Source organism: Porticoccus sp. W117, assembly GCF_030341905.1.
Taxonomy (GTDB): Bacteria; Pseudomonadota; Gammaproteobacteria; order Pseudomonadales; family Porticoccaceae; genus SCSIO-12696.
In genome coordinates this window covers 55,411-113,081 of sequence record NZ_JATAAF010000008.1, presented here as the reverse complement: position 1 = coordinate 113,081, position 57,671 = coordinate 55,411, and the positions used below count along the sequence as shown (strand labels likewise).

General features: G+C 55.0%; 50 protein-coding genes and 2 tRNA genes (2 of these 52 only partly in view). 36 read left to right on the top strand and 16 right to left on the bottom strand.

Features of this window, described 5'->3' with window-relative positions; all coding sequences use genetic code 11:
• The 4 genes from QSV34_RS08205 to QSV34_RS08190 all read right to left on the bottom strand — a co-directional run.
• Positions 1–7,650, bottom strand: partial view of a beta strand repeat-containing protein gene (locus tag QSV34_RS08205; RefSeq protein WP_289153616.1) — the 5' portion only. The gene continues 939 nt to the left of window position 1, outside the view; 7,650 of the gene's 8,589 nt are visible here — the first part of the coding sequence; the start codon lies at positions 7,648–7,650; its stop codon lies off the left edge, out of view.
• A gap of 429 nt (positions 7,651–8,079) precedes the next feature.
• The gene (locus QSV34_RS08200) at positions 8,080–8,529 is read right to left on the bottom strand and encodes a YHS domain-containing (seleno)protein (RefSeq protein WP_289153614.1); all 450 of its coding nucleotides are present in this window, start codon (positions 8,527–8,529) and stop codon (positions 8,080–8,082) included.
• A 66-nt stretch (positions 8,530–8,595) separates the two neighbouring features.
• Entirely contained in the window at positions 8,596–9,825 is a 1,230-nt protein-coding gene (locus tag QSV34_RS08195; RefSeq protein WP_289153612.1) for an ABC transporter permease, read from the bottom strand.
• On the bottom strand, positions 9,815–10,519 hold the full coding sequence (locus QSV34_RS08190) for an ABC transporter ATP-binding protein (protein WP_289153610.1): 705 nt from the start codon (positions 10,517–10,519) through the stop codon (positions 9,815–9,817). Before QSV34_RS08190 ends, QSV34_RS08195 begins: the two co-directional genes overlap by 11 nt.
• A gap of 50 nt (positions 10,520–10,569) precedes the next feature.
• Between QSV34_RS08190 and QSV34_RS08185 the strand changes: the two genes are divergently transcribed.
• A complete protein-coding gene (locus QSV34_RS08185) occupies positions 10,570–11,205 on the top strand; it encodes a DUF3299 domain-containing protein (protein ID WP_289153608.1) in 636 nt (211 codons plus the stop codon).
• 2 nt (positions 11,206–11,207) lie between these two features.
• Here QSV34_RS08185 and QSV34_RS08180 read toward each other — a convergent pair whose 3' ends face one another.
• Both QSV34_RS08180 and smpB read right to left on the bottom strand, forming a co-directional pair.
• Entirely contained in the window at positions 11,208–11,783 is a 576-nt protein-coding gene (locus tag QSV34_RS08180) for a ZrgA family zinc uptake protein (protein WP_289153607.1), read from the bottom strand.
• A 15-nt stretch (positions 11,784–11,798) separates the two neighbouring features.
• The gene (gene smpB, locus QSV34_RS08175) at positions 11,799–12,278 is read right to left on the bottom strand and encodes an SsrA-binding protein SmpB (protein WP_289153606.1); all 480 of its coding nucleotides are present in this window, start codon (positions 12,276–12,278) and stop codon (positions 11,799–11,801) included.
• A gap of 441 nt (positions 12,279–12,719) precedes the next feature.
• Between smpB and QSV34_RS08170 the strand changes: the two genes are divergently transcribed.
• Genes QSV34_RS08170 through QSV34_RS08160 form a run of 3 tightly spaced genes read left to right on the top strand, consistent with a single transcriptional unit; the run spans position 12,720 to position 14,839 of the window.
• Positions 12,720–14,087 carry an SLC5/6 family protein gene (locus tag QSV34_RS08170; RefSeq protein WP_289153605.1) on the top strand — a complete coding sequence of 456 codons (1,368 nt, stop codon included), beginning with the start codon at positions 12,720–12,722 and terminating at the stop codon, positions 14,085–14,087.
• Complete coding sequence (locus QSV34_RS08165) at positions 14,087–14,530, top strand: type II toxin-antitoxin system RatA family toxin (protein ID WP_289153604.1); 444 nt, start codon at positions 14,087–14,089, stop codon at positions 14,528–14,530. The genes QSV34_RS08170 and QSV34_RS08165 overlap by 1 nt, the downstream gene beginning before the upstream one ends.
• A complete protein-coding gene (locus tag QSV34_RS08160) occupies positions 14,531–14,839 on the top strand; it encodes an RnfH family protein (RefSeq protein ID WP_289153602.1) in 309 nt (102 codons plus the stop codon).
• A 112-nt stretch (positions 14,840–14,951) separates the two neighbouring features.
• Here the strand turns inward: QSV34_RS08160 and QSV34_RS08155 are convergent, their stop codons facing one another.
• Positions 14,952–15,344: an outer membrane protein assembly factor BamE gene (locus QSV34_RS08155; protein ID WP_289153600.1), complete on the bottom strand. Its 393-nt coding sequence runs from the start codon at positions 15,342–15,344 to the stop codon at positions 14,952–14,954.
• Positions 15,345–15,416: 72 nt separating this feature from the next.
• Between QSV34_RS08155 and fur the strand changes: the two genes are divergently transcribed.
• Positions 15,417–15,824, top strand: a complete 408-nt coding sequence (gene fur, locus QSV34_RS08150) for a ferric iron uptake transcriptional regulator (protein WP_289153598.1) — start codon at positions 15,417–15,419, stop codon at positions 15,822–15,824.
• A 40-nt stretch (positions 15,825–15,864) separates the two neighbouring features.
• Here the strand turns inward: fur and QSV34_RS08145 are convergent, their stop codons facing one another.
• Together QSV34_RS08145 and recN are read right to left on the bottom strand one after the other, a co-directional pair.
• Positions 15,865–16,707 carry an FkbM family methyltransferase gene (locus QSV34_RS08145; protein ID WP_289153596.1) on the bottom strand — a complete coding sequence of 281 codons (843 nt, stop codon included), beginning with the start codon at positions 16,705–16,707 and terminating at the stop codon, positions 15,865–15,867.
• Positions 16,708–16,773: 66 nt separating this feature from the next.
• Positions 16,774–18,462, bottom strand: coding sequence for a DNA repair protein RecN (gene recN / locus QSV34_RS08140; RefSeq protein WP_289153595.1), 1,689 nt, complete (start codon positions 18,460–18,462; stop codon positions 16,774–16,776).
• A gap of 156 nt (positions 18,463–18,618) precedes the next feature.
• Between recN and grpE the strand changes: the two genes are divergently transcribed.
• The 3 genes from grpE (at position 18,619) to dnaJ (ending at position 22,445) form a co-directional block, all read left to right on the top strand.
• Complete coding sequence (grpE, locus tag QSV34_RS08135; RefSeq protein ID WP_289153593.1) at positions 18,619–19,185, top strand: nucleotide exchange factor GrpE; 567 nt, start codon at positions 18,619–18,621, stop codon at positions 19,183–19,185.
• A 61-nt stretch (positions 19,186–19,246) separates the two neighbouring features.
• Positions 19,247–21,217: a molecular chaperone DnaK gene (dnaK, locus tag QSV34_RS08130; protein WP_289153656.1), complete on the top strand. Its 1,971-nt coding sequence runs from the start codon at positions 19,247–19,249 to the stop codon at positions 21,215–21,217.
• 109 nt (positions 21,218–21,326) lie between these two features.
• Positions 21,327–22,445, top strand: a complete 1,119-nt coding sequence (gene dnaJ / locus QSV34_RS08125; protein WP_289153590.1) for a molecular chaperone DnaJ — start codon at positions 21,327–21,329, stop codon at positions 22,443–22,445.
• 231 nt (positions 22,446–22,676) lie between these two features.
• Here dnaJ and QSV34_RS08120 read toward each other — a convergent pair whose 3' ends face one another.
• A complete protein-coding gene (locus QSV34_RS08120) occupies positions 22,677–23,138 on the bottom strand; it encodes a YHS domain-containing (seleno)protein (protein ID WP_289153587.1) in 462 nt (153 codons plus the stop codon).
• 126 nt (positions 23,139–23,264) lie between these two features.
• Here QSV34_RS08120 and QSV34_RS08115 point away from each other — a divergent pair, with 126 nt between their 5' ends.
• From QSV34_RS08115 to dapB, 3 genes are all read left to right on the top strand, one after another.
• Positions 23,265–24,194 carry an AraC family transcriptional regulator gene (locus QSV34_RS08115; RefSeq protein ID WP_289153584.1) on the top strand — a complete coding sequence of 310 codons (930 nt, stop codon included), beginning with the start codon at positions 23,265–23,267 and terminating at the stop codon, positions 24,192–24,194.
• Positions 24,195–24,288: 94 nt separating this feature from the next.
• Positions 24,289–24,879 (top strand): YceI family protein, encoded by a 591-nt coding sequence (locus QSV34_RS08110; RefSeq protein ID WP_289153582.1) that lies wholly within the window; start codon positions 24,289–24,291, stop codon positions 24,877–24,879.
• Positions 24,880–24,981: 102 nt separating this feature from the next.
• Positions 24,982–25,788, top strand: coding sequence for a 4-hydroxy-tetrahydrodipicolinate reductase (gene dapB, locus QSV34_RS08105; RefSeq protein WP_289153653.1), 807 nt, complete (start codon positions 24,982–24,984; stop codon positions 25,786–25,788).
• Between the two features lie 9 nt (positions 25,789–25,797).
• On the opposite strand, the gene QSV34_RS08100 is transcribed toward dapB, so the two are convergent.
• Both QSV34_RS08100 and QSV34_RS08095 read right to left on the bottom strand, forming a co-directional pair.
• Positions 25,798–26,313 carry a shikimate kinase gene (locus QSV34_RS08100; RefSeq protein ID WP_289153581.1) on the bottom strand — a complete coding sequence of 172 codons (516 nt, stop codon included), beginning with the start codon at positions 26,311–26,313 and terminating at the stop codon, positions 25,798–25,800.
• Between the two features lie 182 nt (positions 26,314–26,495).
• Positions 26,496–27,497 carry an AraC family transcriptional regulator gene (locus tag QSV34_RS08095; protein ID WP_289153578.1) on the bottom strand — a complete coding sequence of 334 codons (1,002 nt, stop codon included), beginning with the start codon at positions 27,495–27,497 and terminating at the stop codon, positions 26,496–26,498.
• A gap of 193 nt (positions 27,498–27,690) precedes the next feature.
• On the opposite strand from QSV34_RS08095, the gene QSV34_RS08090 reads away from it, so the two are divergent.
• Together QSV34_RS08090 and QSV34_RS08085 are read left to right on the top strand one after the other, a co-directional pair.
• The gene (locus QSV34_RS08090; RefSeq protein WP_289153575.1) at positions 27,691–28,857 is read left to right on the top strand and encodes an acyl-CoA dehydrogenase family protein; all 1,167 of its coding nucleotides are present in this window, start codon (positions 27,691–27,693) and stop codon (positions 28,855–28,857) included.
• 12 nt (positions 28,858–28,869) lie between these two features.
• On the top strand, positions 28,870–29,649 hold the full coding sequence (locus tag QSV34_RS08085; protein WP_289153573.1) for an SDR family NAD(P)-dependent oxidoreductase: 780 nt from the start codon (positions 28,870–28,872) through the stop codon (positions 29,647–29,649).
• Positions 29,650–29,815: 166 nt separating this feature from the next.
• On the opposite strand, the gene rrtA is transcribed toward QSV34_RS08085, so the two are convergent.
• Positions 29,816–30,382 carry a rhombosortase gene (gene rrtA / locus QSV34_RS08080; protein ID WP_289153572.1) on the bottom strand — a complete coding sequence of 189 codons (567 nt, stop codon included), beginning with the start codon at positions 30,380–30,382 and terminating at the stop codon, positions 29,816–29,818.
• A 77-nt stretch (positions 30,383–30,459) separates the two neighbouring features.
• The gene (locus tag QSV34_RS08075) at positions 30,460–30,684 is read right to left on the bottom strand and encodes a hypothetical protein (RefSeq protein ID WP_289153570.1); all 225 of its coding nucleotides are present in this window, start codon (positions 30,682–30,684) and stop codon (positions 30,460–30,462) included.
• Between the two features lie 59 nt (positions 30,685–30,743).
• Here QSV34_RS08075 and QSV34_RS08070 point away from each other — a divergent pair, with 59 nt between their 5' ends.
• The 6 genes from QSV34_RS08070 (at position 30,744) to QSV34_RS08045 (ending at position 38,620) form a co-directional block, all read left to right on the top strand.
• Positions 30,744–32,462 (top strand): M12 family metallo-peptidase, encoded by a 1,719-nt coding sequence (locus QSV34_RS08070; protein WP_289153569.1) that lies wholly within the window; start codon positions 30,744–30,746, stop codon positions 32,460–32,462.
• Positions 32,459–32,920, top strand: a complete 462-nt coding sequence (locus QSV34_RS08065; protein WP_289153568.1) for a DUF6174 domain-containing protein — start codon at positions 32,459–32,461, stop codon at positions 32,918–32,920. Before QSV34_RS08070 ends, QSV34_RS08065 begins: the two co-directional genes overlap by 4 nt.
• 230 nt (positions 32,921–33,150) lie before the next feature.
• Positions 33,151–34,311, top strand: coding sequence for a glutamine-hydrolyzing carbamoyl-phosphate synthase small subunit (gene carA, locus QSV34_RS08060; RefSeq protein ID WP_289153566.1), 1,161 nt, complete (start codon positions 33,151–33,153; stop codon positions 34,309–34,311).
• Positions 34,312–34,345: 34 nt separating this feature from the next.
• Positions 34,346–37,576: a carbamoyl-phosphate synthase large subunit gene (carB, locus tag QSV34_RS08055; protein WP_289153565.1), complete on the top strand. Its 3,231-nt coding sequence runs from the start codon at positions 34,346–34,348 to the stop codon at positions 37,574–37,576.
• A 15-nt stretch (positions 37,577–37,591) separates the two neighbouring features.
• Positions 37,592–38,068: a transcription elongation factor GreA gene (gene greA, locus QSV34_RS08050; protein ID WP_289153564.1), complete on the top strand. Its 477-nt coding sequence runs from the start codon at positions 37,592–37,594 to the stop codon at positions 38,066–38,068.
• Positions 38,069–38,200: 132 nt separating this feature from the next.
• Positions 38,201–38,620: a hypothetical protein gene (locus QSV34_RS08045; protein WP_289153563.1), complete on the top strand. Its 420-nt coding sequence runs from the start codon at positions 38,201–38,203 to the stop codon at positions 38,618–38,620.
• Here the strand turns inward: QSV34_RS08045 and QSV34_RS08040 are convergent.
• A complete protein-coding gene (locus QSV34_RS08040) occupies positions 38,617–39,909 on the bottom strand; it encodes an MptA/MptB family glycosyltransferase (RefSeq protein WP_289153562.1) in 1,293 nt (430 codons plus the stop codon). The genes QSV34_RS08045 and QSV34_RS08040 overlap by 4 nt on opposite strands.
• A gap of 94 nt (positions 39,910–40,003) precedes the next feature.
• Here QSV34_RS08040 and QSV34_RS08035 point away from each other — a divergent pair, with 94 nt between their 5' ends.
• Positions 40,004–40,747: a glycosyltransferase family 2 protein gene (locus QSV34_RS08035; RefSeq protein ID WP_289153561.1), complete on the top strand. Its 744-nt coding sequence runs from the start codon at positions 40,004–40,006 to the stop codon at positions 40,745–40,747.
• Between the two features lie 44 nt (positions 40,748–40,791).
• Positions 40,792–41,586, top strand: coding sequence for a DUF547 domain-containing protein (locus tag QSV34_RS08030; RefSeq protein WP_289153560.1), 795 nt, complete (start codon positions 40,792–40,794; stop codon positions 41,584–41,586).
• A gap of 92 nt (positions 41,587–41,678) precedes the next feature.
• Here the strand turns inward: QSV34_RS08030 and QSV34_RS08025 are convergent, their stop codons facing one another.
• Entirely contained in the window at positions 41,679–41,981 is a 303-nt protein-coding gene (locus tag QSV34_RS08025; RefSeq protein WP_289153557.1) for a YhbY family RNA-binding protein, read from the bottom strand.
• A gap of 95 nt (positions 41,982–42,076) precedes the next feature.
• On the opposite strand from QSV34_RS08025, the gene rlmE reads away from it, so the two are divergent.
• The 15 genes from rlmE to pnp all read left to right on the top strand — a co-directional run.
• Positions 42,077–42,736 (top strand): 23S rRNA (uridine(2552)-2'-O)-methyltransferase RlmE, encoded by a 660-nt coding sequence (gene rlmE, locus QSV34_RS08020; RefSeq protein WP_289153555.1) that lies wholly within the window; start codon positions 42,077–42,079, stop codon positions 42,734–42,736.
• A 142-nt stretch (positions 42,737–42,878) separates the two neighbouring features.
• Entirely contained in the window at positions 42,879–44,813 is a 1,935-nt protein-coding gene (gene ftsH / locus QSV34_RS08015; RefSeq protein ID WP_289153554.1) for an ATP-dependent zinc metalloprotease FtsH, read from the top strand.
• Positions 44,814–44,900: 87 nt separating this feature from the next.
• On the top strand, positions 44,901–45,755 hold the full coding sequence (folP, locus tag QSV34_RS08010; protein ID WP_289153553.1) for a dihydropteroate synthase: 855 nt from the start codon (positions 44,901–44,903) through the stop codon (positions 45,753–45,755).
• Between the two features lie 13 nt (positions 45,756–45,768).
• Positions 45,769–47,130: a phosphoglucosamine mutase gene (glmM, locus tag QSV34_RS08005; RefSeq protein ID WP_289153651.1), complete on the top strand. Its 1,362-nt coding sequence runs from the start codon at positions 45,769–45,771 to the stop codon at positions 47,128–47,130.
• Between the two features lie 87 nt (positions 47,131–47,217).
• Positions 47,218–47,955, top strand: a complete 738-nt coding sequence (gene tpiA, locus QSV34_RS08000; RefSeq protein WP_289153551.1) for a triose-phosphate isomerase — start codon at positions 47,218–47,220, stop codon at positions 47,953–47,955.
• Positions 47,956–47,960: 5 nt separating this feature from the next.
• A complete protein-coding gene (gene secG / locus QSV34_RS07995) occupies positions 47,961–48,353 on the top strand; it encodes a preprotein translocase subunit SecG (RefSeq protein WP_289153550.1) in 393 nt (130 codons plus the stop codon).
• A gap of 11 nt (positions 48,354–48,364) precedes the next feature.
• A tRNA-Leu gene (locus QSV34_RS07990) sits at positions 48,365–48,449 on the top strand.
• Between the two features lie 188 nt (positions 48,450–48,637).
• Positions 48,638–48,714, top strand: a tRNA-Met gene (locus tag QSV34_RS07985).
• Positions 48,715–48,861: 147 nt separating this feature from the next.
• Complete coding sequence (gene rimP / locus QSV34_RS07980) at positions 48,862–49,317, top strand: ribosome maturation factor RimP (protein ID WP_289153549.1); 456 nt, start codon at positions 48,862–48,864, stop codon at positions 49,315–49,317.
• 12 nt (positions 49,318–49,329) lie between these two features.
• The gene (nusA, locus tag QSV34_RS07975) at positions 49,330–50,826 is read left to right on the top strand and encodes a transcription termination factor NusA (RefSeq protein ID WP_289153547.1); all 1,497 of its coding nucleotides are present in this window, start codon (positions 49,330–49,332) and stop codon (positions 50,824–50,826) included.
• Between the two features lie 60 nt (positions 50,827–50,886).
• A complete protein-coding gene (gene infB / locus QSV34_RS07970) occupies positions 50,887–53,433 on the top strand; it encodes a translation initiation factor IF-2 (protein WP_289153545.1) in 2,547 nt (848 codons plus the stop codon).
• A 175-nt stretch (positions 53,434–53,608) separates the two neighbouring features.
• On the top strand, positions 53,609–54,022 hold the full coding sequence (gene rbfA, locus QSV34_RS07965; protein WP_289153543.1) for a 30S ribosome-binding factor RbfA: 414 nt from the start codon (positions 53,609–53,611) through the stop codon (positions 54,020–54,022).
• Between the two features lie 2 nt (positions 54,023–54,024).
• Complete coding sequence (gene truB, locus QSV34_RS07960) at positions 54,025–54,969, top strand: tRNA pseudouridine(55) synthase TruB (protein ID WP_289153542.1); 945 nt, start codon at positions 54,025–54,027, stop codon at positions 54,967–54,969.
• A 140-nt stretch (positions 54,970–55,109) separates the two neighbouring features.
• On the top strand, positions 55,110–55,379 hold the full coding sequence (gene rpsO / locus QSV34_RS07955) for a 30S ribosomal protein S15 (protein WP_289153540.1): 270 nt from the start codon (positions 55,110–55,112) through the stop codon (positions 55,377–55,379).
• Positions 55,380–55,631: 252 nt separating this feature from the next.
• Positions 55,632–57,671: the 5' portion of a polyribonucleotide nucleotidyltransferase gene (gene pnp, locus QSV34_RS07950; protein ID WP_289153538.1), read on the top strand. Its footprint extends 96 nt past the window's final position; 2,040 of the gene's 2,136 nt are visible here — the first part of the coding sequence; it begins with the start codon at positions 55,632–55,634; its stop codon lies off the right edge, out of view.

The window sequence follows — 57,671 nt, the reverse complement described above, 5'->3', positions numbered from 1 at the left end:
GCCGGGGTGAGCGCCTACAACGCCGTTTTCAGCAGTACCCTGGTCGCGAGCGGTCTGGTTGAGGAAGGCGGCGCCTTCTTCGTTGTTGACCTCGGTGCCTGCATCCAGCACGTCACTGCCAAAGCGTTCGATCACCAATGGCCCGATAAAGTTACCGTCCATATCGAAGATCGGATCCGCCAAAGCGTCGTCCGGTACCGCCAGGAAGGCGTCGTTGGATGGGATGATCATCGTGGCCCAGGTGAAGAAGCCTTGCCCGACCTGATCGGTGTTCACGTTCAGGGTAAAGCTGGCGGTTTCGCCCGGATCAATCGGCCCCGGTGCACCGGCACCCAGCCCCAGTATGGTGGCGTCTACACCGGCGCCATCAACCTGTTGACTGAATTCCGCAGCGATGCCTTCGATGGAACCATCTTCCGCCAGGCGCTCCAGACCAACACTGGCTGCTTCGCCGGCGTTGAACAGATCGAACTCAGCGCCATCGTGGAAGCCGAACCACACTGGTGTGAGGAAGGTGCCACCGGCGGGCAGGGTGTTGGTGATGGACACGGTAATGGCGGTGCCGTCACCCACCGCGTCGCCGCGCAGCACGTCGTTGCCACCGCCACCGGTGAGGGTGTCGTTGCCCGCGCCACCGGCCAGCAGGTTGTCACCATCGTCACCGGTCAGGTCGTCATCGTTGACAGAACCGGTGAGGTTCTCGATGTCGATCAGGGTGTCGGTGATGGTTGCACCGCTGGGTGCCTGGTAGCTGGCTTCGCCGTCTTCCAGGCTGGCAGTGATGCCAGAGCCAATGTCGGAGAAGTCGGCAGTATCAATGCCGTCGCCACCGTCGTTGACATCGGCGCCGCCGCCACCGCGCAGTACGTCGTTGCCGTCACCGCCTTCCAGTACATCCGCGCCACCGCGGCCAACCAGCAGGTCGTTGCCGTCGTTACCGGTCAGCTCGTTGCTGTCGTTGTTGCCAAACAGCTGATCGTTGTTGGCGGAACCGTCCAGGTTTTCGAAGTTCTGGAAGTTCTCGAACACGGTAGTGGTGGGGTTGGGCTGGTAAGACGCGCTGCCACTTCCCAAGTCGGCGATTACATCGGCACCGATGCCCTGGAAGCTGTTGGTGTCGTTGCCGTCACCGCCGTCCAGAACATCTCTGCCGCCGCCACCAGCTATAAAGTCGTCGCCAGCGCCGCCGTCGATGGTGTTGGCTGCCGCACCAGTGGCGATAATGGTGTCGCCGTCGTCGGAACCGATGATGTTCTCGATGGAGGTGAGTGTGTCGGTTTCCACCACTTCGGCGAATACGTCGCCGTCCATGGTATCTCCGTTCACATCACCGCCAGCATCCTGAACGATGTCGGTAATGACCGGGCCGTTGTTATCGCGCGGTGCGTTGTGCAGATGGATAGAGCTAACGCCGGCTACCGGCATCAGGTCAGACACTGCCAGGCCAGTCACTGACAGCTGCGAGCTGTAGGTGATGGTGTCGCCGTCTACTACGATGGTCACGGTACCTTCGCCTGTGGCTGTTGAGTCGGACGCGTTCATGGGCTCTTGGGCAGAGTCCAGTGACGCTGACAGCACCAGGGTACGCACACCGTCCATATCTGTGGTGTCGCTGACTACGGTATCCAGCTGGCCGCGAATTTCGCCACCGGGGAAGTCGCTGGTGTGGATGTTGAAGTACAGGTTTCCTGCCGCTGCTTCAGCCACCAAGTCCGCAGGGGACTGGTCAGTAGTGAGTGACGCCAGAGGCTGGTCAGTCACTTCCACAGAGAAGCCGGTTTCGCGGGTAGCGGTACCGTTGCCCATGGCATCCAGCATGACAGTGACCGGCACGTCCAGATCCGAGTAGTCGGCAGTATCAAAGCCGTCACCGCCGTTCAGATCGTCGTCGCCGAGTCCACCTTGAACGGTGTTGTCTTCGTCACCGCCGGTGAACTGGTCGTCGCCAGAGCCCAGCAGCACATCCCCTTCCAGGGTGCCTTCTGAGCTGTCGACAATCAGGTCGCCCGCTGCACCAGAGGCATCGATGGCAACGCCGTTGCCGCCGCTGATGGTGCCAGTGTTTTCGATGATGCTTCCATCAACGTTAACGCCTTCTTCAATCAGGATGCCAGCAGCACTTTCGGAAGCGATACCGCCGCCGTTAGTGATGGTGGTAGAAAGACTGGCTTCATCTTCACCGGAACCGTTAAAGAAGCGTACACCAGCATTGGCTTCGCCATCACCACGCCCCTGAATACCGCCCAGGTTGTCGATAGAGATGTCTTCGCTAGTGGCATCTTCAGAGGCAGAGCCCACCTGAGTGGAAATTCCGGAACCGCTGTTGCCTTCGCCAGCATCAATGGTACCCATGTTGCCAATGGAGATATTATCGGCAGTGCCGTCCAGGTACACGGTGCCATTACGTTGATCACCAGTACCTAAAACCATACCGTCGTTAATAAAGGTGAGGTTGTCACCATCCAGATTTACAGCTCGACTGTCGCTTGTAATAACGCCTTCGAAGCTATTCTGCACGTTACTACCAGTGTGATCACCAGTACCGAAGTACAAGCCATTGTTAACCCCGGAAATGGTGCCGGAGTTGGTCAGCGTGCCCTGGAAGTTAACGCCGTTAGCAACCCGTACGCCCGCTGTTGGGCCTACGGCGCTTTCGGAGTCGATGGTGCCGGAGTTATCGATATCGCCCACAAAGGTAGAGCCTGGGGTAAACAGGCGCAGACCGTCACCGGCAACCCCTTGGTCGGCAGCGCCCTGGCCGCGACCTTGCAGAGTACCGCTGTTGCTGAGGCTAAAGTCGGTATCGCCGGAAGCGCCGAGTTGCAAGGCAATGGCCGCACCATTGTTACCGTCGCCCGCATCAACCAAACCACTGTTGTCGATGGTGTAGTTGTTGGCGGTGCTGTCGGAATAGATGGTGCCATTGCGTTGATCGCCAGTGCCCAGTACTTCCCCTTCGTTGACAAAGGTCAGTCCGTCGCCGTCGATATTCACCGCGCGGCTGTCACTGCTGATCACGCCATCCGCTTCGTTGGTGACCAAACTGCCGCTGTGGTCGCCTGTACCGAAGTACAAGCCGTTGTTCACACCAGAGATGGTGCCGGAGTTGGTCAGCTCGCCCTGGAAGTTAACCCCGTTGGCAACCCGTACGCCCGCTGTTGGGCCCACGGCGCTTTCGGAATCAATGGTGCCGGAGTTATCGATATCGCCCACAAAGGTAGAGCCTGGGGTAAACAGTCGCAGACCGTCACCGGCAACCCCTTGGTCGGCAGCGCCCTGGCCACGACCTTGCAGAGTACCGCTGTTGCTAAGGCTAAAGTTGGTATCGCCGGAAGCGCCGAGTTGCAAGGCAATGGCTGCACCGTTATTGCCTTCACCGGCGTCAACCAGACCGCTGTTGTCGATGGTGTAGTTGTTGGCGGTACTGTCGGAGTAAATGGTGCCGTTGCGTTGATCGCCAGTGCCCAGTACCCGCCCTTCGTTGACGAAGGTGAGGCCGTCGCCATCGATGTTCACTGCGCGGCTGTCACTACTGATGATGCCGCTCACTGCGTTGGTGGCAATACCACCGGAGTGATCGCCAGTGCCGAAGTACAGGCCATTGTTGGCACCGGAGATGACGCCCAGGTTTTCGATTTCACCCTGGAAGCTGACACCGTTGGTCAGACGAACACCCGCTGTGGGGCCCACTGTGCTTTCCGAGTCGATGGTGCCGATGTTCACCAGTTCGCCCACAAAGGTAGAGCCGTCGGTGAACAGGCGCAGGCCATCACCGGCAACCCCTTGGTCGGCAGCGCCCTGGCCGCGACCTTGCAAAGTGCCGCTGTTGGTGAGGGTAACGTCGGTGTCACCGCTGGCACCCAGTTGCAGAGCAATGGCCGCACCGTTGTTGCCGTCGCCTGCGTCAACCAAACCGCGGTTGATAATGACGTAGTTGTTGGCGGTGCTGTCGGAGTAGATGGTGCCGTTGCGCTGATCGCCAGTGCCCAATACCGAACCGTTGTTAACAAACGTCAAACCGTCGCCGTCGATATTCACCGCGCGGCTGTCGCTGCTGATCACACCACCTTGTTCGTTGGTGGCGACACCACCGGAGTGGTCTCCGGTGCCAAAGTACAGGCCGTTGTTGGTGCCGGAAATGGTGCCAGCGTTGCTCAGGTCGCCCTGGAAGTTAACGTTGTTCTGCACAATCACCCCAGCCCGTGGGCCAGTGGCCGCTTCGGAGCTGATGGTGGCGCCAGACTCGTTGCTGATGCTACCGGAGAAGGTGGCTTCAGAGTCGCTGGTGAACAGGCGTACACCGCTGGACATGTTGTTGGCGGAGGAGTCCGGGTCAACATCGCCGCGGCCAATAATGTCACCGGAGTTGGTGATGGTGTGGCTGTCGTCGCCGCTCAGCTGCAGGGATACCGCGTCGCCGTTGTTACCGGCGCCAGCGTCAATGGTGCCGCTGTTGTTGATGGTGACGTTGTCGGCGGTTTCGTTGCTGTAAATCACACCGTTGCGCGGGTCGTCACTGGTAACGATGCTGCCGCTGTTGTCCACAGTAACGTCGTCGCCAGAAATGTTCACCCCACGGCTGGCGCTGGTGATGGTGCCGCTGTTGGTGAGCGAACCGCCGCTGGAATCTGCGGCAAAGTTAACGCCGTTAACCGCGCCATCGATGTTGCTGCTGTTGTCCACAGACACGTTATTGCCGTTGACCAGCACGCCGTTGTTGTCGGCGTCGATGGGTTCATCGTTCACAAAGTCCACGTCATCGCCAACGATTTGGAAGGCGTTGCCGTTGGCACCAGTGATGATTTCCACGGAGGTAAGGGTGTCGGTTTCCACCACTTCGTCGAACACGTCGCCGTCCACACCGCCGCCAGCGTCCTGAACAATGTCGCTGATCACAGGGCCGTTGCTGCCCGCTGGTGCGTTGTGCAGGTGAATGGAGCTCACGCCCGCCACTGGCAACAGGTCGGCACTGGTGATGCCGTCTACAGACAGTTCAGAGCTGTAAGTTACGCTGCCATCTGCGGCAACCACAATGGTGACTGTGCCGGTACCTGTGGCATCGGAGTCGGACGCATCCATGGGTTCCTGGGCGCTGTCGAGGCTGGCGCTCAGTACGATGGTGCGTACGCCGTCCACAGTGGTGTCGCTGTCCAGCAACAACTGGCCACGAATTTCACCGCCGGGGAAGTCGTTGGTGTGGATGTTGTAGTACAGGTTTTCGGCGACCGCTTCAGCCACCAGTTGCTCTGGGGTTTGCCCGGTAGTCAGAGAAGCCAAAGGCTGATCCATATGTGCTACAGAGAAGCCGTCTTCCACTTCGTTGAACACGTCGCCGTCGGCGTCGCCACCAGCGTCTTGAACGATGTCGGTAATCACCGGACCGTTGTTGTCGCGGGGCGCATTGTGCAGGTGGATGGAGCTCACACCGGCCACTGGCAGCAATTCACTGGTAGCAATGCCGGTAACGGACAGATCAGAACTGTAGGTGATGGAGTCGCCGTCTACCACGATGGTTACTGTGCCAGTACCCGTCGCATTGGAATCGGAAGCGTCCATGGGCTCCTGAGCAGCGTCCAGAGAGGCAGACAGTACCAGAGTGCGCACACCGTCGATGGTTGTGTCGCTCACCACTGTATCCAGCTGGCCGCGAATTTCGCCGCCGGGGAAATCGTTGGTGTGGATATTGAAGTACAGGTTGCCCGCTTCTGCTTCAGTAAGCAGTTCTGCTGGTGTTTGATCGGTAGTGAGGGAGGCGAGGGGTTGGTCGCTGACGGAAACCGAGAAGCCGGTTTCGCGGGTGACCGTGCCATTGCCGTCGCCGTCCACATTGACTGTAACCGGTACATCCAGATCGGAGTAGTCGGCAGTGTCTACGCCGTCACCGCCGTTCAGGGTGTCGCTGCCCAAACCGCCAGTCAGTACGTTGTCGTTGCTGTCGCCGCTGAGGGAGTCGTCGTTGTCAGAACCAGTGAGGTTTTCGATGCTCACCAAGGTGTCAGTAACGGTATTGCCGTTTGGCGCCAGGTAGCTGGCTTCGCCGTCTTCCAGGCTGGCAGTGATGGCCGTGCCGATGTCGGAGAAGTCGGCCGTATCGTTGCCTGCACCGCCGTCTGTGGTATCGGGGCCACCGCCGCCGCGCAGTACGTCGTCGCCTTCGCCACCGATCAGGGTGTCGGCACCGCCGCCGCCCACCAGGGTGTCGTCGCCCATACCACCGTCGAGGGTGTTGGCGCCGCTGTCACCGGTGAGGGAGTCGTCGTTGTTGGAGCCGGTGAGGTTTTCAATACTGATTAGTGTATCGGTTACTGTGGCGCCACTGGGTGCGCTGTAGCTGGCCTCGCCATCCACCAGGCTGGCAGTGACTGCAGAGCCAATGTCGGAGAAGTCAGCAGTATCGGAGCCGGCGCCACCGTCTGTGGTGTCTGGGCCACCGCCACCGCGCAATACGTCGTCACCTTCACCGCCAATCAGGGTGTCGACACCGCCGCCGCCTACTAAGGTATCGTCGCCCATGCCACCGTCTAGGCGGTTGGCACCGCTGTCACCGGTGAGGGAGTCGTCGTTGTCGGAACCGGTGAGGTTTTCAATGCTCACCAGGGTGTCGGTTACGGTGTTGCCGTTGGGGGCTGCGTAGCTGGCGCTGCCGTCGTTCAGGTCGGCAGTCACTGCTGTGCCAATATCGGAGAAGTCGGCGGTATCAGAACCTTCACCACCGTCGGTGGTGTCGGGGCCGCCGCCACCGCGCAGTACGTCATCACCGGCACCACCCAGCAGTTGGTCGGCACCGCCGCCGCCTACCAGGGTATCGTTGCCGGCACCGCCTTCCAGGCGGTTGGCGCCAGCGTCACCGGTGAGTGAGTCGTCGCTGCTGGAACCTGTGAGGTTTTCAATGCTCACTAGGGTGTCGGTTACGGTGTTGCCGTTGGGGGCCTGGTAGCTGGCGTCGCCAGAGTTCAGGTCAGCAGTCACACCTGAGCCGATATCGGAGAAGTCGGCGGTGTCCACACCGTCGCCACCGTTGTTAATGTCGGCACCGCCACCGCCGCGCAGTACGTCGTCGCCTGCGCCACCCAGCAGTTCGTCGTTACCGGCGCTGCCGATCAGGGTGTCGCTGCCGGCACCGCCGTCGAGGGTGTCGTTGCCGTCTCCACCGGTGAGGGTGTCATTGCCTTCCAGGCCCTGAATGTTGTCGTCGCCCGCGAGGCCGTCGATGGTGTCCGCCATAGCGGTTCCCACCAGGTTATCGTCGCCTGCGCTGGGGCCGTTGTCGTCGTCATTGTTGCTGGCAATAATGGCTGCTGCGCCAACCACACCGGCGCCTATATACAGAAGATTGTCAGATACCCAGTTGGCAGCGCCACCGAGAGCACCCGCTTCAGCCAGTTGTTCCATGGCTTCGGTGCTCACCAGCACTTTGCCGTTTTCTACAGAAACGTCTTTGGCGGCGACTTTGACTACGTCGCCGTTTTCGAACACCAGCTCTACGCTGCCGTCGGACAGTTGCTTAACCTTTGCTACCCCTTTGATAGCGTCTGCTTGTACATATTCTTTGCCATCGGCAGCAGCGGCTTGGCCACTGATGCCGAGAATACCGAGAATGGCAGCGGGGGGTGCGTACTTACCCGGCTTATTTTTTGAGCGCTTACTCATGGGTTGTTCTCCGTTATTTGGATTTGAAAAGTGGGCAAAAATGCGGTGCCCCGAATAACAAAAAGAAATATCTAGGGGAGCGGCGCAATGCGGGTGGCATGGGTAAGTCCGGGCATTGGGAGTTCCGATAGATACCCAGTGAGTTGTTAAAGAATGCAATTGGGTTCAATGGAAAGGAAAATGTTTTTTACTGTGCTTTTAAACCCGGCACATGATTCCGCTAATGTTGGCTGTGACACGGCGTGAATCCGTCCATGGAGCCTCGAGGCCAGCGTCCGTGCTGGCCACGGTCACAGCCAACACTACCGGATTCATGCACCTGACGTGTGACGAAGAAATCAGTTCTGATGCTTTTTTAAAGGAATCAAAAAAGCCGCTTCACAGGGAAGCGGCTTTTGGGGTAGGCAGATATTACGTAAATTAAATCAGTTATTTTCCAAGTACATTAGGCCAGTTGGCATCGGCTTTTTTAATGTTTCCGGGGATGTCCTTTTTCCACTTTTTCTGTACGCCTTTACTCAAATTCAAATAGAGTTTGCCATCGACAATTTTCCAGGCATGCGGATTGGTGGGTTTTGTAAAGTTGTGAGATACCGCAAAGGCACAGTAGCCGCCATATTGGGGGGCGTATTTTTCCGGCTCGGCAATAAAGGCTTGTTTATTGGCTTCGCTGGCAAAGTGCCAGGTAGCGCCGTTCCACTGGGCGGTGATGTCTTTGGTACCGAATACGGCATCAGCGCCTTCTTCAAGAGAGAAGTAGGCTACCGGGTCGGCCCCTTTGATGGCGCCCTTTTTCTTGTGTGAATACACGTCGGCATCTTTGGCAAAAGCGCCAAAGGAAAGAGTCAGTAGTGCCAGTACGGCAATAAAACGTTTCATAGGTAGTGCTCCGTAAATAGGTGCACCTAGGACGGAGAGAGTTGATAAAAGTTCCGGGGAAACTTTTTAGCTATTAATGACCAAACCGTTCTGCAGGGCATTTCTGTATGCCCGGTAAGCGGGAATGGCGCCAAGGATGGTAGCTAAAACCAGTACAACCACCGCCAATACCAAGTTGTGGTGGTTGATGATGGTTGCTGACAGGAACAATCCATATTCCGCTGCCAGCCAGGGGGCGGCCACTGTCAGTGATGCACTGAGCAGGGTAAAGGCGCAGACAATAGAGAGTGCCGCCAGCAGCAGGACTTCCAGTTCGATCAGCAGGAACAGAAACAGTGGATGGGCACCGATGGCGCGCAGGATGGCGATTTCTCGCTGCCGCTCTTTCATGGCTGCCAGCAAGGTGGTGACCATGCCTGTCAGGGTGGCCAGCAATACCAGGACGGAGATCAGGTAGAGCAGGTTCTCCACCACGCCGAGCATGCGCCACAGTTCCGCCAATGTGGCACCGGGCAGTATGGCTAGTAAAGGCTCGCCTTTGTAGCTGTTTATTTTCCGTTGCAGGCTGAAGGTTTTGGCTTTCGATGCCAGCCCAATCAGACAGGCCGTAATGTTTTTTGGTTGCAGGGAGTCGTTCCTGGGCTCTCCTGGCTGTGGCTGCCAATCCAGGTGGATGGCTTCGATGCCTTCCAGGCTGACCAGCAGGCTGCGATCAACCGGGGTGCCGGTGGGTTTGAGTATGCCCACCACGGAGAAGGGATGGTTGTCGTGGTGGGTAAAACTGATGCCGCTGGTGCCGTGGGCGAGTACCACTTTATCCCCCAGCTGGTAGCCCAGTTTGCGTGCCACCTGGGCGCCCAGTACCACGCCGTGGTGATCATCAAACGGGGCGCCGGTGGCCAGTTGCAGTTGCTGCTTTTGGCCGAATTTGTAGTGTTCAAAAAACGCCTTGCTGGTGCCGATCACCCGGTAGCCTTTGTGGGAATCCCCCAGGGAGATGGGCACGGTCCAGGCGACGGAGGAGTGGGTGTCGATAATTTGGTAGCTGTTCCAGCTGATATTGCTGGTGGCATCGCCGATATGAAACACCGAATAGAGCAGCAGGTTGATGTTGCTGGAACGGGCGCCCACCACCAGATCGGTGCCAGACAGGGCACTGGTAAAGCTGGCTTTGGCCTCGCGGCGAATATGGTCGATGGCCAATAGCAGGGTGATGCTGACAGTGAGAGACACTACGGTCAGCAGTGCCGTGCCACGGCGGTTCCACAAACTGTGACGCGCCAGTTTAAGCAGCATGATGAGCGGCTCCGGCGGAGAGTTCGCGAATGTCTACAGCGCGGCTGAATTGCTGTTGCAGGCTGCGGTCGTGACTGACAAATATCAGGCTGCTGTTGCATTGTTCCACGGCGGTGAACAGCAATTGCAAAAAGCGTTCGCGGCTGTCGCTGTCCAGGGCGGAGGTGGGTTCGTCGGCAATCACCAGCTCTGGCTCACACAATAGAGCGCGAGCCACTGCCACCCGTTGCTGCTGGCCAACACTCAGTTGTGTAGCACGGCGTTGGAAGACGCTGTCGGGCAGATTGAGGGCCGCCAGTAAATCCCGTGCCCGCTGTTCCAGACCTTTTCGTTGTGCAAAGTGGGCAGCCAGTAATACGTTGTCCAGTACGCTGAGGTAAGGGATCAGGTTAAATTGCTGGAAGATCACACCGATATGGCGGGCGCGAAAGCGATCGCGGCGGTGGCCGCTGAGTTGCGCCAAATCCTGGTCAAGAATGCGTATTTTCCCCTGTTGGGGCAAGGTAACTCCGGCGAGTAAATTGAGCAGGGTGGTTTTGCCAGAGCCGGAAGGGCCGTAGAGAAATAACTTTTCGCCGGCGGGTACGGTAAAATTTTCAATATTCAGCAATGCTTTCTGGCGGGGCCAGGCAAATTGCATGTTTTCAATGGCAATCATGTTGCTGGCTATATTGCTGGTATGGGTCTGTGTCATGGTGCGCTAATATAACAGCTTTCTCCGCAACGACTGGCCACACTTTTCATATGTTTACCCGTTTGTTTTTTATTGCCATCGCATTCTTCAGCACAACCGTTTGGGCGGCGGATTACCGCACCCTGGAGTGGACGGATTTGATGACCCCAGAGGATCGCCAGAAAATGGCGGCGTTGCCGGAAATTGAGCACTTGGGTGAAGAAATTATGCTGGAGCCGGGGCAGATGAGCCTGGATTTATCCCAGTTCCTCGATCAGGGCTCAGGCAACCCCCTGGACAGTGGTGGCAGTTCCAACCCTCTGGATATGGGCGATGCCATGTCGGGTTTTGGCACGCAACCCAATGCACAGCAGCAGTGGCGGGAAGTGCTGACGGCTACGGCCACCGTGGCGGAATTGAACAACCAGAAAGTGCGCATTGCCGGTTTTATTGTGCCGTTGGAGTTCGACGACAACATGGTGGTGACGGAATTTTTCCTGGTGCCTTACTTTGGCGCCTGCATTCATGTACCGCCGCCGCCGCCCAACCAACTGGTGTATGTCACCATGGAAAAGGGCATTGAGCTGGAGGCCATCTACGATCCGTTTTGGGTGTCTGGCATTCTGACCACAGAAGGCAAAATGAACGATACCGGCTTTGCCGCCTATTCCATGGCGGCACAACGGGTGGATGATTATTCTGAGTAAAACTACTTCAGGTTAATTTGTGATTCTGCTGGGGTGGCTCTGGCGCTGCCCTGACGTCCTTCCAGCGTCCATTGGATATCGGCTCGTTCAATGCGGGAGTAATTGTTAAACAAAGCGACTTCTACCGCATTCAGGGAAGCGGGGTTCTGACATTCAAACTGTTGGCTGACTTCTATATCAGCGTGGCCTTTGTGGCCATGGCTTTCATGGCTGTGGCCGCTGTGATCTTGTTCCAGAATTGGCGATTCTACCGCGGCTTTTTGCAGTTCGCAGTTGGCCGCTTCGGGTAATTTGACCAGGGTTTGTGATTGACGCAGCTGGTAGACGGTTGCGTTGATCAGGGCGCGCTCTCCATCGTCCTTTGCTTCGCGCTCAAAACCCAGCAGGTCGAAAGCCGGTACGCGCATTTCCACCCACAAGGTGTTGCCGTCCTGTGCCAGTGACATATGGGCGTGACCGTGAACATGGGCGTGTTGGCCACCGCCATGGTGGCCATCCAGAGAGTGCTCGTGTCCGGCATTGGCGCTATTTGCTGCCAGTGCCATCATCAATAAAGTCAGTGCGGATTTGCCAGTCATTTTCCTTTTCCTCTTTTATTGCTGACGCAAAATGCGTTGTTTCTGTCGATCCCAATCCCGGCGCTTTTCCGTTTCCCGTTTGTCGTGATCCGCCTTGCCTTTGGCGAGGGCAATTTCGCACTTCACCAAATGTTTTTTCCAGTACAGGGCCGTGGCCACACAGGTGTAGCCTTTTTGCTGCACGGCCTGAAAAATCTTCGCTAACTCGCGGCGGTTGAGCAGCAGTTTGCGAGTGCGATCCGGTTCTGTCACGTAATGGGTTGATGCGGATTGCAGCGGCGTTACGTTGGCGCCGATCAGCCAGGCCTCGCCATTTTGCAGCAGCACATAGGTGTCGGTGAGCTGCACCTTGCCCGCGCGCATACTTTTCACTTCCCAGCCCAGCAGGGAAACACCCGCCTCAAATTTATCGGTGAGGTGGTAGTCGTGGCGGGCGCGTTTATTGAGGGCAATGGTGCCGCCGCTGTTGGGGGATTTTTTGGGTTTCTTGGCCATGGCGGCGATTATACGGACTGCGCTTCAGTTTGCGAGAAATAACAGGGCTATCGTTAGGGGGCGTTCTCAATTAGTGAGCTGTTGCTGCTGGAGCCCATTTTTTCTCTCAGCAAGGCAGCGTGAGTGCTGTGTAGTCCTCTACATGAGCGAGCGCTAACGCCGCTGAGGGGTAAAATGGGCCCAGCCCTTCGGGTTGCGCCTGAAATGGCGCCATACTGTGTTATTCGTCGCTCATTTGCTTTTCGTTTATAAGAAAGTACCAAACCACTCTCCTCACGCCTCGCCTAAAGCGCCTACTTTTGGTGTCTGGCGCCATTTCAGGCACAACAGCAATAACTCACTAATTGAGAACGCCCCCTAGTGTGCGATGACGGTGTCTATCCGCTGGATAACCGCTACAATCCATAACCTGTCTCCCAATGGAACAATAACCCGCTGCCAATGGTCGAGAGCAACCAATACCTACACGGCGTATGGAAAGGCCCCTGGTACTTTATCGGCGCAATGATTTGCGCCAGTGCCGGTTTGGGGGCGCTGTGGTATTTCCCCAGCGCTGCTGGAGGCAATGTGGGGTTGGTGTCGCTGCTGTTTGCGGTATTTCTGGTGCTGGTTTCCTGGCCTCTGCTGGTAACGGAAGTCATGCTCGGCCGCCGTGGCCGACAGAGTGCTATCAACGGCCTGCGTTACCTGGTGCGTGAGTCACAACAGCGCGATTATTGGCGCGCCATCGGTTGGTTGGGCACGTTGGCGGGGGTATTGATGGTGTCCTGGTTCTCACTGCTGGCGGTGTGGGCAGGGGATTATTTCTGGGATATGACCAGTGGTGTGCTGCAGGGGCAGAGCCTGCGTTTTGCCAGTGAACACTTCGCTGCTATGGAATCACAACCCCGGCAGGCACTGCTTCGCTGTGGCCTGTTTTTGCTGTTGACGGCGGCGGTGCTGGCAGGTGGCGTGGCGCGTATTGGCCGTATACTGCGCCACCTGGTGGCGGTATTGCTTGGGCTGCTGGTATTGGCGGCGGGGCTGAGTGTATTCAATGGCAATTGGGCATCCGGTTACGATTACTTGTTTGATATGTCACTGGTGGATGTTGATCGCGGCCAATGGCTGAAGGCGGCGGCCACTGCTCTGACCATGGCATTTGTCTGCATTCCCGTGGGGGTGGGTGCTGCCATGACATTGGGCGCGTATCTGCCGGAACGCCCCCAGCTTGCCAAAGGATCGCTGCTGGTGGTATTGGTGGCTGGCCTGGTCACTTTTGTTGTTGCCCTGAGTATCCATGCCACCTTGCGGGCGGAAGCGGCCCAAGCGGTTTTGGAAGGGCAGGCCGGTAGTGGTTTGCAGTTGCTGTTTGTGTCCTTGCCGGTGAGTTTCTCAAACACCAGTTATGGCTTGTTCCTTGGTGGTTTGTTTTATCTATTTATTGCTCTGGCTTGCTGGGGAGCGGCTATTGCCCTGCTGGAACCGGCGGTGGCCTGGCTGACGGAATCCACTCGCTGCAATCGCTTTTTTTCTTCTTTGATCGTGATTCTGGTTTGTCTGGGGTTGATGCCGACAACCTTCTTTACCCTGGATAAAGGCGATTACGGTGCTATCGAATGGTTTTGCCGCCACTGTCTGGTGCCGTTGGTTGCCTTGATGGTGGTGCTGTTTGCCGGTTACTGCCTGCGCCGGGATTTGCTGCGTGAGATGCTCTATGACGAGTCCCGCACGCTGTTTTCCATCTGCTATGGCTTGCTACGCTATATTTTGCCGGTCGCCATGGTTATCATCTTTTCTCTCAATATCTATCTGACGATCACAACCTGATGAGCACCACCATTGAACGCAGCGCCCTGGTGATGCACCCGGCGGAGGGGATGTTTGACCTGGTCAACGACGTTGCTGCCTACCCTGAATTTATGGATGGTTGTGTTGGCGCCACGATACTGGCCAGCGACGAGAAGGAAATGGTCGCCCAGCTGGTATTGCGCAGAGCCGGTGTGGAGCAGCGCTTTACCACCCGCAATCAGTTACAGCGGCCGGAGCGTATTGCCTTGGCGTTGGAAGAGGGGCCATTTACCGCATTGAATGGCTTGTGGCGCTTTGACGCACTCAACGATAGTGCCTGCAAAGTCAGCCTGACACTGACGTTTGAATTTAAAAATTCTGCCCTGGCATTTGCTGCCGGAAAGTTGTTCTCGCAAGTGGCCAATAATCTGGTGGGCTCACTGTGCCAGCGCGCTGATGAGGTATACACGGGAGAGCTGTAAATGATTACTATAGAAGTCGCCTATGCATTGCCGCAGCGGCAGAAAATCATCGAGTTGCAGGTGGCCGAAGGTACCACGGCGATGGAGGCCGTGAAGGCTTCAGGCATTATCAAATTGTTTCCGGAGATTGAACCGGACAGCGCGAAAATGGGTATTTTTGGTCAGGCGTTGGGCACCAAGGGTTTAAAACCGCCAGCGGAGTACCAGCTGCAGGCGCGGGATCGCGTGGAAATATACCGGCCGTTGACTGCCGACCCTAAAGAAGTGCGCCGCCGTCGCGCTGAAAAGGCAAAACAGAAGCGGTCTTGAAACTTCCCACCGTCATTGCGAGGAGCGTAGCGACGCGGCAATCTTCAGTCAGTTACTCCGCAGCAGGGTTGGCAGAGGACTTTCGGTGGATTACGCCTGCGGCTAATCCACCCTACGGGGTGTCGCTTGCGGACGTTTCTGTCTGCGAGGATGGGTCATCCAGTGTTTTGGCGGTGGGTGTAAAATCGCCGCTAAAACGCACCAGAGAATCGCCATCAAAGAACACACTCAGGCGGCTGGTTTCTTTGCTGCCCTTGCGCCTGTCGAGGCTGTAGAGGTAGTCCCAACGATTGCTGTTAAAGGTGTCGGCAATCAGGGGGGTGCCGAGAACAAAACGTACCTGCTCGCGGGTCATGCCCGGTTGCAGCTGATCGACCATCTCCTGGGTGATGATATTGCCCTGTTCAATTTCCACCTTGTGAACCCCGGGGAAGGCAAAGTTTTTGCAGCCTGCCGCAACAATGAGTAGCAGGGCGATTGGGAAAAGTTTTGCGCAACGGGCCATTTCGGGGTTCCAGAATTGAAAGCGAGCGGGGATAATACCCGTTCGCGAAATCGCTGAGAAGGGGGTAACCCAATGCCGAACGAAAATCAGGAACTGCGCAAAGTTGGCCTTAAGGTGACATTGCCGCGCCTGAAAATCATGCAGATTCTGGAGAATGCAGAAACTCGCCACATGAGTGCCGAAGATGTTTACCGGGCGCTGTCAGAGGCAGGGGATGATGTAGGCATTGCCACCGTTTACCGGGTACTTACCCAGTTTGAAACCGCTGGTTTGGTGATTCGCCACAATTTTGATAACGGCCCGGCGGTGTATGAAATGGATTCCGGCGAGCACCACGACCATATGGTGTGCACCGAAACCGGCAAGGTCATTGAGTTTCACAACGACGAAATTGAAGCCCTGCAGGAAAAGATAGCTGCAGACAAAGGCTATGAACTGGTGGACCACAGTCTGGTGCTGTACGTGAAGCCTAAATCGTAGAACTTTATACGTAGAACTTCCGACCGTAGAGCACTCGATATTAGTCGAGCCTCAGGCCCCGTTCCGGGCCGTAAGCAATCACATAAGTGATCTTCCCAAAACCGCTGCCCCGTTGCAGCGGTTTTGCTTTTGCTACAATGCGCTGTACGGGAAATGAGCTCTGGCCGCTGAGTGAGGCAAACTGATAGTCGTCAGGGAATAGCTGAAACAGTTCGTTAAGACCCTTGCGGCCATTTTTCAGGTAATCCCGATTGACCTCGAACATCACCACGGACCGGTGTTGTTCTATGGTTTGCTGCAGGCCTGCCAATACTTTGGGCTCGTGACCCTCAACGTCAATCTTGATGAAGTTGATCGTTCCCTCAATGTTGTCCCGAACAAACTGGTCGCCTACCAGCACATCAACCGTAATATCACCGGATGTTGATATCTTTCCCGCACCCCAGTTCAAGTTCTTTGGGGTGTCAAACTGCAACTGGCCACTGATGTCGCTCAAACCCACAGCGAAGGGGTGTATGTTGCTGGCGACCCGCGTTTTTTTTGTTAGCCGCTCGAATACCGGCGGATAGGGTTCTACCGAATAAACCCGGTCAAAAAATTGTGAGAATGCCAGCGAGTGGTTGCCTATGTTGGCGCCCACGTCCAGCGCAGTACCGCCGTTGACCAGCTGTTTTATCAAATTGATGTAGGTGTATTCGTAAAACTGGCCGGTGACATAGGCTACCCATTCGACGTAATTGTCCAGGTGGCCCTCATACTTCACCCCGTTGCAATCAAAGGTAAATTCGGAACCGTCGCGCTTGATAAACCAGCTGGCAATTTTGCGACGCAGGGAAACCGGCAGGCTGTTGCAACGGGAAATTTTCAGGGCGGTTTGTTTCATCTGATTCTGTATCCGTACTCTTTGTGTTGGGTCGGTGGCGTTGGGTAGGTGGTGTTGAGCCGAAGGTTATTCAGCTGCCAGTTCCAGCATCTCCTGGGCATGGGTGCGGGTTTGCTGGGTGATTTTGGCGCCGCCGAGCATGCGTGCCACTTCGTCGATGCGCTCTGTTTGTGCCAGTGAATGCAGTTCGGTGTGGGTAGCCTGGCTGTCGCTGGATTTGCTCACCTGCAAGTGGTGGTGGGCTCGGCTGGCCACTTGCGGCTGGTGGGTAACGCAGATTACCTGACCCTGATTTTTTCCACCCTGGCCCAATTGACGCAGCAATTTGCCCACCACATCGGCGGTGGTGCCGCCAATACCCACATCCACTTCGTCAAATACCAGTGTGGGGGTTGTGCTGTGTTGCGCCGCTACCACTTGAATGGCCAGACTGATGCGGGAAAGCTCACCGCCAGAAGCTACTTTAGCCAGCGGCTTGGCTGGTTGTCCTGGGTTGCTGGCGATCAGCAACTCAATATTTTCAAGGCCGTGGGCGCTTGCTTTGGCCTCTGCCAGTGGCGTCAGTTCAATGCTCAGGCGTGCGCCGGGCATGGCCAACTCTGGCAGGTGGGTGTTAATGGCCTTGGCCAGAGATTTGGCCGCCTGAGTGCGTTTTTTGGAAAGCTCTCGGGCGTTTTTCAAATACTGCTGACGTTGTTGTTCAGCCTGTTCCTGCAACTGCTGCAGGTCTTGTTCGCCACCACAAAGGCTATCCAGTTCACCCTGCAACTGGCGCTGCAGCTGTGGTAATTGCTCCGCCTGAATGCGGTGCTTGCGCGCCAGTTGATAGATATCGCTTAGGCGCTGTTCCACCTCTGCCAATTGCTGTGGATCTACTTCGATGCCATCCACATGTTGGCGCAAACTGGCGCTGGCTTCCTCCACCTGAATGCGGGCACTGTCCAACATGTCCGTCACGTCCTGCAGTTGTGGGCTTTGCCCCGGTATCTGTGCGGCCAGTGAGCAGGCCTGGTTAAGGCCATTGAGCAGATTGAAGCTGTCGTCTTCACTGCACAGGGCCAATAGCTGGTGACTGTCGCCGAGAATGGCTTCGGCATTGGCCAATAGCAGCTGTTTTTTCTCCAGCTGCTCCAGTTCGTCCTCTGCCAGTCCAAGGGTGTTCAATTCTTCTACCTGGAAGGACAGCAGGTCGCGACGGGCGTCCAGTTCGCTGCTTTGTTGTGACAGCAGGTCGAGGCGATCCTGGGTGTCGCGCCATTGGCGATAATCCTGTGCCACCTTTGCTGCCAATGCCTGATGCCCGCCGTGATCGTCCACAAGCACCCGGTAAGTCTCCCGGCGCAGCAGGGACTGATGCTGGTGCTGGCTGTGAATATCGATCAGTTGTTCACCCAGTTGCTGCAGTTGCTGCATGGTGGCGGGCTGGCCATTGATATAGCCTTTGGAGCGCCCCTCGCGGGTGAAAATGCGGCGCAACAGGCAGTGGTTGTCGTCGTTGTCAAAATCTTTTTCTGCCAGCCATTGCTGTGCCTGGGTAATGCCGTTGAGGTCAAACAGGGCACTGACTTCAGCGCGCTCGGCACCGTGGCGGATGCGGTCGCTATCGGCGCGATCGCCAATAGCCATCGCCAGGGCATCCAGGGTCAGTGATTTACCTGCGCCGGTTTCCCCGGTAATAGCGGTCATACCACTATGGAAGTCCACTTCCAGAGACTCTACCAGAGTGAAATTCTTGATGTTCAGAGAGAGCAGCACAAGGTGTCCAGCGGGTGGTTTAACTGTCAGGGATCATAACTGGAAAGCAAAGTGGCGGGCAACGCGGGCGGGGTATTTGAAAGGGGGTTGAATCCGCAAAACCCATCCCCATATAGAGCAGCAAATCAATAACTCGCCACAGCATGGAGATTTTACGTGTCCAGCGAACAAAAAGAGCAGCCCGCAGAGGCGACCGAAGAGCACACTAACAAAGAGCCCACTAACACAGAACATGGCAACGAAGAGCAGCAACCAGAAAGTGTTGACTGCACCGACAACGATGCTGAAGTTGAACAGGATAATCCCTTGCAGGAGCAGCTGGACAAGGCCCGAGAAGACGTACTGCGCGCCCAGGCGGAGATGCAGAACCTGCGCCGCCGCACCGAGCGCGATGTGGCCAACGCCCACAAATTTGCCCTTGAAAAGTTTGTCGGTGACCTGCTGCTGGTGGTGGACAACCTGGAGCGCGCTCTGGAAGCCTTTGAAGACGGTGATGAGGGCATTGAACTGACACTGAAAAGTTTTCTGGATGTACTGAAACGCTTCCAGGTGGAACAGGTGGCTCCGGAAGGCGAACCTTTCGACCCGGAACTGCACCAGGCCATGAGCATGGTGCCCAACCCGGATATGGAGAACAACACGGTGATGGAGGTGTTCCAGAAGGGCTACACCCTCAACGGTCGCCTGGTGCGCCCGGCTATGGTGGTTGTCGTAAAAAATTGACGCCACGCCATAACCACAGACTTGAAAGGGGTTTTTCAAGCCCCATATAGACACCAACGAAATTGAATACTGGGCGGCAAGCCCTAGAGAACATCGGAGAAACACAATGGGAAAGATTATCGGTATTGACCTGGGTACAACCAACTCTTGTGTGGCGGTACTGGAAGGTGACAAGGCCAAAGTGATTGAAAACGCCGAAGGCGCGCGCACCACGCCGTCTATCGTTGCCTACAACGACGAAGGCGAAGTGCTGGTTGGCCAGTCTGCCAAGCGTCAGGCGGTAACCAACCCGGACAACACCCTGTTTGCGGTCAAGCGCCTGATTGGCCGTCGCTTCGACGACGACGTAGTACAGAAAGACATCAAAATGGTGCCTTACAAAATTGTTAAGGCCGACAACGGCGATGCCTGGGTAGAGATCAAGGGCGACAAAAAAGCCGCGCCGCAGATTTCTGCCGAAGTGTTGAAAAAGATGAAGAAAACCGCCGAGGACTATCTGGGCGAAGCGGTTACTGAAGCGGTAATTACCGTTCCCGCTTACTTCAACGACTCTCAGCGTCAGGCTACCAAAGACGCCGGCCGCATCGCTGGCCTGGATGTGAAGCGTATCATCAACGAGCCCACCGCTGCGGCCCTGGCCTACGGTATGGACAAGACTCCCGGCGACCGTGTAATCGCGGTATACGACCTGGGTGGTGGTACTTTCGACGTGTCCATCATTGAGATTGCCGACGTGGACGGTGAGCACCAGTTTGAAGTACTGGCCACCAACGGTGACACCTTCCTGGGTGGTGAAGACTTCGACCTGCGCCTGATCGAATATCTGGCGGACGAGTTCAAGAAAGAAAACAGTATCGACCTGCACAACGATCCGCTGGCTCTGCAACGCCTGAAAGAAGCCGCAGAAAAAGCCAAGATCGAACTGTCTTCTGCCCAGCAGACCGAAGTTAACCTGCCGTACATCACTGCCGATGCCACTGGTCCCAAGCACTTGGTCGTCAAGCTGACTCGCGCCAAGCTGGAGTCTCTGGTGGAGGAGCTGGTCGCTCGTTCTCTGGAGCCTTGCCGTGTTGCTCTGCAGGACGCCGGCAAATCTGCGTCCGAGATTGACGATGTGATCCTGGTGGGTGGCCAAACCCGTATGCCCATGGTTCAGGAAAAAGTGGCTGAGTTCTTTGGCAAAGAGCCGCGCAAAGACGTAAACCCGGACGAAGCGGTTGCCATGGGTGCTGCCATCCAGGGTGCCGTACTGGCCGGTGACGTGAAAGACGTGCTGCTGCTGGACGTAACCCCGCTGACTCTGGGTATCGAAACCATGGGTGGTGTGGCCACGCCGCTGATCGAGAAGAACACCACGATTCCTACCAAGAAATCGCAAATCTTCTCTACCGCTGATGACAATCAGACGGCTGTTACCATTCACGTGGTACAGGGCGAGCGCAAACAGGCTGCTGGCAACAAATCACTGGGCCGCTTTGACCTGGCCGATATTCCACCAGCGCCTCGCGGTATGCCGCAAATTGAGGTTACCTTTGACATCGACGCCAACGGTATTCTGAACGTACACGCTGCGGACAAAGCCACCGGTAAAGAGCAGTCCATCGTGATTAAAGCCAACTCCGGTTTGTCTGACGACGAAGTGGAGCAAATGGTACGCGACGCCGAGGCCAACGCCGCCGACGACGCCAAGTTTGAAGAACTGGTTCAAGCGCGCAACAACGCCGACGGACTGGCTCACGCTGCCAAGAAAACTCTCGAAGAAGCGGGCGACAAAGCCAGCGACGAAGAGAGAGCTGCCATCGAAGCTGCCATTGCGGAAGTGGAAGAAGCGGTGAAAGGCGACGACAAGGAAAAAATGGACGAAGCGGCTAAGAAACTCTCCGAAGCCTCTGCTTCCCTGGCGCAGAAGATGTACGCCGAGCAGGCTGAGCAAGCGCAAGCGGCCGGTAGTGCTGAAGGCGCTGCTGAACAGCCCGCTGCCGACGACGTGGTGGATGCGGAGTTCGAAGAAGTTAAGGACGAACAAAAATAATACGAGAGACGAAAGACGGGAGATGTGAGACGGGCGACTTCGAATAATTTTCGAAGCCGCCCGTCTCTCGTCTCTCATCTCACATCTCCCGCAGAATGCGGAAGCATAAATGTCAAAACGCGATTACTACGAAGTACTGGGTGTCACTAAAAACGCCTCGGAAGCAGAGCTGAAAAAAGCCTACCGCCGGGTGGCCATGAAGCATCACCCGGACCGCAACCCGGACAACAAAGAGTCCGAGGAAAAGTTCAAAGAGGCCAGTGAGGCCTACGAAGTACTTTCCAACAGCGAAAAGCGTGCTGCCTATGACCAGTATGGTCATGCCGGTGTCGACAGCCAGGGCGGCTTTGGCGGTGGCGGTTTTGGCGGCGGCAACTTCAGCGATATTTTTGGCGATGTATTCGGTGATATTTTTGGTGGCGGCGGTGGCCGTAGCCGCGGCGGCCCCCGTCGCGGTGCCGACCTCAGCTACACCATGGAGCTGGACCTGGAAGAAGCCGTAAAAGGTGTCGCCAAAAAAATTCGCATTCCCACGCTGGTTTCCTGTAACACTTGTGATGGCAGTGGCGCCAAAAAAGGCACCTCTGCATCCACCTGTGATACCTGTAGTGGCAGCGGCCAGGTACGCATGCAGCAGGGCTTTTTTGCGGTTCAGCAACCCTGTCCCAAATGTCGTGGCCGCGGCACGGTGATCAAAGACCCCTGTGGTAGTTGTCATGGCCAGGGTCGAGTGGAAGAGCAGAAAACCCTGTCGGTAAACATCCCCGCCGGTGTCGATAACGGTGATCGCATCCGCCTTAGCGGTGAAGGTGAAGCCGGGCCGGAAGGTGGCCCCAGTGGTGACCTGTATGTGCAGGTGTCGGTGCGTGAGCACGATATTTTCCATCGCGACGGCCGCAACCTGTATTGCGAAGTGCCCATCAGCTTTACCGATGCCGCCTTGGGTGGTGAATTGGAAGTACCTACCCTGGATGGCCGTGTGAAATTGAAAATCCCCGGCGAAACCCAAACCGGCAAATTATTCCGCATTCGCGGCAAGGGGGTTGCCCCGGTTCGTGGTGGCGGCACTGGCGATTTGCTGTGCCGGGTTGTAGTGGAAACACCAGTGAATCTCAGTGATGAGCAAAGAGAAATGCTGCGCCAGCTGAATGACAGCTGTGAAGGTGGCAAACATTCACCCCGAAAAACCTCATGGTTTGATGGCGTGAAACAGTTCTTTGGTAATTGATTAGAAAAGCTAGATGTCGGACGTCTGAGGTCGGACGCAGTTGGGCTTCGCCCAACGGGTGTTTTACACACTGCAGCTGCCACCTAGGTAGATTAAGTCTTTGGCTAGTCTAACTTACCCTTACTGACTGACAGCGTATTTGGTTTTAAGCGTCCGACTTCAGACGTCCGACGTCTAGCCACAAAAAAGGCCTGATCGAAAGATCAGGCCTTTTTTGCGCGTTCCACGCAATTACAACTCGGAAGCAGGTACATTCTTGATTTTTTTCCAGTTCTTGTCGGCTTTCTTGATATACCCTGGAATGTCTTTCGACCAGTCGGCTTTAATGCGGTTGTCCAGGTTCAGGTACAACTTGCCATCAACTACTTCCCATACAGTTGGGTCGCCAGCGAATTTTTTGCCAACCGCTGCACCAAATGCACAGTAGCCGCCGTATTGTGGCAGGTACTTGTCAGGGTTTTTGTTAAAGGTTTTCAAGTTGCTTTTGTTATCGAACAAGTAAGTTACTCCGTTCACTGTTGCGGTGAAGTGGCCGTTACCTGGAATGGGCTTTTTACCATTTTGGTAAGACACCAAATCGTAACCACCAGCACCAACGGTGTTGACCGATACAGAGTCTGCAGTCGCTACAGAGCCAAACAGTAAAGCGGCAGCACCCAGTGCGGCAGCCAAAAAGCCTTTCAAAGATTTCATGATGTTTTCCTCGTCATAAATGGATGGGGTAGCATTTTGCTGTTGCGTAATATATGGTGACTAAATCTGGCTAACAATGCCTTTTAATCCATAATTTTTGTCCAATCGTCCAGAGCTATGAGATATATGGATACATTGACGAATGTGCTCGACACCCTGCACTTTGGCTCGGCCTTTTACTTTTCCACGGTGTATAGCCCACCTTGGAGCATTGCAATTCCCACCTATAAAAATGTGGCCAGATTTCACTATGTCACTCAGGGTACGTGTTGGGTGCGCATTGAAGGGGTTGATCAACCCATGCTGTTGCGGGACGGTGAAATGATTATTGTGCCCCATGGCTGTGCCCATATTATGAGCTATGAGGCCGATTCAGAGCCTATGATGCTCGACGATGTATTGGCGGCGGTGCAGTACGATGGCGGTGGTAAATTGTTGCTGGGGGAGCCGGACCCGGTTGCCAGTACCCGGCTGGTGTGCGGCCATTTTGAATTTAGCCAGGCTTACAGCCACCCCTTGATTCAAAATTTGCCACCGTACATTGTGATTAACGAAAACAACAGCAGTGAGTACAGTTGGCTAAAAGATTCACTGCGATTTATGGAGCATGTGGCTACCGAAGGCCAGTTGGGTAGCGAGGCGATACTCAAGCGCTTGTCTGAGATTGTATTTATTCAATCCATCAAACACTGGAGTGCTACCCATGAAATAGACACCGGCTTTGTGGCGGCGCTGAACGATAAGCAGCTTTCCAAATGCTTGACCGCTTTTCACAGCCATTACTGTGGCGATTGGAGCATTGAGCGAATGGCTGAACAGGCGGGTATGTCTAAGTCGTTATTCTCCGACAAATTCAAACGCTTTTTGAATATTTCTCCTATGCAATACGTTGCCCACTGGCGTATGCAAAACGCGCAGCGATTGTTGCTGGAGTCGAACCACAACCTGGAGCAAATCGCTAACCTGGTGGGCTATGAAACCGTGGCTTCTTTCAGCAAAGCCTTTAAGCGCGTACTAGGCATTAGCCCCGGCGAATACCGACGTTCCAATGTGTAAATCGTATGTTACGCAAAGTTTTGTGTCGCCCACCCATTTGGTCAATATCGGTTCGTTACTATCTGGCTTTATTCCATATTTGAGAGGGGCCAACATGAAATATCTACTGATTTTCGCCGTCGTATATTCCTGCTCGGCATTTGCTGCCGACAAGTACATCGGCGACAACTCCCACACCGAGGTGATTTTTAAAATCAACCACCTCGGGTTTTCCACCACTTACGGGCGCTTTACCAATGTAGAAAGTGAGCTGGTGTATGACGCGGAAAACCCGGAAAAGTCCACGGTGTCTGCAACCATATATTCAGGCAGTGTCGACCTCGGTCATGACCCCAAAACCGACCATATCAAGGCGGCGGACTTTCTTAACGCAGAACAGTTTCCCAAAATCACATTCGCCAGTACCGAGGTGAAATCAGTGGCAGAGAGCCAGCTGGAAATTACCGGCGATTTGACCATTCGCAAAGTCACTAAGCCAGTTATCTTGCAGGTGACCATAAATAAAATTGGCAAACACCCTATTTACCAGTCAGACGCCATTGGTTTTTCCGCCACCGGCATATTGGATCGCACGGATTGGGGTGTCAGTGCCTACGCACCTATGGTGGGTAAAGAGGTGACTTTCAATATCGAATTTGAAGGCACTAAAACCGGCGACAGCTATGAGAGTAAATTTGCCAAGTAATTTCCGGTGAATGCTTGTTGTTTTGCCGTTATTCGCTAGACTCACTTGCTTACGTTTTTAAGCAAGTGAGCTCGCATCATGTCAGACAATTCCGATTCCTTGTTGCCCACCCGAGTCGCCATTGCCGGTGCTGCAGGCCGCATGGGCAAAGAGTTGATACAGGCGGTGGTTGCGATGAAAGGCGCGCAACTCACGGCCGCGACCGTACGCCCAGGCAGTAGCTTGGTTGGTGCAGACGCCGGTGAGCTGGCAGGTGTTGGCAAGCTCGGTGTTTCTTTGAGCGGTGATCTCGCCAGTGTCGTGGATCAGTTCGATGTGCTGATCGACTTCACCACCATCGAGCTGACACTCGCCAATGTGGATGTATGCGCCGAAGCGGGGAAGAGGCTGGTAATTGGCACTACAGGTTTCAACGATACGCAAAAAGCTGAGCTTGCCGAGGCGTCTGCAAAAACTGGCCTCTGCATCGCCTCCAATTTCAGTACTGGGGTGAACCTTTGCTTTAAGTTGTTGCAAATGGCGGCACAGGTACTGGGTGAAGATTCCGATATTGAAATTGTCGAAGCCCACCACCGCCATAAAGTGGATGCACCATCTGGCACTGCACTGAGTATGGGGGAAGTAGTGGCCGATACTCTGGGCCGTAATTTACAGCAGGTGGCGGTTTATGGCCGGGAAGGACAGACCGGTGCTCGCGATCGCGACACCATTGGCTTTGCCACTGTACGCGCCGGCGATATTGTCGGCGATCATACGGTGATGTTTTGTGCCGATGGTGAGCGAGTTGAAATTACCCACAAAGCTCAAAGTCGCCAGGCGTTTGCCCGCGGGGCAGTGCGTGCTGCCCTGTGGATGGCGAACAAAAACCAAGGCATGTTCGATATGCAGGATGTGTTGGGGCTCAAGTAAAGCCGCGAGCTACGAGCTACGGGCTGCTAGCTGTTTGGTAATACTTTCCAGCGCTTGGTGTTGGTCGAGGCCGTCGCACAATACAGTGATATCTGCGTACTTTTCATAGAGCGCCTGGCGTTCGGCGAACACATCTTCCAGGGTTTGATCCGGGCGGCGGGCGATGCCTCGTGAGTCGTAGTTGTGAATGCGGCGGCGCAACTCCTCAAGCGGTGTATCCAAAAATACCACCGTTCCCTGTTCTTTCAGGTGGTTCATGCCGGGGTCGCTATACACTGCACTGCCACCGGTGGCCACCACCATGTCGTGGCAGTCAGTTTTCAGTAGCACGGCTTCTTCAATGCGTCGTAAATTCAAGTAGTCGCTGGAGTCAATAATGTCTTGCAGCGTCTGTCCGGTGTGTACCTGGATGGAGACATCGGTGTCGACAAAATCAAAACCGAGTTCTTTGGCCAGCTGAATACCAAGAGTACTTTTGCCTGCCCCAGGCATGCCGATCAGAATAACGCCGGGTTGATTTTCCATATGTGTGCTGCCGTGAGTTATCGGAAAGATTGGATTATAAGCAAGCGATTGCCGGTGGGGTAGTGGCTGCGGGCTTCGAGCTTCTGGCTACGAGCAGATCAAGCGAGATTTGAGTTGGTCGCATTATTTGTAATCATTTCCACCGAACAGCCCGCTGCTCGCAGCCCGAGGCCCGTAGCTGTTTAATCCTTACTCCGATAATCCCGTGGCGACATGCCTGTCCATTGCTTGAAGGCGCGGGTAAATGAACTGGGTTCGGAAAATCCAGCGATGCGTGATACTTCTTCCACAGAACACTGTTCTTTAACCAATTTACTGATGGCCACGTCCCGGCGGATGTGGTTTTTGATTTGCTGGTAACTGGTGCCGTCGGCGATGAGGCGACGATGTAAGGTCTGGGGGCTGATTTTCAGCATCCGCGCGAGCACGTCTATTTTGGGGAACAACAGACCGTCGTTGGTATCTTTGACAATCATGCGCTGGATCTGGGCCGACAGGCTGTGATCTTCGCCGGGGATGGTCATTAGATCGGCTGGGGAGTTGGTCAGAAATTGTTCCAGTTCCAAGGGGGAGCGGATCAATGGTTTGTCCAGGTAGCTGCGTTGAAACACCAGCTTGCAGGCCGATCGGGAGAAGTGCAGCTGGCAGGGGAATATATGGCGCAGCTCTGCTTCGTATTCAGGAGCCGGGTAATCCAGTTCAACCGCACTCAAATGAATACTCTCACCAATATACCAACTGGGGAAACGGTGCCAGATCACCAGCCAGAATTCCCGGTAAAAGTGCTGGCTGTCCAGCTTTGGGTTGGCGAAACTGATGTGCACCTCTGCCAGCTCACCGCGGCATTGTAAGCTCATGGTAATGCCGTCAGTGAACAGGTTGTAAAAATGGATGCCTTTGCGCAGCAGGCCATCCAGGTTGTGGCAATGGCTGACGGTATCCGCCATTAGAGCGAAGGTGCCGTTTTTGCAACGGGGCTCTACAAAACCCATAAATTCATCGCCCATTTGCTGCCAGATTAACTGCACCAGCTTGGTCATCTGGTCGGCGTGAACCCTGGAGTCTGGCTCTTCAAGGAGTGCTGGCTGAATGTCTGCAGCCAGCAGCAGCTCTCGACAGTTCAGCCCCTGTCTGTGGGCACCTTGCAGGGCGGCGTTTACATAGTGGATACCGATTGTGGCCATAGGGCTATCTGAGCCTTGCGATCATTGAAGGTTTTGGTAAAAAATGACTTCTTTTTAGGCTTTTTTACCTGCAGGAGCCACTGATTTCAATATTTTTGGCAAAAAATGGTAAATTTTTCTGTCTGTTTGGCCATTCCAAGCCCAACGGCGCAGTCGATACTATTGGCCGATTACCAAAATGGAGAATCAAGCGTTGGACTTTGCACTGACCGATGAACAACAGATGATTCGTGATATGGCGCGCCAGTTTGCTGACAATGAACTGGCGCCTATCGCGGCGCGCCTGGATGAAAGTGGCGACCGCGAATTGTTTCTGGGTGTGCTCAGGCAACTGTCTGAGCTGGGTTTTATGGGGCTCAATATCCGCCCGGAATACGGTGGTGTGGACGCCGGTGCGGTGGCGTTCAGCGTGGCCATTACCGAACTGGCCCGGGGGTGCGCCTCCACAGCGGTTACCGTCTCGGTTACTAATATGGTGGCGGAGGTTATTCAAACCATCGGTAACGAAGAGCAAAAACAACACTATTTGCCCAAACTATGCAGTGGCGAATTTCGCGCCGGGGCTTTTTGTTTAACTGAGGCTGGTGCCGGCTCTGACCCCGCAGGTATGCGCACCCGCGCGGTGCGGGATGGTGATGACTGGGTACTCAATGGCAGCAAAATTTACATCACCAGTGCCGAATACGCCGGCGTGTTTGTGGTGTGGGCGGTGACCGACAACGACGCCCCCAAAGGTAAGGGTATTTCCTGTTTCCTGGTGGAAGAAGGTGCACCAGGGCTGAAAATTGGCCGTGCCGAAGAGAAGATGGGCCAGAAGGCATCGGTAACTAACGAGGTGTTGTTCGAAGATTGCCGAATACCCGCTTCTGCCTTGATGGGCGAAGAAAACGATGGCTTTCGCATCGCCGTTGCCGAGTTGGCTGGTGGTCGTATCGGTATTGGTTCGCTGGCGTTGGGGGTGGGCCAGGCGGCACTGGATTACGCCCGCCAGCACCTGTTGCAGCGCTACCAGTTTGGCCAGGCGCTCTCTAATTTTCAGGGGTTGCAGTGGATGCTGGCGGATCGCTATACAGAACTGGAAGCGGCGCGCCTGCTGCTGATGCAGGCAGCAGAATTCAAACAGCGCGGTCTGTCGTTTTCCAAACAGGCCTCCATGGCAAAACTGTTCGCCAGTGAGAAGGGCAACGATGCCTGCTATACCGCACTGCAAATGCTGGGTGGTGGTGGCTACGTTAAAGAGTATCCGCTGGAACGTATGGCGCGCGACAACCGCATTACCACCATTTACGAGGGCACCAGCGAAATTCAGCGCCTGGTGATTGCCCGTGAGTTATTGAAAGAAGCCAGAGAGCTAAGTTAAAGGATCGAGCTGATGGATATTAAAAACAAAGTCGCCATTGTTACCGGCGGTGCCTCTGGATTGGGGCGAGCCACTGCAGAGGTGTTGGCACAACAGGGCGCCAAGGTAGCGATTTTTGATCTGAACGACGAGCGGGGGCAGCAAGCGGTGGCGGAAATTGGCGCCGATAAGGCCGCCTTTTTTGCAGTAGACGTCACCAGTGATCAATCTGTCGAGCAAGCCGTGGACGCTGTGGTCAACCACTTTGGCGGGGTGCACCTGTGTGTGAACTGCGCGGGTATCTGCCCGGCAGCGCGTACCCTCAGTCGCGATGGCGAGCCCATGCCACTCTCCGGGTTTTCTACCGCCATCAATATCAATCTGGTGGGCAGCTTTAATGTGGCCCGTGTGGCGGCGGCAGCTATGGCTAACAACGAACCCAGCGGCGAAGCAGGCGAGCGCGGTGTGATTATCAATACCGCATCAGTGGCCGCCTACGAGGGCCAGATTGGCCAGACCGCCTACGCTGCCAGCAAGGGCGGTATTGTTGGGCTGACCCTGCCCATGGCTCGCGATCTGGCGCCACTGGGTATTCGGGTGATGGCCATTGCTCCTGGCATTATGGGTACCCCCATGATCAAAGCCATGCCAGAAAAAGTGCAGGATGCGCTAGTCGCCAACATTCAATTCCCCAAACGCCTGGGGCTGCCTGCGGAAGATTTTGCCGGGTTAGTGGTGCATATCGCTGAAAATGCTTACCTGAATGGAGAGACTATTCGGTTGGATGGCGGGATACGGATGGGGCCGAAATGATTTCAGCTGCGGGCCTCGGGCTACGTGCTGCGAGCAGATTGAGCGAGGTTGTCATTTTGAGCGCAGCGAAGAATCTCACAACTGGCGGCAAGTTTTAAGTCCGTTCGTTGCGCTCGGCAGTGAATCTCGCTCGGGCAGCTCGCGGCTAGTAGCCCGCAGCTCGAAGCTATCTCCTCAACACAACCCCCAACGTCCCCAAAACCAGCCCACACACCGCCCCATATAAATGCGCATCCACCGCTGTTGGCACATGGCTGATGGTGGAGACAATCACTTCTTTGCCAGACAGCTGTTCCATAAACACTTTGATGCCGATAGCGGCCAGAACCACGGCGTTAATAAATGGCATCTGGCGCCACTGCAGAATGGCTGCCGCTACCAGTAGGCCGGTGAGTACGCCGGAAAATCCCATGTACCATTTCAGGGGAGTGAGCCACAAAATGCCTGCACTGACACCGATACACAGCAACGGTACTAATACCAGCCACTGCCGCCAGGTGAAGAAGCCCCGATATAACCCCTGAAACAAAATCACCACCAAAGCGTTGAATATGAGGTGGGTCCAATTGATATGGATAAAGTGCCCACTGAGCAGCCGCCACCACTCACCGTGACCTACAGCGACCCGGTTGAGCGGTAGCATTTGCTGGTAGTTCACCGGTATCAGCTGCGCTGCCACAAACAGGGCACAGCACAACAGAGGAATAAGGTAAACGCTGATTTGTCGCCGCATGATGATGCCCAATGCTCTATAAATGTGACAGGTTCGCCGTTTGCTGGCCGCTAGGCCTCATAAAATGGATTTTTATGTCAGCGGGCTTGTCTGTAAAGAGTTAGTTTTGACGTATCGCCGCGCAACTCGGCAAATAATAACGGGGTTAGGTATGAAAAGGATTGTAACAGCAGCAACACTGCTACTTTTGGCAGCTTTTGCAGCGGCGGATCAATCGCCGCCGAATGTTTTATCTGTTCACGGGCATCACTACCTGCTTCAACTACAGGAGAATCGTACGCTTTCAGAGCAGCTGTCCACATTGATATCTGCTCGTCACTATCGTGGCCGGCTGGCAGGTCAACCTGATAGTTGGGTACGGATGTCAAATGTGGATGGCAGTTGGCAGGGAGTGTTGTCGTTTGGAGGGCAGGTTTATCTGATCGACATGCCTGCTGAGCATAGCACCAGAGAGGGAGTGGCCCGCAGCCAGGTAATGAGTGCCGAGCCCTCGTCGTCATTCCCTCCGGTGGCTTGTGGTCATCCCAACCATAGGCATAACGAACCGCAAAGTAGTCGGGCGCTGGTAAATCTGGATGTGCATTCCGCCTTACAGATTCCGCAACAAGTGGCTTTTTCCAGTTTGTGCCAAACCACCATCGACGATGGCGCCGGTGGCCAAGTGTGCCTGCTGGCGGAGATGGAATTTGCCTTCGATGAGGCGTTTCAAAGTGAGTTTGGCGCCAATGCCCGCGCTCAGGCGGAATCGCTGATCAATATGGTGGAAGGTTTTTACCGCAACGATTTTGGAATTATTTTCGATACCTTGACGTTGGAACTGGTGGATGACTCGGTATTTGATACCACCATCCTTACTGGTAACGATGTGGATTCCGGCGCCTTCCTCGACGATGTACAAGAACGCAAGCGCAACGGCCAACTTCCGTTTATACAAAACTCTCAGGCATTATTGCATGTGGTCACGGGCCTTAATTTTGAAGGTAGTACCGCTGGTGTGGCGTTTGTGGATGCGCTTTGTAATCGTTTTGGGTTTGGTGCGGGCACATCACAAGTGCTTAGGCGTTTTAACGGTGATGCAAATTTACCCCTGACAGCTCTGGTTGTGGCCCATGAAGTTGGCCATAATTTTGGTGCGAACCACGATGGTGATGGCAACAGCTGCAGTGATAGCGGTTTTATTATGGCAGCATCGGTCAGTTCCAGTGCCAGCGAATTTTCCAGCTGCTCACAAGATACGATGGAGGCAGCTATCTCTGCAGTCAGCACACCGGAAAACTGCTTTAACTTCCCCGCCGATCTCAGCATCGTCGCTGCCAGCGGCAACCCCACAAGTGCAACCGCAGGGGTTGAGTTGAATCTGGAGTATACGGTTTCCTCACAGGATGCTTTTCGTTCCTTGTCGGCGCTCATGGCCAGTGGCTCAGTGCCCGCCAATGAAGGGCGCTTTAATTCAGTGGAACTCAATGGTCAGAGTTGTACGGTGGCGTCTGATGGACTCAGTTATACCTGTACAGCCAATAACCCTGCTGCGTCTATGACGCTGTTGGTTCGGGTTGTGGCCAATCAGGATAACGTTCAGTTCAGCCATCAGGTGGCTGTGTCCGGTGATGATGAAATTGTTGATATCAACAGCGGTAATAATGAACAGCAAACCGCACTGGCCGTGACCGCAGCCGCGACAGTTCCCGCCGCTCCCGGTAGCCTGTCTGCCAGCCAGGGCAGTGGCAATAATGTGACCCTTAGCTGGACGGACAACAGCAACAATGAAGACAACTTCCGGATAGAACGCCGTATTGGCGCCGGCAGCTTTGCCACTTTGAGCACCGTGGCTGCCAATATCACCAGTTTTACCGATGCCACCAGTGTTGCCAGTACCAGTTACGGTTATCGAGTAATTGCCGTCAACAGTGTCGGCGATTCGGCGGTCAGTAACGAAGCGACTATTACTACACCGACGCCTGCGCCTACTCCGACACCGACTCCAACACCAGCTCCCAGTGGCGGTGGTGGTGGAGCCACTGGGTGGCTATTGGTGTTTATGGGGTCCCTCCTTCTCTTTCGGGAAAGGAGGGTATTTTGAAATACCTAACCTACTTGCTTGCTTCTCTGTTCTTGGCGGGTTGTGTGGGAGGCGATTTGCACTCAGATAACCAAGCTGTGCAACCTGTCGCGCCGTTGTCTCCATTACAACAGTGGCAGGCACTCAGTTTTAGTGACTACGACTACGATGTGCAGCGCAGTTGTTTCTGCACCCAGGAGTATGTTCGTCCCATGCGGGTGAGTGTGCGGGCTGGCAAGGTGGTTGACGCTGTTTACCTTGATGATGACGGCAAAGTGCACGAAGAGGTACAGGGTTCTCTACGCACCATTGATCAGTGGTTCGCCTATATCACCAAGGGTAAAGAAAAGCCGTTTCACCGCCTGGAGGTGAGCTATCACCCAGAACAAGGGTACCCGACTTCCATTGATGCGGATGTTCGCTCCAGAATCGCCGATGACGAGCAGCAGCTGGTACTGAAAAATTTAACTCCTCGATAGCAAATTGTGATGCGATTCAGATGGACAAAACGGGTCTACTTGCCTAGAATGCCCGGTTAGATTTTCACCGGCCAGAGGGTGCCTGAACCACCGGCTACAGACAGAGAAAAAGCGAGATGAAGCAAATAGCGGCATCTCGCTTTTTTACAGCCTGAAATCAGTGGGTTAGGCTCTTATAGTCGGCGAACTCTGTTTACATTTATCGCCTGAAAATGCACAGAGGATACCGAGTGACAGCTTCTGAACAAGCTCTTCAACCCCCCCGCAAGCCAGCCTTTCTGGTGTTGCAAGACGGTACTGTTTTTCGTGGCACCGCCATTGGTGCTGATGGTATTTCCAGTGGTGAAGTGGTGTTTAACACCGCGCTTACCGGTTACCAGGAGATTCTCACTGACCCGTCCTACGCCAGACAAATAGTTACCCTCACTTACCCCCATATCGGCAACGTAGGTACCAATGCCGAAGATGAGGAATCCAGTCAAATCTGGGCCGCTGGCCTGGTGATTCGCGATTTGCCATTGCTGGTGAGCAACTTCCGCAGTGAGCAGGCGCTGGATGTATACCTTCGCGAGCGCAATATTCTGGGTATTGCCGATATCGACACCCGCAAACTGACCCGCCTGCTGCGAGAGAAGGGCGCTCAAAATGGCTGCCTGATGGCAGGTGACGAGCTGGATGAAGAAAAGGCATTGGCAGAAGCCAAAGCCTTTGGTGGTCTCAAAGGGATGGATTTGGCCAAGGTGGTCTGCACCCAGGAGTCTTACCCCTGGAAAGAAGGCAGCTGGGAGCTGGGTGTTGGCCATACGGAAAAAACCATCGACAAACCGTTCAAAGTGGTTGCCTACGATTTTGGCGTCAAACGCAATATCCTGCGCATGCTGGTGGATCGTGGTGCTGAGCTGACCGTGGTTCCCGCGCAAACACCAGCCTCTGAGGTGCTGGCCATGAATCCGGATGGGGTATTTCTCTCCAATGGCCCCGGTGATCCGGAGCCCTGTGACTACGCCATCGCTGCCATCAAAGAATTCCTGGAAACCGATATCCCGGTATTCGGTATCTGCCTCGGACACCAATTACTGGCGCTGGCCTCTGGCGCGCAGACGGAGAAAATGAAATTCGGTCACCACGGTGCCAACCACCCGGTACAAAATCTGGATGACAAAACTGTATTGATCACCAGCCAGAATCACGGTTTTGCGGTAGGTGAGGCGAGTTTGCCAGACAACCTGCGGGCTACTCACAAGTCTCTGTTTGATGGCTCATTACAGGGAATACACCGCACAGATAAGCCTGCATTCAGCTTCCAGGGCCACCCGGAAGCCAGTCCGGGGCCCCACGATGCGGCGCCCTTATTTGACCACTTTTTTGAATTGATGGAGGCCCGCCGTTAATCGGCGGCCACAGCGATACGGGTATTGATCGACTATGCCAAAAAGAACTGATATTCAGTCCATACTGATTCTCGGCGCAGGCCCCATTGTAATTGGCCAGGCCTGTGAGTTTGACTACTCCGGTGCTCAGGCGTGTAAAGCCCTGCGAGAAGAGGGTTACCGGGTGATTCTGGTGAACTCCAACCCGGCCACCATCATGACCGACCCGGCCATGGCGGATGCCACTTACATCGAGCCCATCGAGTGGCAGACTGTTGCCAAGATTATCGAGGCCGAGCGCCCGGACGCGGTGCTGCCCACCATGGGTGGCCAGACTGCACTCAACTGTGCCCTGGAGCTGTCCAAGCAAGGCGTGTTGAAAGAGTTTGATGTCGAGCTGATCGGTGCCACCGAAGACGCCATCGACAAGGCGGAAGATCGCTCCCGTTTCGATGTGGCCATGAAGTCCATCGGCCTGGAAACCCCCCGTTCCGGTATCGCGCACTCGGTGGAGGAAGCGCTGGGCATTCAGGAGCAGTTTGGCTACCCGCTGATTATTCGCCCCTCATTCACAATGGGTGGCTCTGGTGGCGGTATTGCCTACAACCGCCAGGAGCTGATCGAAATCTGTACTCGCGGTCTGGACTTGTCGCCCACCAACGAACTGTTGATCGACGAATCCCTGTTGGGTTGGAAAGAGTACGAGATGGAGGTGGTTCGGGACAGAAACGACAATTGCATCATTATCTGCTCCATCGAAAACTTTGACGCCATGGGTGTGCACACTGGTGACTCCATTACCGTTGCCCCGGCGCAGACCCTTACCGATAAGGAATACCAGATTATGCGCGACGCCTCCTGTGCGGTGTTGCGCGAGATTGGTGTAGAGACGGGCGGTTCCAACGTGCAGTTTGGTATTCACCCGGATACCGGCCGCATGGTGATTATTGAGATGAACCCGCGGGTGTCTCGTTCCTCGGCGTTGGCTTCCAAAGCCACCGGCTTCCCCATTGCCAAGGTGGCGGCCAAGCTGGCGGTGGGCTACACCTTGGACGAGTTGCAAAACGAGATTACCGGCGGCGCAACCCCGGCATCGTTTGAGCCGTCTATCGATTACGTAGTCACCAAGGTACCCCGTTTCACTTTCGAGAAATTCACCAAAGCCAATGCCAAACTCACCACCCAGATGAAGTCTGTGGGTGAGGTGATGGCCATTGGCCGCACTTTCCAGGAGTCGGTGCAAAAAGCGCTGCGTGGCCTGGAAGAGGGTAAAGCAGGCTTTGACCCCATCGTCGACTTGTCTGGAAAGAGTGACACAGACGAAGCCATGTCCACCATTCGCCAAGAACTGTTGGAGCCAGGCTCCCAGCGCATCTGGTATGTGGGTGATGCTTTCCGTGCTGGTATGAGCGTGGACGAGGTGTTTGATATCTCTGCCATCGACCGCTGGTATCTGGTGCAGATCGAAGACCTGATTAAAGAAGAGCGGGCGCTGGCTGGTCGTACATTGGTCAGTCTGGAAAAGAACGAACTGTTCCGCCTGAAGCGCAAAGGCTTCTCCGATGCCCGCCTGGCTGATCTGCTGGGTGTGGGTGAAAGCGATGTGCGTCGCCACCGTGAATCTCTGGAATTGTTTCCGGTATACAAGCGGGTGGATACCTGCGCCGCAGAATTTGCTTCCTCCACCGCCTATATGTACTCCACCTACGAAGAAGAGTGTGAGTCACAGCCTTCTGACAGGGAAAAAATCATGGTTCTGGGCGGTGGCCCCAACCGTATTGGTCAAGGTATTGAGTTTGACTACTGCTGCGTGCACGCGGCCCTGGCCATGCGCGAAGACGGTTACGAGACCATTATGGTCAACTGCAACCCGGAGACGGTTTCTACCGATTATGACACTTCCGATCGCCTCTACTTTGAGCCGGTAACCCTGGAAGACGTGTTAGAGATCGTTCGCGTCGAGAAGCCCAAGGGCGTGATTGTTCAGTTCGGCGGCCAGACGCCGTTGAAACTGGCTCGCGCCCTGGAAGCGGAAGGTGTGCCTATTATCGGCACCACCCCGGACGCCATCGATCGCGCCGAAGACCGCGAGCGTTTCCAGCAGATGATCAACAAGCTGGGTCTGTTGCAGCCCCCCAATGCCATCGTGCGCTCCGAACAGGAGGCGATCCAGAAGGCCTCAGAAATTGGCTACCCACTGGTAGTGCGCCCTTCCTATGTGCTGGGCGGTCGCGCTATGGAAATCGTTTACAAAGAGGAAGAGCTCAGCCGCTATATGAAAGAGGCGGTGAAAGTCTCCAACGAAGCGCCGGTGTTACTGGATCACTTTCTGTCATCCGCTATTGAAGTGGATATCGACGCGGTTTGCGACGGCGATACCGTGGTGATCGGTGCCATTATGGAGCACATTGAGCAGGCAGGTATTCACTCCGGCGATTCCGCTTGCTCGTTGCCTCCATACAGCTTGCCGGAAGATGTACAAGTGGAAATGCGCGAGATGGTCAAAGCCATGGCCCGCGAGCTGGATGTGAAAGGCTTAATGAATGTTCAGTTGGCCTGGCAGGACGGCAAGATTTACGTGATCGAGGTAAACCCGCGCGCTTCCCGTACTGTACCGTTTGTGTCCAAGTGCATTGGTACCTCCCTGGCAAAAGTGGCGGCCCGCTGTATGGCAAATCAGACACTGGATAGCCAGGGCTTTACCAAAGAAGTTGTGCCCGGACACTACAATGTCAAAGAGGCGGTTTTCCCCTTCAATAAATTCCCTGGTATTGATCCAATTCTTGGGCCGGAAATGAAGTCCACCGGTGAGGTGATGGGTGTGGGTGAAACTTTTGCTGAAGCCTACGGCAAAGCCCAATTAGGTGCCAACGACGCTATTCCTGCCAGCGGCACTGCCTTCCTGTCCGTACGTGAACCGGACAAGGCGGGTATTGCCGACGTGGCCCGTGGCCTGATTGACTTGGGCTTTAACGTGGTTGCCACCGAAGGCACTGCGGCAGTAATTGCGGCAGCAGGCTTGGCTGTGGAAAAGGTGAATAAAGTTCAGGAAGGGCGCCCGCACATTGTCGATCACATCAAATCTGACGAGATCGATATGATCATCAACACCACTGAAGGTCGTCAGGCTATCGCCGATTCTGCCGCTATACGCTCCAGCGCAGAGCAGCACGGTGTGTATTACACCACTACGCTGGCTGGTGGCCGCGCTGTGGTCAATGCCCTGCAGTACGACGGCGGTATCAATGTGCGTCGCTTGCAAGACCTGCATGCTGCAGGCGAGTGATTTAAGAGGAAGACAATGAACAAAATCCCCATGACCGCCACCGGCGAAGCCAAACTTCGTGCCGAGCTGGAACATCTGAAAAAAGTGGAACGCCCGCGTATTGTCGAAGCAATTGCCGAAGCCCGCGAGCACGGTGACCTGAAAGAAAACGCTGAATATCACGCCGCCCGCGAGCAACAGGGCTTTGCCGAAGGCCGCATTCAGGAAATTGAAGGCAAGTTGTCACACGCTCAAGTAATTGACGTCACCACCATTCCGGAAAGTGACAAAGTCATCTTTGGTGCCACGGTGGAAATCATCAACTGCGACACGGATGAAACCGTAAAATACCAGATTGTCGGCGACGACGAAGCCACCGTAAAAGAAGGCAAAATTTCTTACCAGTCGCCCATTGCTCGCGCATTGATCGGCAAAGAAGTGGGTGAAGTGGTTGTGGTCAATACACCATCTGGTGAAGTGGAGTATGAAATCGACAGCGTCGCTCATCTTTAGTTAACCGACTCCTCCCATTTCGGAACTTTATATCCGGAATAGGCTCAATAACTGCGCAATGCCCGTTTGGTGTTGCGCAGTTTTTGTTTCTGTTTTTGATAAGTTGTTTTTCTGATAGACGAGGAGTGGAGAGTGAATTTTTTTAATGGCAAAGTCGCCCTGTTGGCATTGGTGGTGGGCGCGTTTCCCCTGCAATTGGTTGAGGCTTCCGGTTCTGGAGGCTATGGCGGAGGAGGCAATTCATTTCCGCAGCGCTCCCAGCCCAGGCCGGTAGATGCCGCCTATGAGCGTGGCAAAGCGTTGTTTAGAGGCCGTGAAAAAAGCTACGGTGATGTGCGTGTTTGCATGAGCGACAGCGAAACCGGCGAAGCGATTAAAGTGAAAAAGAAGCTGTTAAAACCGTTTAAAAAAGGCAAGGCACTGGATTTCGCCAACACTTTGCACAATTGCAATGTGCCGGAACAAAAAATTGTCGACGTCTACGCTCGCAATGATCTGGCAGCACTGGTGCACTACTTCAACAAGCGTTACAAACTGAAGTTGCAATACTAAGTACTGGCTTTGGTTTTGCGCCAATCCCACAGCAAAGCCAGCGCTACAAGGCCAAACTCCAAGACCACTGCCCAGCCCGGCTGCTGATATAGCCCCAGTCCGGAGTTGGGCATATTTATTCCCGATGCGTATGCCAGTAGTACAGCAAGAGAAGTTGTCCAGGCCCAGCGGCTTGGCCAGATCACCGCAAAGGGCAAAATCCACAGTGCATACCAGGGGTTGAACACCGGGCTAAACAGCAACAACAAACCAAACAGCCAATCCCCACGTGGCAATGTATCAGCCGGCTTTTGCAAGTGTTGCCAGGCGTATGCCGCCCACAACAAGCAAAACGCACTGAGCAGAATCATTTTCAACAAACTCGGCCCAACGGTCGTGCCCAGCAATTGATAAATAGGTGCGTTGAATTGCCAGTTCTCTGCCATTGCGGTTAATCCCTGAGGTAATTGCCCGCCACCGATGGGTAGCCATATGGCTGTCAACACCCCTGCAAATACCAGCCAGCTGCGCCATCGAAAGCGCAAGAGCAGTGGTACCAGAATCAGGGCAAATACTTTTCCTGCAACCGCCAACGCAAGCCACAGAGCTGTGTAATTCCATTGCTGTTTTTTGGTGGTAACCAGTGCGGCCACTAGTGGCAGCAACGCAACAATGTCCGGGTGGGCGGTAAAGGCGAATTCCTTTATGGCCAGTGGGCACCAGGCGTACAAAAGCACAGAGCGTATTGGTGCCAACTTAATCAGTAGAAGTATCAGTACCATATCCAGCAGAGTGAATAACAACTGCAGCGGCCAGATTTTATTAGCGGCTATCAAGTGGCTGAAGGCAAACATATATTGGTTTAGCGGGCCGTAGACAGTTTTTATATCCGGGTGATTAATGCCGTCCAGTGTGGCTTCGTCAGCGTCGGATAAGTTAGATGCCCCAAAAAATTCCGACGGTGGGTGGCTGTATGGAGAACCACTTTCCACCAGCATGCGTCCATCCCACAAAAAGCGATAAAAATCGTCTTCCATTACCGGGAAACTGGTGACGCCAATCAAACGAAACAATAACGCCCAGGCAATGACGGCTTTGATGCATAACTTTTTGTCAGTGTCGTAGTGGCGCCACGCCAAAAAGCAAAGAGCCGCACACAACAAGCTGACGCCCCACAGCTGCCACAGGGTCACACTGCCTTCGCTTTGCGATGACAGCGACAGGTAAGCGTAGGCCAATGCGCTCAGCAAACCGGCAATGTGCAAGGGAAGTTGTGTTGAAAAATAGGCCGGAAAAATTGTGTTTTTCATAACAGGCTAATGAGCGTCTTGGTCTCAAAAAGTTCCGCAAAACTAAATCCATAAAACAGGGTCAAATCGCAGACATCCAGTAAGTGAACGCAGTATGTTTCAACAAAAATCCGTAGCTGTTGTGATACCCGCCTACAACGAAGCTGATGCTATTGGCGCGGTGGTGAGTGACTTGTTGCGGCTGGAAAATAGCAATGGGCTTCCTTTGGTTGACGACATCGTCGTTTGTGACAACGGCTCTACCGACAACACCGCAGCTATAGCTCGCGATGCCGGTGCGCGAGTGGTGTGCGAAGAACGCCCCGGCTACGGAGCGGCCTGCCAGGCGGCCATTACAGCATTGGCTAATCCGGACATTGTGGTGTTTGTGGATGGCGACCACTCTGTTTGTGCTGAAGAAATTCCATTGCTTTTAGTGCCCCTTGAAAACTCCGATCTGGTGATCGGCTCACGGGTGTTGGGGCGCTGTGAAAAAGGCGCTCTTACACCACCCCAGCGTTTTGGCAACTGGCTAGCCAGTGCGCTGATTCGACTATTTTGGAAGGCGCCGGTAACGGATCTCGGCCCCTTTCGGGCAATAAACTGCCAAGCGTTGCAGTACCTCAATATGGAAGACATGGCATTTGGTTGGACGGTAGAGATGCAAGTTAAGGCGGCTATACAAGGCTTTGAAGTTGTCGAAGTGCCAGTGACCACTCGCAAACGTATAGGCAAATCAAAAATCAGTGGAACCTTGAAGGGCGTTATCGGCGCTGCCAGGGGAATATTGCAAACCATCTTTTCATTGTGGTGGCGGCAGCGCAGGAGCAACCTGCAGGCTCGCACCGTATCGCACTGACGCAATTCGGAGAAAATATAGTGAAGTTGATAAAAGCCGTTTCAATGACTTTTTTGTTGAGCCTGTCGATGCTTGCCAATGCCGCACCAAAGGCAGAGTTGTGGAGTATTTGGAACCGTTCCAACGAATCCAGTTCAGAAGTGATTGACCACAGTTTGTGGCAACAAGTGCTGGATAAGTACTTGCAGGCTAACCACTCGTCCGGCGTGAACCGTTTTGACTATGGCGCAGTGAATGGTGAAGGGGAAGAATTGCTATCGGATTACCTCGACTATCTTCAGGAATTAGACCCCAGAGAATATTCCAGGGCAGAACAAAAAGCCTATTGGATTAACTTTTACAACGCCTTGACCATTCAGCGAATGCTAGAGGCCTACCCGGTGAAATCGATACTGAAAGTTGGAGGTGGCTTGTTTACCTGGGGCCCTTGGGATGACGCCCTGGCGGAGGTGGCTGGAGAGGAGCTGACCCTGAACGACATCGAGCATCGTATTTTGCGCCCCATCTGGAACGATCCGCGCCTGCACTTTGCGGTTAACTGCGCCAGTATCGGTTGCCCCAACTTGCAAGCCAGAGCGTTTACTGCCGAGAACTCAGAACAATTGTTGGCGCTGGGAGCGAAAGAATACCTGTCTCATAAGCGTGGTGCGCACTTCGACAACAAAGGCCGCCTGGTGCTATCAAAAATATTTGAATGGTACGGCGTGGATTTTGGTGATTCAGAGCGGGCGATTATCCAGGCTCTCAGCCAATATGCGCCGGATGATCTGGCTCAACGTATGCGTGAGCACCGAGGTAAGGTGAAATATGAATATGATTGGGATTTGAATAAACCGTAGTTTCGATTTGTCGGAAATAAAAAAGCGGCTTTGGTTCTTAATCGAGGCCGCTTTTTTTACTTGCTAGTAGAGTGTTTTAGCGCAATAACTCTCTATCTCAACAGATTGGACAACTTCGGATTAGGCTTTTCCGCCTTGCGATAAAACAGCCCAATATGACCAATAGTCTGAGCCAGTTCTGCACCGGTTTTGCTGCACACCTCATCCATCGCCAGTTTTTTTGCCTCACGGTCGCCGATGGCGAATTTTACTTTGATCAGTTCATGATCACTCAACGCACGCTCAATTTCAGCCAATACGCCCTCGCTGACACCGTTGCCGGCAACGGTAACTACCGGGTTGAGGTTGTGCCCCATGCGGCGCAGGTGTTTTTTCTCGTCGTTTGACAGTGGCATAACTGTGGTCTCGTTATTAGCTTAAGAGGGTGTGACCCTGTATAGTGCGGCGCGCATTCTAACGGAAAACCCGACAAACCCCTATTGTTCGTTCTATGTCTCGCAAGCCTTCTTCGTCAGCCAAAGTTGCCAAAACCCGTTCCAAAAGCAGTGCCGGTTGGTTGCGGGAGCACGAATCTGACCAATACGTAAAACGCTCCCGGGAAGATGGTTACCGTTCCAGAGCCAGTTACAAGCTGTTGGAGTTGTGTGACAAAGACCGGCTGATCACCCCAGGTATGACCGTAGTGGATTTGGGCGCTGCCCCTGGCGGCTGGTCACAGGTGGCGGCTGAGCTGGTAGGCGACACCGGTACGGTAATCGCTTCTGATATTTTGCCCATGGACAGTCTGGCGGGAGTTGAGTTTATTCAGGGGGATTTTACCGAAGACGAGGTTTTCGAGCGCATTATGGCAGTAATCGGCGATTTGCCCGTAGACCTTGTAATCTCGGATATGGCCCCCAATATGAGTGGTATGAAGGCGGTGGATCAGCCGCGGGCCATGTATTTGGTGGAGCTGGCGCTGGATATGGCGGATCGGGTGTTGAAACCCGGTGGTGCCTTTGTTGCCAAAGTATTTCAGGGTGAAGGCTTTGATGTTTGGCTCAAAGAAGTCAGGCAACGCTACAAGCGGGTGGTTACCCGTAAACCCGGTGCGTCAAGAGCCCGTTCCAGCGAGGTATATATAGTCGCCAGTGGCTATTCTGGGTTGTAACTGTTCCGGGCTGTAGCTACCTAAAAGGGGCTGTAAAGGGGCGTTAATGCCCTTGAGTGCAGTCCGGATCAGAGGATAATGGACATAATGCGGCAGTTGTTGGCTGTCGCCTATTTGCAAAGAGGCTAGTTCGTTGAACGATATGGCAAAAAATCTCATCTTGTGGTTGGTGATCGCGGTTATTCTGCTGTCGGTATTTAACAACCTGGCGCCCACCAGCAATGTTTCCGAGCTGGATTATTCCGATTTTATCGAGCAGGTACGCAGTGGCCAGGTGAGCGAAGTCACTATTAGCGGCCAGACCATCGACGGCCGCACTGGCAGTGGTACACCGTTTAAAGTGGTTCGTCCTGAAGTGCTCGACATGAAGCTGCTGGACGATCTCTACAACAACAACGTCAGAATCAAGGCAAAAGAGCCCGAAAAACAGAGCATCTGGACACAGTTGCTAGTGGCATCTTTTCCCATCCTTTTGATTTTGTTCATCTTTATGTTCTTTATGCGCCAGATGCAAGGCGGTGCTGGCGGCGGCAAGGGCGGCCCCATGTCGTTTGGTAAGAGCAAAGCCAAACTGTTGTCTGAAGATCAGATCAAGACCAACTTCTCCGATGTGGCCGGCGTGGATGAGGCCAAAGAAGATGTTCACGAACTGGTGGAGTTCTTGCGCGACCCCAGCCGTTTCCAAAGACTTGGGGGCAGGATTCCGCGAGGCGTTTTGATGGTTGGCCCCCCTGGCACAGGTAAAACCCTACTGGCGAAAGCCATTGCCGGTGAGGCTAAAGTGCCGTTCTTCTCAATTTCCGGTTCCGACTTTGTGGAGATGTTTGTGGGTGTGGGTGCCTCTCGCGTGCGCGACATGTTTGAGCAAGCCAAAAAACAGTCCCCCTGCATTATCTTTATTGACGAAATCGACGCCGTGGGCCGCCACCGTGGTGGTGGCTGGGGCGGCGGCAACGACGAACGCGAGCAAACCCTCAACCAGCTCCTGGTGGAAATGGACGGCTTTGAAGGTAACGAAGGCGTGATTGTGATCGCCGCTACCAACCGGGCCGATGTTCTGGATAAAGCCCTGCTGCGTCCCGGCCGTTTCGACCGCCAGGTCTATGTCAGCCTGCCGGATATCCGCGGTCGCGAGAAAATCCTACAGGTGCATGTGCGTAAGGTGCCGGTGGACGATAACGTTGACCTGCGCGTGGTTGCCCGCGGTACCCCCGGCTTTTCCGGTGCCGACCTGGCCAACCTGGTGAACGAGGCGGCCCTTTTCGCCGCCCGTGCAGACAAGCGCCTGGTGACCATGGAAGAATTCGAAAAAGCCCGTGACAAAATCATGATGGGCGCCGAGCGCCGCTCCATGGTGATGTCGGAGGCGGAAAAAGAGATGACCGCCTACCACGAGGCGGGCCACGCCATTGTTGGCTACCACATGCCGGAGCACGATCCGGTGCACAAGGTCACCATTATTCCTCGCGGCGGTGCTCTGGGTGTTACCCAGTACCTGCCGGAAGACGACAAACACAGCCACAGCCGCCGTTATCTGCTGGGGCGTATTGCCTCTGCATACGGCGGCCGTATTGCCGAAGATATGGTGGGTGGCGCCGATGCGGTGTCTACCGGTGCGTCCAGCGATATCGAGCAGGCCACCAACATCGCCCGCAATATGGTGACTCGCTGGGGCTTGTCCGACGTGATGGGGCCGGTGCTCTACGGTGAGGAAGATTCGCAAATGCCTGGCAGTGGCAACAAAACCTACTCCGGGCGTACCTCTCGCGAGATCGATGAAGAAATCCGCAAGATTCTCGATGATTGCTACAAAACCGCCGAGGGCTTGCTGGACGAAAACCGCGATGTGCTGGAGGCCATGAAAGACGCACTGATGGAGTACGAAACCATCGACGCGGATCAGGTCAAAGACCTGATGGAGCGTCGCAAGGTACGCGCTCCGAGAGACTGGCAAGACAGCGATTTTGGCGGTGGCTCATCCGCTGGCGACAGCAGCGATGCAGACCGCTCTGAAAGTGAGCCCGAAGCCAAAGATGACAAGCCATTGGATAGCGGCTCTGTCGACCCTGCCAAGTAAGTTGGCCGTTAATCGCAGTATGTACACCGGGAAAATGCCTTCGATTTGCGTCGAAGGCATTTTTTGGTTGGGTTGTTGAGGAAAATTATGGCGTCTGAGTTGCAGCTGCTGCCGAATCAGCCCCAGATAATGGGCATTCTCAATGTCACCCCGGATTCTTTTTCCGATGGTGGTCAGCTTTATCATGGGCAGCACGTTAATCTGGATCGCGTCCTCCGCACAGCAGAACAAATGGTGGCGGATGGTGCAGATATTCTCGATATTGGTGGTGAGTCCACGCGGCCTGGTGCGGCTCCGGTATCTGTAAATGAAGAACTGGATCGGGTAGTGCCGGTTGTTGAAGCGCTGTCGCAACGGCTCGATGTGGCTCTGTCGGTAGATACCAGTAGCCCACAAGTGATGATGACGGCTGCGACTGCAGGTGCGGCGTTGATCAACGATGTGCGCGCTTTGCAGCGGGAAGGTGCCATGCAGGCGGCAGCGGCCACCGGGTTGCCGGTGTGCCTGATGCATATGCAGGGCGAGCCCGGTTCTATGCAGGCGGATCCCCGGTATGTAGATGTGGTGCAGGAAGTGGGGGAATTTCTCGACCGGCGAATTGCCAGCTGTTTGGAAGCGGGAATCGAGAAAAGCAATATTGTGGTGGACCCTGGCTTTGGCTTTGGTAAAACCCTGGCCCATAATCTGGCTCTTTTCCGCGCTCTGCCTTCTCTGGTCGCCCGCGGGCTGCCGGTTCTGGTGGGGGTATCTCGCAAACGAATGATTGGCACTATACTGAGCGATAGTGGTGTAGAGCGGGATGTTGGCGAACGACTTATGGGAAGTGTCACTCTGGCGCTACTGGCGGCACAGCGTGGTGCCGCGATATTGAGAGTCCACGATGTTAAGGAAACCGCTGACGCATTGCGCATGTGGGCAGCGGTTGAGAACAACAACGAATAATGGGGTGCACCTGATGGGGGCAGAACGCAAATATTTTGGTACTGACGGCATACGCGGTACCGTTGGGGAAGGGCCGATTACTGCAGATTTTGTCCTGCGTCTGGGTTGGGCGGTTGGCAAAGTATTTGGTGCCCAGGCCGAAGGCCGCAAACTGGTATTGATCGGCAAAGACACGCGAGTGTCCGGCTATATGTTCGAATCCGCTCTGCAGGCGGGCCTGATTGCTGCCGGTGTGGATGTGGGTTTACTTGGCCCCATGCCGACCCCTGCCATCGCCTATTTGACGCGAACTTTCCACGCCCAGGCGGGCATCGTTATCAGTGCCTCCCACAATCCCTTTCAGGATAACGGTATCAAGTTCTTTGCCGCTGACGGTTACAAGCTGCCGGATGAAGTAGAGCTGGAAATCGAGCGCTATCTGGATCAGCCGATGATCACTGAACAGTCCAGTGAGCTGGGTCGGGCGGAACGCATCGCTGATGCCGCCGGTCGCTATATCGAATTCTGTAAAGGCGTGCTGCCCCGTGACTTTGTGCTCACCGGTATGCGCATTGTGGTGGACTGCGCCAACGGCGCCACCTATCACATCGCCCCTAATGTGTTGAAAGAGCTGGGTGCCGAGGTGATCGAGCTGGGAGTGGCTCCCAACGGCGTTAACATTAACCTCAATTGCGGTTCAACCAAGCCGGTAGAGCTGCAAAAGGCTGTTGTGGACCAAGGTGCTGATCTCGGCGTTGCCTTTGATGGCGACGGCGATCGCCTGGTGTTTGTGGACCACCGTGGCGAACTGGTGGATGGTGACGAAATTCTTTACATCATCGCCAATCACCGCCAGCAAAGCGGGCAGGGCTGTAGTGGTGTTGCTGGCACTTTGATGAGCAACTTCGGCTTGGAGAAAGCCTTCCAGCAAATGGATGTGCCATTTCAGCGTGCCAAAGTGGGCGACCGCTACGTGATCGAAGCCATGAAGCAACATGGCTGGACTCTGGGTGGCGAGAATTCCGGCCATATTGTCTGCTCCGATGTTACCACCACCGGGGACGGCATTGTGTCGGCGTTGCTGGTGCTGCATGCCCTAAGCGACAGTGGCGACAATCTCCACACTCTTAAAAAGGGCATGAGCAAATACCCACAAACCATGATCAATGTGCGCATTGATCAAAAAGTGGCGCTCAGCGACTACCCGGTAATCGGCGCTGCGGTTGCCGAGGCAGAAGCCGAACTGGCCGATAGTGGCCGGGTACTGTTGAGGCCTTCCGGAACCGAGCCATTAATCCGCGTTATGGTGGAAGGTGAGGATAAACAACAGGTGGATCGCCTGGCCGAACAGGTGGCTGCGGTGGTAGAAAAAACGCTTTGCCCAGAAGAGGTTTAAAGCGCTTGCGGCACCGAGGCAACTCCGCTACCATTTGCGCCCTTTTCGGCACCCCCGACTTTCTCCACGTAACTTGAGACCAACGCTATGCGTAAATCACTGGTGGCTGGTAACTGGAAAATGCACGGCAGCGTACAGTCTGTTGAGCGGCTCTGTGCAGGTATTGTGTCTGGTGCCGGAAGTTTGGGTGACGTTGACGTGCTGGTGTGCCCGCCGTCAGTGTTTATTCCGTCCGCACTGCAATTGATGGCTGGTTCAGCCGTCGCTGTGGGTGGCCAGACGGTGAGTGAGCAGGCCCAAGGTGCTTATACCGGCGAGATTGCCGCCGATATGCTCAAGGGCATTGGTTGCCAATACGTTATTGTTGGTCACTCAGAGCGCCGTGCACTGTACGCTGAAACAAACAGCGTGGTGGCAGACAAATTTGCCGCCGCAGAGGCTGTGGGCCTGACGCCCATTCTCTGTGTGGGCGAGACGCTGGAGCAGCGAGATCAGGGCGAAACCCTGAAAGTCGTGGGTGAGCAGCTGCAGGCCGTGATTCACCTTGTCGGCGTCGATAAGGTAGCGGCGGCGGTGGTTGCCTACGAACCAGTATGGGCCATCGGTACTGGCGTGACGGCCACCCCTGAGCAGGCTCAGGAAGTACACGCGGCTATCCGCCAGCAATTGACTGAAGCGGGTAATGGCACACGAATTTTGTACGGCGGCAGCGTGAAGTCCAGCAACGCCGCTGAAATATTTGCCCAGCCAGACATTGATGGTGCGCTGGTGGGCGGAGCATCTTTGGATGCAGACGAATTTTTAAAGATTTGCCAACAGGCATAAAAAGCATGACTGAGAATTTAATACTTGTTATTCACGTACTGGTGGCTTTGGCCATCATCGGACTGATCCTGCTGCAACAGGGTAAGGGTGCTGAAGCGGGTGCCTCTTTTGGCGCTGGCGCTTCACAAACCATTTTTGGCAGTTCTGGCAGCTGGAACTTCTTCAGCAAAATGACCGCCATTTTGGCCACAGTATTTTTTGTCACCAGCCTTACTCTGGCGGTGGTTGCCAAAAACAATCTGCAAATCGATGACCAACCAGCTCCCGGCCTGGTAGTTGAAGACGAACCTGCAGAAACGGATATTCCGGTGATGGACGAGGCGGTAAACACGGCGGAGGATGACATTCCGCAAGTGAACGATGCAGCCGAAAAAGCCGACGAAGAGTCCGGCAAGTAATGACAGTTTATGCCCAAGTGGTGGAATTGGTAGACACGCTATCTTGAGGGGGTAGTGGCGCAAGCCGTGCCGGTTCAAGTCCGGCCTTGGGCACCATCTTGAAACCGCTCTATACTGAGCGGTTTTTTCTTTTTTGTCGCAGTTATAACATTTTCATTTTTCAGTAAAAAATCCCTGTTAAAGTGCTTGACCGAGTAAGGGGTGCTCCCTATAATTCGCAGCCTCTTGAGCAGGGCGCGATCTGTTTCGGAACAAGTTTCAAAACAGGCGTTTCTCAAGTCCGGTGCGGGGTGGAGCAGCCTGGTAGCTCGTCGGGCTCATAACCCGAAGGTCGTCAGTTCAAATCTGGCCCCCGCTACCAACTATTTCGTTTTGATGGCTTGAGCTATCAAAGCAGTCGTTAAAGCCCCATTTATGGGGCTTTTTCGTAGCTAAAGGGATGGGTTTTACAGGATGTTGCAGTAAGGGCCGTTGGCCCTTTTTTTGGCTTTGGACGTTGCGATTTTTGATGAATGCCAAAAGTGAACAGCTGAGACAGCTTTTTGAACCGGTGGTGGATGCCCTCGGTTGTCAGCTGTGGGGGCTTGAATTACTGCCTCAGGGCAAGCATATGCTGCTGCGTATCTATATAGATAAAGCAGATGGTGTTGGCGTAGAAGATTGCGAACGAGTCAGCCGCCAGGTGAGCAGCCTGCTGGATGTGGAAGATCCCATCAGCGGTGAGTACACCCTGGAGGTGTCGTCGCCGGGTGCGGATCGCCCGCTGTATACACTGGCTCAGTGTGAACAATTTATTGGCGAGAGCGTCAGTATAAAACTGCGTTTTCCCTATGAAGGTCGTCGTAATTTTAAAGGCCTGTTAAAGGGCGTTGAGGACGGCGATGTAGTGGTGGAAGTGGACAATCACGAGTATCTGTTTCCATTCGACGGTGTTGAAAAAGCAAATATCATTCCCCGGTTTTAGTGAGGCACGGAGATGAGTAAAGAAATTTTGATGGTTGCGGAAGCGGTTTCTAACGAAAAGGGCGTTTCCAGAGGAATCATTTTTGAGGCCATTGAGCAGGCGCTGGCTACGGCTACCAAAAAGCGTTACGACGAAGATGCCACTATCCGTGTTGTCATCGACCGTGAAACCGGCGATTACGAGACCTTCCGTTCCTGGGAAGTCATGCCCGACGACGTGCTGGCAGAGCTGGGCACCCAGTTCACCACCGAAGAAGCCGCTGAAAAAGACAGCAGCCTAAAAGTGGGCGACACCTACGAAGAGCAGGTGGAAAACATCGGTTTTGGCCGCATTGCTGCGCAGATCGCCAAGCAGGTCATCGTGCAGAAAGTGCGCGACGCCGAGCGTGCCCTGATCGTGGATGAGTTCCGCAACCGCGTTGGCGAGCTGTTGGCCGGTACCGTCAAGAAAGTAACCCGCGACCATATTATTGTTGATCTCGGCAACAACGCCGAGGGACTGCTTCCTCGCGAGGAGCTTGTTGGCCGGGAAATTTTCCGGGTCAACGACCGTGTGCGCACTCTGCTGATGGCCATTCGTGAAGAAAACCGTGGCCCGCAATTGCTGCTCAGCCGCGCTTGTAACGAAATGCTGATCGAACTGTTCCGCATCGAAGTGCCTGAGATTTCTGAAGAAGTCATCGAAATTCGCGGCGCCGCCCGCGACCCCGGCTCCCGTGCCAAGATCGCGGTGAAAACCAACGACGGTCGCATCGACCCGGTTGGCGCTTGCGTGGGTATGCGCGGTGCTCGTGTGCAGGCGGTCTCCAATGAACTGGATGGCGAGCGTGTAGACATCGTGCTGTGGGACGACAACCCGGCGCAACTGGTGATTAACGCCATGGCGCCTGCGGAAGTGGAATCCATTATTGTCGACGAAGACGCCCGTTCAATGGATGTGGCGGTGGATGAAGAAAATCTGGCCCAGTCCATCGGTAAAGGCGGCCAGAACGTTCGTCTCGCTTCCGAACTGACCGGCTGGAAGATCAACGTCATGTCTCTGGACGAGGCGGAGGAAAAGCAACAGCAAGAATCCTCCAACTTTATGGAAACCTTTATGGAGCAGCTGGACGTGGACGAAGACGTTGCCGGCGTTCTGGTGGACGAAGGCTTTACCAGCCTTGAAGAAGTGGCCTACGTGCCCCTGGAAGAAATGGCCCAGATCGAAGGCTTTGATGAAGACATCGCCGAAGAGCTGCGCGCCCGCGCCAAGAATGCTCTGTTGACTCTGGCACTGGCCAGCGAAGAGCAAATCGCCGGTGTTGAGCCTGCAGAAGACCTGCGCACCATGGACGGCATGACCGACGAACTGGCGCGCAAGCTGGCGGCCAACGGTATCGTCACCATGGAAGACCTGGCGGAACAAGCCATCGACGAGCTGCTGGAAATCGAGGGGATTGACCCGGTGCAGGCGTCCGACCTGATTATGACGGCCCGCGCGCCCTGGTTTGCTGAAGCCGAAGACGAATAAAAGCGCAGCGCGCCACACAACGACCCGGCAACGGGCAATGAAAAATACTGAGGAATACAAATGGCAGAGGTGACTGTAAGCGAACTCGCTAAAGTGGTTGGCGTTAGCGCAGATCGTCTGCTCAAGCAAATGCAGGAAGCGGGCCTGACGCAAACGTCAGAAACCGATGTGGTCGCAGACGAAGAGAAGCAAACCCTGCTGGCCTACCTGAAAAGCCTGCATGGGGAGAGCACCCGCGAGCCCAAGAAAATCACGCTCAAGCGCAAGACTGTCAGCACTCTGAAAGTGGGCGCTGGCAAAAAAGCCGTGGCGGTTGAGGTGCGTAAAAAGCGTACCTACGTAAAGCGCAGCGACGAAGAAATTGCTGCCCAGGCGGAAGCGGAAGAAAAAGCCCGCGAGATGGAACCGGCTGCATCGCCTCTGGATGATGCCGAAGCCAAGCGCGTTGCTGCTCTGGAAGCCCGCCGCCAGGCCCAGCAAGAAGCCGAAGAGCAGGCACGTTTGAAAGCGGAAGAAGAACAGCGCAAGGCGGCGGAAGAAGCACAGCTGAAGGCCGCTGAATTGGAAAAAGCCGAAGCGCTCAAAGCCAGAAAACACGCGCAGCCAGTTGAAACTGCCGCGCCGACTCCTGCTGAAGAAGAGAAAAAACCGGCCAAGAAAAAGTCTCGTCTCGCCCCCAAGGTGGACAAGAACAAAAACCCGGTGGCTCTGGCAGATGATCTGGACGAAGTAAAAGGCATTGTTAAAACCCCGCGCTTGAAAACCAGCCGCAAAGCGGCGGCCAGCAAGCCAATCAAACTCAAGGGTGACAACAAGCACAAGTTCAAGCGCCCCACCGAAAAGATTGTTCACGACGTGGAGCTGCCGGAAGAAATTCAAGTGGGCGAACTGGCCCAGAAAATGGCCGTTAAAGCGGGCGTTGTGATCAAAGAGCTGATGAAGATGGGCACCATGGTGACCATCAACCAGGCTATCGACCGCGACACCGCCACTCTGGTGGTGGAAGAACTGGGCCACAACCCAGTGGCGGTTTCTGCCAATGCGGTGGAAGACGAACTGGCGGCGGTACTGGCTGACATGAGTGAGGCCGCAGCGGAAGAATCCCGCGCGCCGGTGGTTACCGTAATGGGTCACGTTGACCACGGTAAAACCTCGCTGCTGGATTACATTCGCGAAAGTCGTGTGGCCTCTGGCGAAGCCGGTGGTATTACCCAGCACATTGGCGCCTACCACGTAAACACGCCGAAAGGCATGGTGACCTTCCTGGATACGCCGGGACACGCCGCCTTTACCGCGATGCGCGCCCGTGGTGCCCAGTCCACCGACGTGGTGATTCTGGTGGTGGCTGCGGACGACGGTGTGATGCCGCAAACGGAAGAAGCCATTCAGCACGCCCGCGCCGCCGGCGTGCCCCTGGTGGTAGCCATTAACAAAATGGACAAAGAAGGCGCCGACCCGGATCGTGTCACCAACGAACTGTCCGCCAAGGAAGTAATCCCCGAAGATTGGGGTGGCGACACCCAGTTTATTCATGTCTCTGCCCACACCGGTCAAGGCATCGACGAGCTGTTAGAAGCGGTACTGCTGCAGTCTGAGTTGATGGAACTGACGGCTCCGGTAGATGGCCCTGCCAAGGGTGTTATCGTCGAAGCGCGTCTGGACAAAGGCCGCGGCGTAGTGGCCACTGCTCTGATCCAGGGCGGTACCTTGAACAAAGGTGATTACGTGCTGGCCGGAGAAAGCGCCGGTAAAGTGCGCGCTATGGTGGACGAAAACGGCAAGCCTATTCAAAGTGCTGGCCCCTCCATACCTGTGGAAATCCTCGGTCTGGATGTGGCCCCGGATGCCGGTGAAGAATTTGTCGTAGTGGCCGACGAGCGCAAAGCCCGCGACGTGGCCGAACACCGCCAGCAAAAAGCCCGCGAAGAGCGCCAGGCGCGCCAGCAGGCGGCCAAGCTGGAAAGCATGTTTGCCACCTTTGAAGGCAACGAGAAGAAAGTATTGCCGGTGGTTTTGAAAACCGACGTGCGCGGCTCTCTGGAAGCCATTATTTCGTCACTGGCAGACTTCGCCAACGACGAAGTGGCGGTGGAGGTGGTGTCCTCAGGTGTTGGAGGTATTACCGAATCCGATATGAACCTGGCGCTGACTTCCGGTGCTGTTGTGATGGGCTTTAACGTTCGTGCCGATGCCTCTGCGCGCCGCCTGGCGGAAGCGGAGAGCATCGACCTGCGCTACTACAGCATCATTTACCAGCTGCTGGATGAAGTGAAGCAAGCCCTCAGTGGCATGCTGGCGCCGGAAGAGAAAGAAGAAATTGTCGGCATCGCCGAAGTGCGCGACGTGTTCCGCTCACCCAAACTGGGTGCCATCGCCGGTTGTATGGTGGTGGAAGGTACCGTCTACCGCAGCAAGCCGATTCGCGTACTGCGCGACAACGTAGTGATCTACGAAGGCGAACTGGAATCCCTGCGTCGCTTTAAAGACGACGTACAAGACGTACGCAACGGCATGGAATGCGGCATCGGCGTAAAAGACTACAACGACGTCAAAGTGGGCGACCAGATCGAAGTGTTCGACATCGTCCAGGTTGCAAGGTCGCTGTAAGCGACCTTGCAACCCTGAGCGCAGCCGAAGACAAATTGGCAGGAAAGCCAATTTGGGCGCCAAAGGCGGCCCGTAGGGCCGAGCACCAAGGATGGTGCGAGTCAATCTCACAGGTATCAGGCCCTGAGATCCTCACGTCGCTGCGCTCCTCAGGACGACAAATTTGAGAATATGAATGACTGACTACAGCCGCACTCAACGAATTTCCGACGCCCTGCAGCGCGAGCTGGCGGTGTTGATTCGCGATGAAATTCGCGACCCGCGGGTGGGCATGGTCAACGTCACTGGCGCGGAAGTGAGCCGAGATCTGTCCCACGCCAAGGTGTTTGTTACCTTTGTGGGTCACGACACCGAAGCCGACTCCCGCAAAGCGGCGGAAGTACTTAACGGCGCTGCCGGCTTCTTGCGTAATCAGGTGGCCCGCTCCATGGAGTTGCGCGCCACCCCCAAGCTGCGCTTTGTCTACGACAAGAGCGTGCGCTACGGCCAGAATTTGGAAGCGTTGATCGAAAAAACCGTGTTTGATGACACCAAAAAACGCCAGGCCACTGACGGCGCTGACCCTGAACAAGGCGGCAGCGAGAATTAATCGTGGGTAGACGTCGACGCCAGCGCGGCCGCCCGGTGAGCGGTGTGTTCCTGCTGAACAAGCCTTCCGGCATGAGTTCAAACGACGCTCTGCAACGGGTCAAGTACCTGATGTTCGCCGACAAGGCAGGGCATACGGGCAGTCTCGACCCGCTGGCAACCGGCGTGCTGCCTATTTGCCTGGGAGAGGCCACCAAGTTTTCCCACTTTCTGCTGGATTCAGACAAGGGCTACCGCGCCACTTTTCGTTTTGGTATCCAGACGGAAACCGGCGATAGTGATGGTGACATCGTGGCGCAACAAAGCGCTGCCAAGCTGACCAAAAAGATGGTGGAAAAGGCCATCGAACCGTTTCGCGGCGACATTATGCAAGTGCCTTCCATGTATTCGGCACTCAAGCACAATGGCGAGCCGCTGTACAAGCTGGCGCGCCAGGGCATTACTGTAGAGCGGGAAGCCCGGCCCTGTACGATCTTCCAGTACGATTTTCTGGACTTTAGGTCGGGTGAGATCGCCGAAGCAGATGTATTTGTGCACTGCACCAAGGGCACTTATATCCGTACCCTGGCGGAAGATTTAGGCGAAGCGCTGGGTGTGGGAGCCCACGTTTCCATGTTGCATCGCACCCAGGCGGGGCCGTTTTTTGAGGAGGACACAACCTCCTTGGCAGAGCTGGAACAATTGCGCGAGGGCAAGCGCGGCGAGGACATGGATTACCTGCTCAAGCCCACCGAGGCGGCCGTAGACGATCTGCCCGGCTTCGATTTGTCGGAAGATGTGGCGTTTTACTTCAAAAAAGGCCAGCCGGTAATCTGCCCGCAGGCCTATCGCGACGGGGAAGAAGGCGATATAGTGCGCATCTTTCTGGAAGACGGCCCCTTTTTGGGTGTCGCAGAAATTCTTGATGACGGCATGGTAGCCCCACGTCGTCTGATTGTAGAGCGTTAGACGTTGGATGTTGGACGTTGGACGAGTGGCTCTGAGCCGGATTCGTCGAACGTCCAACATCAAACGTCAAACATTAGGCAGTCTGTAAATATGCGCGGACTGCCTGTATCCACTAACCGCATATTAATGAGGAAATAATCATGGCACTGAGTGCACAAGAAAAAGCAGCTATTGTTGCTGAACACGGCAAAGGCGAAGGCGACACTGGTTCTCCGGAAGTACAGGTTGCCCTGCTGACTGCCAACATCAATAAGCTGCAAGGCCACTTCGGCGATCACAAAAAAGACCACCACTCCCGTCGCGGTCTGATTCGCATGGTAAACCAGCGTCGCAAGCTGCTGGATTACGTGAAGGGCAAAGATGTTGAACGTTACGCTGCGCTGATCAAAAAGCTCGGCCTGCGTCGTTAAGTCTTGTTTCAGTGGCCCCTTTGGGGCCACTGTTATTTTTAACCAATCGATTCCAAACTGATTTTTGTGTGCTGATCGAGTTACCTATGGGTATGGTGAGAGATGTGAGACGAGAGATGAGAGACGAGGTACTTCGAACAGGATTCGTAGCCGCCCGTCTCTCATCTCTCGTCTCACATCTTCCGTATAAATAGGTAACCCGAGCAGCAAAAACACAGCAGCTGCGGGATCAAAAAAATACAGGAACAAAAAATGACTCCTACCATTAAAAAATTCCAATACGGAAACCACACCATCACCCTGGAAACTGGCCGCGTTGCCCGTCAGGCCAGCGGTGCGGTGATCTGCTCCATGGACGATACCGCGGTACTTTGTACTGTGGTTGGTGCCAAGCAAGCCAAGCCCGGCCAGGACTTTTTCCCGCTGACTGTTAACTATCAGGAAAAAGCTTACGCTGCCGGTAAAATCCCCGGTGGTTTCTTCAAACGCGAAGGTCGCCCTTCTGAAAAAGAAACCCTGACGTCTCGCCTGATCGACCGTCCTATCCGCCCGCTGTTTCCGGACGGCTTTAAGAACGAGGTCCAGGTTGTTTGTACGGTGATCTCAGCCAACAAAAACATCGACCCTGACATTCCCGCCATGATCGGTGCGTCTGCGGCTCTGGCCATTTCCGGCGTGCCATTTAGTGGCCCCATCGGCGCTGCCCGCGTTGGCTTCAGCCAGCAAGACGGCTACCTGCTGAACCCCACCTACAGCGAGCTGGAAGGCTCTGTTCTTGACATGGTGGTTGCCGGTACCGAAGAAGCGGTACTGATGGTGGAATCTGAAGCCAAAGAGTTGCCGGAAGACCTGATGCTGGGTGCGGTACTGTACGCTCACCAGGAAATGCAGGCGGTTATCCAGGTAATCGATCAACTGGTTGCTGAAGTGGGCAAACCACGCTGGGACTGGCAGGCTGCTGAAGTAAACACCGAGCTGAAAACTGCCCTCAACCAGCAAGTAGGTGCCGACCTGGCCAACGCTTACGCCATTATCGACAAGCAAGAGCGCGTTACCCGCGTTAACGAATTGCGCGATGCAGCTGTTGAAGCCCTGACGTCTGATGAAGAAGGTGGCGTCGCTGCCGACACGGTTGGCGATTACTTCAAAAAACTGGAAAAAGAAATTGTTCGCGGCCGCATCATTGCTGGTGAACCCCGTATCGACGGTCGCGACAGCAAAACCGTTCGCGCCATCAACGTGGAAGTGGGCCTGCTGCCCAATGTACACGGCACAGCATTGTTTACCCGTGGTGAAACTCAAGCCATTGCCACTGCCACCTTGGGTGCAGTGCGTGACGCGCAAATCATCGACGCCCTGGAAGGGGAGCGCAAAGACCCATTCATGCTGCACTACAACTTCCCTCCCTACTCGGTGGGTGAGTGTGGCCGCATCGGTTTTACTGGTCGTCGTGAAGTGGGCCACGGCCGCCTGGCACGCCGCGGCATTGCCGCTGTGTTGCCTACGGTTGAGGAATTCCCTTACACCATTCGCGTGGTATCCGAAATCACCGAATCCAACGGTTCCAGCTCCATGGCCTCAGTGTGTGGCGCCTCTCTGGCACTGATGGACGCCGGTGTGCCTCTGAGCGCTCCGGTTGCCGGTATTGCCATGGGCCTGGTGAAAGAGCAGAGCGGTTTTGCCGTACTGACCGACATTCTTGGCGACGAAGATCACCTGGGTGACATGGACTTTAAAGTGGCCGGTACTGCCAAAGGTATCACTGCTTTGCAAATGGACATCAAGATCGAAGGCATCAACGAAGAGATCATGGAAATTGCCCTGGAACAGGCCCTGCACGCTCGCCTGCACATACTCGGCGAGATGAACAAGGTGATCGACAGTGGTCGTGAAGCCGTGGCGGAAAGTGCGCCGCGTTTCTCTACCCTGAAGATCGACCCGGACAAGATTCGCGATGTCATCGGTAAAGGCGGTGCCACCATCCGTGCACTGACCGAAGAGACCGGTGCCTCCATCGACATCGAAGACGACGGCAGCATCCGCATCTACGCCGCCGACAAAGAATCTCTGGACCTGGCGGTATTCAAGATCGAAGAAATCACTGCGGAAGCGGAAATCGGCAAGGTTTACCAGGGCAAGGTTGCCCGCATTGTCGACTTCGGCGCTTTCGTGACCATTATGCCGGGCACCGATGGTCTGGTTCACATCTCTCAAATCGCCCAGGAGCGCGTTGAGAAAGTGACCGACTACCTGCAAGAAGGTCAGACCGTTCCTGTTAAGGTATTGGATGTG

Excerpts from the sequence above, each read along its gene's own strand:
- QSV34_RS08095 (WP_289153578.1), bottom strand. The coding sequence starts at position 27,497 with ATGGCCACAATCGGTATCCACTATGTAAACGCCGCCCTGCAAGGTGCC.
- secG (WP_289153550.1), top strand. The coding sequence starts at position 47,961 with ATGACTGAGAATTTAATACTTGTTATTCACGTACTGGTGGCTTTGGCC.
- QSV34_RS08075 (WP_289153570.1), bottom strand. The coding sequence starts at position 30,684 with ATGTGGACAGCTGCTCTGAAAGCGTACGATTCTCCTGTAGTTGAAGCA.
- glmM (WP_289153651.1), top strand. The coding sequence starts at position 45,769 with ATGGGGGCAGAACGCAAATATTTTGGTACTGACGGCATACGCGGTACC.
- rlmE (WP_289153555.1), top strand. The coding sequence starts at position 42,077 with ATGTCTCGCAAGCCTTCTTCGTCAGCCAAAGTTGCCAAAACCCGTTCC.
- QSV34_RS08120 (WP_289153587.1), bottom strand. The coding sequence starts at position 23,138 with ATGAAATCTTTGAAAGGCTTTTTGGCTGCCGCACTGGGTGCTGCCGCT.
- QSV34_RS08070 (WP_289153569.1), top strand. The coding sequence starts at position 30,744 with ATGTCAAATGTGGATGGCAGTTGGCAGGGAGTGTTGTCGTTTGGAGGG.
- rrtA (WP_289153572.1), bottom strand. The coding sequence starts at position 30,382 with ATGCGGCGACAAATCAGCGTTTACCTTATTCCTCTGTTGTGCTGTGCC.
- ftsH (WP_289153554.1), top strand. The coding sequence starts at position 42,879 with ATGGCAAAAAATCTCATCTTGTGGTTGGTGATCGCGGTTATTCTGCTG.
- carB (WP_289153565.1), top strand. The coding sequence starts at position 34,346 with ATGCCAAAAAGAACTGATATTCAGTCCATACTGATTCTCGGCGCAGGC.
- greA (WP_289153564.1), top strand. The coding sequence starts at position 37,592 with ATGAACAAAATCCCCATGACCGCCACCGGCGAAGCCAAACTTCGTGCC.
- QSV34_RS08145 (WP_289153596.1), bottom strand. The coding sequence starts at position 16,707 with ATGAAACAAACCGCCCTGAAAATTTCCCGTTGCAACAGCCTGCCGGTT.
- QSV34_RS08200 (WP_289153614.1), bottom strand. The coding sequence starts at position 8,529 with ATGAAACGTTTTATTGCCGTACTGGCACTACTGACTCTTTCCTTTGGC.
- QSV34_RS08085 (WP_289153573.1), top strand. The coding sequence starts at position 28,870 with ATGGATATTAAAAACAAAGTCGCCATTGTTACCGGCGGTGCCTCTGGA.
- QSV34_RS08180 (WP_289153607.1), bottom strand. The coding sequence starts at position 11,783 with ATGACTGGCAAATCCGCACTGACTTTATTGATGATGGCACTGGCAGCA.
- QSV34_RS08035 (WP_289153561.1), top strand. The coding sequence starts at position 40,004 with ATGTTTCAACAAAAATCCGTAGCTGTTGTGATACCCGCCTACAACGAA.
- QSV34_RS08170 (WP_289153605.1), top strand. The coding sequence starts at position 12,720 with ATGGTCGAGAGCAACCAATACCTACACGGCGTATGGAAAGGCCCCTGG.
- QSV34_RS08160 (WP_289153602.1), top strand. The coding sequence starts at position 14,531 with ATGATTACTATAGAAGTCGCCTATGCATTGCCGCAGCGGCAGAAAATC.
- QSV34_RS08190 (WP_289153610.1), bottom strand. The coding sequence starts at position 10,519 with ATGACACAGACCCATACCAGCAATATAGCCAGCAACATGATTGCCATT.
- QSV34_RS08155 (WP_289153600.1), bottom strand. The coding sequence starts at position 15,344 with ATGGCCCGTTGCGCAAAACTTTTCCCAATCGCCCTGCTACTCATTGTT.
- QSV34_RS08115 (WP_289153584.1), top strand. The coding sequence starts at position 23,265 with ATGGATACATTGACGAATGTGCTCGACACCCTGCACTTTGGCTCGGCC.
- QSV34_RS08195 (WP_289153612.1), bottom strand. The coding sequence starts at position 9,825 with ATGCTGCTTAAACTGGCGCGTCACAGTTTGTGGAACCGCCGTGGCACG.
- nusA (WP_289153547.1), top strand. The coding sequence starts at position 49,330 with ATGAGTAAAGAAATTTTGATGGTTGCGGAAGCGGTTTCTAACGAAAAG.
- QSV34_RS08030 (WP_289153560.1), top strand. The coding sequence starts at position 40,792 with ATGACTTTTTTGTTGAGCCTGTCGATGCTTGCCAATGCCGCACCAAAG.
- folP (WP_289153553.1), top strand. The coding sequence starts at position 44,901 with ATGGCGTCTGAGTTGCAGCTGCTGCCGAATCAGCCCCAGATAATGGGC.
- QSV34_RS08165 (WP_289153604.1), top strand. The coding sequence starts at position 14,087 with ATGAGCACCACCATTGAACGCAGCGCCCTGGTGATGCACCCGGCGGAG.
- dnaJ (WP_289153590.1), top strand. The coding sequence starts at position 21,327 with ATGTCAAAACGCGATTACTACGAAGTACTGGGTGTCACTAAAAACGCC.
- tpiA (WP_289153551.1), top strand. The coding sequence starts at position 47,218 with ATGCGTAAATCACTGGTGGCTGGTAACTGGAAAATGCACGGCAGCGTA.
- fur (WP_289153598.1), top strand. The coding sequence starts at position 15,417 with ATGCCGAACGAAAATCAGGAACTGCGCAAAGTTGGCCTTAAGGTGACA.
- QSV34_RS08025 (WP_289153557.1), bottom strand. The coding sequence starts at position 41,981 with ATGCCACTGTCAAACGACGAGAAAAAACACCTGCGCCGCATGGGGCAC.
- QSV34_RS08110 (WP_289153582.1), top strand. The coding sequence starts at position 24,289 with ATGAAATATCTACTGATTTTCGCCGTCGTATATTCCTGCTCGGCATTT.
- QSV34_RS08040 (WP_289153562.1), bottom strand. The coding sequence starts at position 39,909 with ATGAAAAACACAATTTTTCCGGCCTATTTTTCAACACAACTTCCCTTG.
- rpsO (WP_289153540.1), top strand. The coding sequence starts at position 55,110 with ATGGCACTGAGTGCACAAGAAAAAGCAGCTATTGTTGCTGAACACGGC.
- smpB (WP_289153606.1), bottom strand. The coding sequence starts at position 12,278 with ATGGCCAAGAAACCCAAAAAATCCCCCAACAGCGGCGGCACCATTGCC.
- QSV34_RS08100 (WP_289153581.1), bottom strand. The coding sequence starts at position 26,313 with ATGGAAAATCAACCCGGCGTTATTCTGATCGGCATGCCTGGGGCAGGC.
- rbfA (WP_289153543.1), top strand. The coding sequence starts at position 53,609 with ATGACTGACTACAGCCGCACTCAACGAATTTCCGACGCCCTGCAGCGC.
- infB (WP_289153545.1), top strand. The coding sequence starts at position 50,887 with ATGGCAGAGGTGACTGTAAGCGAACTCGCTAAAGTGGTTGGCGTTAGC.
- rimP (WP_289153549.1), top strand. The coding sequence starts at position 48,862 with ATGAATGCCAAAAGTGAACAGCTGAGACAGCTTTTTGAACCGGTGGTG.
- QSV34_RS08185 (WP_289153608.1), top strand. The coding sequence starts at position 10,570 with ATGTTTACCCGTTTGTTTTTTATTGCCATCGCATTCTTCAGCACAACC.